General features: G+C 71.8%; 49 protein-coding genes (1 of these 49 cut by a window edge). 25 read left to right on the forward strand and 24 right to left on the reverse strand.

What is annotated here, in order from left to right; all coding sequences use genetic code 11:
* Window positions 1-136: 136 nt before the first annotated feature.
* A complete protein-coding gene (locus tag ABGB10_RS20735; RefSeq protein WP_347662526.1) occupies window positions 137-1,387 on the forward strand; it encodes a DUF222 domain-containing protein in 1,251 nt (416 codons plus the stop codon).
* Window positions 1,388-1,584: 197 nt separating this feature from the next.
* Here the strand turns inward: ABGB10_RS20735 and ABGB10_RS20740 are convergent, their stop codons facing one another.
* The gene (locus ABGB10_RS20740; RefSeq protein WP_347662695.1) at window positions 1,585-2,379 is read right to left on the reverse strand and encodes a serine/threonine protein kinase; all 795 of its coding nucleotides are present in this window, start codon (window positions 2,377-2,379) and stop codon (window positions 1,585-1,587) included.
* Window positions 2,380-2,612: 233 nt separating this feature from the next.
* Between ABGB10_RS20740 and ABGB10_RS20745 the strand changes: the two genes are divergently transcribed.
* Entirely contained in the window at window positions 2,613-5,627 is a 3,015-nt protein-coding gene (locus tag ABGB10_RS20745; RefSeq protein ID WP_347662527.1) for a S8 family serine peptidase, read from the forward strand.
* A 98-nt stretch (window positions 5,628-5,725) separates the two neighbouring features.
* The gene (locus ABGB10_RS20750; RefSeq protein ID WP_347662528.1) at window positions 5,726-8,272 is read left to right on the forward strand and encodes an AAA family ATPase; all 2,547 of its coding nucleotides are present in this window, start codon (window positions 5,726-5,728) and stop codon (window positions 8,270-8,272) included.
* Window positions 8,273-8,481: 209 nt separating this feature from the next.
* Here ABGB10_RS20750 and ABGB10_RS20755 read toward each other — a convergent pair whose 3' ends face one another.
* Genes ABGB10_RS20755 through ABGB10_RS20775 form a run of 5 tightly spaced genes read right to left on the reverse strand, consistent with a single transcriptional unit; the run spans window position 8,482 to window position 15,861 of the window.
* A complete protein-coding gene (locus ABGB10_RS20755) occupies window positions 8,482-10,695 on the reverse strand; it encodes a glycoside hydrolase family 27 protein (protein ID WP_347662530.1) in 2,214 nt (737 codons plus the stop codon).
* 46 nt (window positions 10,696-10,741) lie between these two features.
* On the reverse strand, window positions 10,742-12,829 hold the full coding sequence (locus ABGB10_RS20760) for an alpha-galactosidase (protein ID WP_347662531.1): 2,088 nt from the start codon (window positions 12,827-12,829) through the stop codon (window positions 10,742-10,744).
* Window positions 12,826-13,647, reverse strand: coding sequence for a carbohydrate ABC transporter permease (locus ABGB10_RS20765; protein ID WP_347662532.1), 822 nt, complete (start codon window positions 13,645-13,647; stop codon window positions 12,826-12,828). Before ABGB10_RS20765 ends, ABGB10_RS20760 begins: the two co-directional genes overlap by 4 nt.
* The gene (locus ABGB10_RS20770; RefSeq protein ID WP_347662534.1) at window positions 13,647-14,564 is read right to left on the reverse strand and encodes a sugar ABC transporter permease; all 918 of its coding nucleotides are present in this window, start codon (window positions 14,562-14,564) and stop codon (window positions 13,647-13,649) included. Before ABGB10_RS20770 ends, ABGB10_RS20765 begins: the two co-directional genes overlap by 1 nt.
* 1 nt (window position 14,565) lies before the next feature.
* Window positions 14,566-15,861, reverse strand: coding sequence for an extracellular solute-binding protein (locus tag ABGB10_RS20775; RefSeq protein WP_347662535.1), 1,296 nt, complete (start codon window positions 15,859-15,861; stop codon window positions 14,566-14,568).
* A gap of 159 nt (window positions 15,862-16,020) precedes the next feature.
* On the opposite strand from ABGB10_RS20775, the gene ABGB10_RS20780 reads away from it, so the two are divergent.
* From ABGB10_RS20780 to ABGB10_RS20815, 8 genes are all read left to right on the forward strand, one after another.
* The gene (locus ABGB10_RS20780) at window positions 16,021-16,767 is read left to right on the forward strand and encodes an SDR family oxidoreductase (protein ID WP_347662536.1); all 747 of its coding nucleotides are present in this window, start codon (window positions 16,021-16,023) and stop codon (window positions 16,765-16,767) included.
* A 35-nt stretch (window positions 16,768-16,802) separates the two neighbouring features.
* Window positions 16,803-17,513: a FadR/GntR family transcriptional regulator gene (locus ABGB10_RS20785; protein WP_347662537.1), complete on the forward strand. Its 711-nt coding sequence runs from the start codon at window positions 16,803-16,805 to the stop codon at window positions 17,511-17,513.
* Window positions 17,510-18,655 carry a galactonate dehydratase gene (gene dgoD, locus ABGB10_RS20790; RefSeq protein ID WP_347662538.1) on the forward strand — a complete coding sequence of 382 codons (1,146 nt, stop codon included), beginning with the start codon at window positions 17,510-17,512 and terminating at the stop codon, window positions 18,653-18,655. The genes ABGB10_RS20785 and dgoD overlap by 4 nt, the downstream gene beginning before the upstream one ends.
* Window positions 18,649-19,488 carry a hypothetical protein gene (locus tag ABGB10_RS20795; RefSeq protein ID WP_347662539.1) on the forward strand — a complete coding sequence of 280 codons (840 nt, stop codon included), beginning with the start codon at window positions 18,649-18,651 and terminating at the stop codon, window positions 19,486-19,488. The genes dgoD and ABGB10_RS20795 overlap by 7 nt, the downstream gene beginning before the upstream one ends.
* A gap of 11 nt (window positions 19,489-19,499) precedes the next feature.
* Window positions 19,500-20,120: a bifunctional 4-hydroxy-2-oxoglutarate aldolase/2-dehydro-3-deoxy-phosphogluconate aldolase gene (locus ABGB10_RS20800; RefSeq protein ID WP_347662540.1), complete on the forward strand. Its 621-nt coding sequence runs from the start codon at window positions 19,500-19,502 to the stop codon at window positions 20,118-20,120.
* Entirely contained in the window at window positions 20,117-21,058 is a 942-nt protein-coding gene (locus ABGB10_RS20805; RefSeq protein ID WP_347662541.1) for a sugar kinase, read from the forward strand. The genes ABGB10_RS20800 and ABGB10_RS20805 overlap by 4 nt, the downstream gene beginning before the upstream one ends.
* A 114-nt stretch (window positions 21,059-21,172) precedes the next feature.
* A complete protein-coding gene (locus ABGB10_RS20810; protein WP_347662542.1) occupies window positions 21,173-22,054 on the forward strand; it encodes an SMP-30/gluconolactonase/LRE family protein in 882 nt (293 codons plus the stop codon).
* 94 nt (window positions 22,055-22,148) lie between these two features.
* Window positions 22,149-23,252, forward strand: a complete 1,104-nt coding sequence (locus ABGB10_RS20815) for an L-dopachrome tautomerase-related protein (protein ID WP_347662543.1) — start codon at window positions 22,149-22,151, stop codon at window positions 23,250-23,252.
* A 148-nt stretch (window positions 23,253-23,400) separates the two neighbouring features.
* On the opposite strand, the gene ABGB10_RS20820 is transcribed toward ABGB10_RS20815, so the two are convergent.
* A complete protein-coding gene (locus tag ABGB10_RS20820) occupies window positions 23,401-24,156 on the reverse strand; it encodes a dienelactone hydrolase family protein (protein ID WP_347662544.1) in 756 nt (251 codons plus the stop codon).
* A gap of 152 nt (window positions 24,157-24,308) precedes the next feature.
* On the opposite strand from ABGB10_RS20820, the gene ABGB10_RS20825 reads away from it, so the two are divergent.
* The 4 genes from ABGB10_RS20825 to ABGB10_RS20840 all read left to right on the forward strand — a co-directional run bounded on the left by ABGB10_RS20825 (window position 24,309) and on the right by ABGB10_RS20840 (window position 26,757).
* Complete coding sequence (locus ABGB10_RS20825) at window positions 24,309-25,262, forward strand: SDR family oxidoreductase (RefSeq protein WP_347662545.1); 954 nt, start codon at window positions 24,309-24,311, stop codon at window positions 25,260-25,262.
* Window positions 25,263-25,367: 105 nt separating this feature from the next.
* Window positions 25,368-25,814, forward strand: a complete 447-nt coding sequence (locus ABGB10_RS20830) for a hypothetical protein (RefSeq protein ID WP_347662546.1) — start codon at window positions 25,368-25,370, stop codon at window positions 25,812-25,814.
* On the forward strand, window positions 25,811-26,314 hold the full coding sequence (locus ABGB10_RS20835) for a universal stress protein (protein WP_347662547.1): 504 nt from the start codon (window positions 25,811-25,813) through the stop codon (window positions 26,312-26,314). The genes ABGB10_RS20830 and ABGB10_RS20835 overlap by 4 nt, the downstream gene beginning before the upstream one ends.
* Window positions 26,311-26,757 carry an SAV_915 family protein gene (locus tag ABGB10_RS20840; protein WP_347662548.1) on the forward strand — a complete coding sequence of 149 codons (447 nt, stop codon included), beginning with the start codon at window positions 26,311-26,313 and terminating at the stop codon, window positions 26,755-26,757. The genes ABGB10_RS20835 and ABGB10_RS20840 overlap by 4 nt, the downstream gene beginning before the upstream one ends.
* Here the strand turns inward: ABGB10_RS20840 and ABGB10_RS20845 are convergent.
* The 8 genes from ABGB10_RS20845 to ABGB10_RS20880 all read right to left on the reverse strand — a co-directional run bounded on the left by ABGB10_RS20845 (window position 26,658) and on the right by ABGB10_RS20880 (window position 38,379).
* A complete protein-coding gene (locus tag ABGB10_RS20845; protein ID WP_347662549.1) occupies window positions 26,658-28,667 on the reverse strand; it encodes an FAD-dependent oxidoreductase in 2,010 nt (669 codons plus the stop codon). The two genes, ABGB10_RS20840 and ABGB10_RS20845, sit on opposite strands and share 100 nt — an antisense overlap.
* A gap of 99 nt (window positions 28,668-28,766) precedes the next feature.
* Window positions 28,767-29,447 carry a response regulator gene (locus tag ABGB10_RS20850; RefSeq protein ID WP_347662550.1) on the reverse strand — a complete coding sequence of 227 codons (681 nt, stop codon included), beginning with the start codon at window positions 29,445-29,447 and terminating at the stop codon, window positions 28,767-28,769.
* A complete protein-coding gene (locus ABGB10_RS20855) occupies window positions 29,444-31,996 on the reverse strand; it encodes a DUF4118 domain-containing protein (RefSeq protein WP_347662551.1) in 2,553 nt (850 codons plus the stop codon). The genes ABGB10_RS20850 and ABGB10_RS20855 overlap by 4 nt, the downstream gene beginning before the upstream one ends.
* 77 nt (window positions 31,997-32,073) lie before the next feature.
* Window positions 32,074-32,955 (reverse strand): potassium-transporting ATPase subunit C, encoded by an 882-nt coding sequence (locus tag ABGB10_RS20860; RefSeq protein ID WP_347662552.1) that lies wholly within the window; start codon window positions 32,953-32,955, stop codon window positions 32,074-32,076.
* Entirely contained in the window at window positions 32,955-35,150 is a 2,196-nt protein-coding gene (kdpB, locus tag ABGB10_RS20865; RefSeq protein WP_347662553.1) for a potassium-transporting ATPase subunit KdpB, read from the reverse strand. The genes ABGB10_RS20860 and kdpB overlap by 1 nt, the downstream gene beginning before the upstream one ends.
* Before the next feature lie 20 nt (window positions 35,151-35,170).
* Window positions 35,171-36,826, reverse strand: a complete 1,656-nt coding sequence (gene kdpA / locus ABGB10_RS20870; protein WP_347662554.1) for a potassium-transporting ATPase subunit KdpA — start codon at window positions 36,824-36,826, stop codon at window positions 35,171-35,173.
* On the reverse strand, window positions 36,826-36,915 hold the full coding sequence (kdpF, locus tag ABGB10_RS20875) for a K(+)-transporting ATPase subunit F (protein WP_036390805.1): 90 nt from the start codon (window positions 36,913-36,915) through the stop codon (window positions 36,826-36,828). The genes kdpA and kdpF overlap by 1 nt, the downstream gene beginning before the upstream one ends.
* 423 nt (window positions 36,916-37,338) lie before the next feature.
* Window positions 37,339-38,379, reverse strand: a complete 1,041-nt coding sequence (locus tag ABGB10_RS20880; RefSeq protein WP_347662556.1) for an SAM-dependent methyltransferase — start codon at window positions 38,377-38,379, stop codon at window positions 37,339-37,341.
* A gap of 72 nt (window positions 38,380-38,451) precedes the next feature.
* Here ABGB10_RS20880 and ABGB10_RS20885 point away from each other — a divergent pair, with 72 nt between their 5' ends.
* Window positions 38,452-39,270 (forward strand): zf-HC2 domain-containing protein, encoded by an 819-nt coding sequence (locus tag ABGB10_RS20885; RefSeq protein WP_347662557.1) that lies wholly within the window; start codon window positions 38,452-38,454, stop codon window positions 39,268-39,270.
* A 173-nt stretch (window positions 39,271-39,443) separates the two neighbouring features.
* On the opposite strand, the gene ABGB10_RS20890 is transcribed toward ABGB10_RS20885, so the two are convergent.
* The 3 genes from ABGB10_RS20890 to ABGB10_RS20900 all read right to left on the reverse strand — a co-directional run bounded on the left by ABGB10_RS20890 (window position 39,444) and on the right by ABGB10_RS20900 (window position 41,525).
* Window positions 39,444-40,025, reverse strand: a complete 582-nt coding sequence (locus ABGB10_RS20890) for a hypothetical protein (protein ID WP_347662558.1) — start codon at window positions 40,023-40,025, stop codon at window positions 39,444-39,446.
* Window positions 40,025-40,642: a sigma-70 family RNA polymerase sigma factor gene (locus tag ABGB10_RS20895; protein ID WP_347662559.1), complete on the reverse strand. Its 618-nt coding sequence runs from the start codon at window positions 40,640-40,642 to the stop codon at window positions 40,025-40,027. Before ABGB10_RS20895 ends, ABGB10_RS20890 begins: the two co-directional genes overlap by 1 nt.
* Window positions 40,643-40,892: 250 nt before the next feature.
* Window positions 40,893-41,525, reverse strand: a complete 633-nt coding sequence (locus ABGB10_RS20900) for a TetR/AcrR family transcriptional regulator (RefSeq protein ID WP_347662560.1) — start codon at window positions 41,523-41,525, stop codon at window positions 40,893-40,895.
* 296 nt (window positions 41,526-41,821) lie between these two features.
* On the opposite strand from ABGB10_RS20900, the gene ABGB10_RS20905 reads away from it, so the two are divergent.
* From ABGB10_RS20905 to ABGB10_RS20940, 8 genes are all read left to right on the forward strand, one after another.
* A complete protein-coding gene (locus ABGB10_RS20905; RefSeq protein WP_347662561.1) occupies window positions 41,822-42,988 on the forward strand; it encodes an acyl-CoA dehydrogenase family protein in 1,167 nt (388 codons plus the stop codon).
* Window positions 42,978-44,192: an acetyl-CoA C-acetyltransferase gene (locus tag ABGB10_RS20910; protein WP_347662562.1), complete on the forward strand. Its 1,215-nt coding sequence runs from the start codon at window positions 42,978-42,980 to the stop codon at window positions 44,190-44,192. Before ABGB10_RS20905 ends, ABGB10_RS20910 begins: the two co-directional genes overlap by 11 nt.
* Window positions 44,193-44,206: 14 nt before the next feature.
* Window positions 44,207-46,360, forward strand: coding sequence for a 3-hydroxyacyl-CoA dehydrogenase NAD-binding domain-containing protein (locus tag ABGB10_RS20915; protein ID WP_347662563.1), 2,154 nt, complete (start codon window positions 44,207-44,209; stop codon window positions 46,358-46,360).
* Window positions 46,360-47,487: a CaiB/BaiF CoA-transferase family protein gene (locus tag ABGB10_RS20920; RefSeq protein WP_347662565.1), complete on the forward strand. Its 1,128-nt coding sequence runs from the start codon at window positions 46,360-46,362 to the stop codon at window positions 47,485-47,487. Before ABGB10_RS20915 ends, ABGB10_RS20920 begins: the two co-directional genes overlap by 1 nt.
* 93 nt (window positions 47,488-47,580) lie before the next feature.
* Window positions 47,581-47,856: a hypothetical protein gene (locus ABGB10_RS20925; RefSeq protein WP_347662566.1), complete on the forward strand. Its 276-nt coding sequence runs from the start codon at window positions 47,581-47,583 to the stop codon at window positions 47,854-47,856.
* 145 nt (window positions 47,857-48,001) lie between these two features.
* Window positions 48,002-49,252 (forward strand): DUF2786 domain-containing protein, encoded by a 1,251-nt coding sequence (locus ABGB10_RS20930; RefSeq protein ID WP_347662567.1) that lies wholly within the window; start codon window positions 48,002-48,004, stop codon window positions 49,250-49,252.
* A gap of 191 nt (window positions 49,253-49,443) precedes the next feature.
* Complete coding sequence (locus tag ABGB10_RS20935) at window positions 49,444-49,800, forward strand: YciI family protein (protein ID WP_221310661.1); 357 nt, start codon at window positions 49,444-49,446, stop codon at window positions 49,798-49,800.
* Window positions 49,797-51,044, forward strand: a complete 1,248-nt coding sequence (locus ABGB10_RS20940; protein ID WP_347662568.1) for a DUF6596 domain-containing protein — start codon at window positions 49,797-49,799, stop codon at window positions 51,042-51,044. Before ABGB10_RS20935 ends, ABGB10_RS20940 begins: the two co-directional genes overlap by 4 nt.
* On the opposite strand, the gene ABGB10_RS20945 is transcribed toward ABGB10_RS20940, so the two are convergent.
* Window positions 51,041-51,625 carry an XRE family transcriptional regulator gene (locus ABGB10_RS20945; RefSeq protein ID WP_347662696.1) on the reverse strand — a complete coding sequence of 195 codons (585 nt, stop codon included), beginning with the start codon at window positions 51,623-51,625 and terminating at the stop codon, window positions 51,041-51,043. The two genes, ABGB10_RS20940 and ABGB10_RS20945, sit on opposite strands and share 4 nt — an antisense overlap.
* Before the next feature lie 85 nt (window positions 51,626-51,710).
* Here ABGB10_RS20945 and ABGB10_RS20950 point away from each other — a divergent pair, with 85 nt between their 5' ends.
* Window positions 51,711-52,352, forward strand: a complete 642-nt coding sequence (locus ABGB10_RS20950) for a class I SAM-dependent methyltransferase (protein WP_347662569.1) — start codon at window positions 51,711-51,713, stop codon at window positions 52,350-52,352.
* Between the two features lie 48 nt (window positions 52,353-52,400).
* Here ABGB10_RS20950 and ABGB10_RS20955 read toward each other — a convergent pair whose 3' ends face one another.
* The 5 genes from ABGB10_RS20955 to ABGB10_RS20975 all read right to left on the reverse strand — a co-directional run.
* Entirely contained in the window at window positions 52,401-53,858 is a 1,458-nt protein-coding gene (locus ABGB10_RS20955) for an alpha/beta hydrolase (RefSeq protein ID WP_347662571.1), read from the reverse strand.
* Window positions 53,859-53,981: 123 nt separating this feature from the next.
* The gene (locus ABGB10_RS20960) at window positions 53,982-54,251 is read right to left on the reverse strand and encodes a hypothetical protein (protein WP_347662572.1); all 270 of its coding nucleotides are present in this window, start codon (window positions 54,249-54,251) and stop codon (window positions 53,982-53,984) included.
* A gap of 5 nt (window positions 54,252-54,256) precedes the next feature.
* The gene (locus ABGB10_RS20965) at window positions 54,257-54,604 is read right to left on the reverse strand and encodes a helix-turn-helix domain-containing protein (RefSeq protein ID WP_347662573.1); all 348 of its coding nucleotides are present in this window, start codon (window positions 54,602-54,604) and stop codon (window positions 54,257-54,259) included.
* 163 nt (window positions 54,605-54,767) lie between these two features.
* Window positions 54,768-54,941, reverse strand: coding sequence for a CsbD family protein (locus tag ABGB10_RS20970; RefSeq protein ID WP_036410891.1), 174 nt, complete (start codon window positions 54,939-54,941; stop codon window positions 54,768-54,770).
* A gap of 74 nt (window positions 54,942-55,015) precedes the next feature.
* Window positions 55,016-57,259, reverse strand: partial view of a heavy metal translocating P-type ATPase gene (locus tag ABGB10_RS20975; RefSeq protein ID WP_347662574.1) — the 3' portion only. 6 nt of this gene lie beyond the right edge of the window; only the last 2,244 of its 2,250 coding nucleotides appear in the window; the start codon falls outside the window, past its right edge — the gene reads right to left on this strand; its stop codon occupies window positions 55,016-55,018.

The following is a 57,259-nucleotide window of genomic DNA, read 5'->3' on the forward strand; positions in this document are numbered from 1 at the left end:
TCCCCTTGTTCAGACCGGTCTCAGCAACCTCCTGAACGAGTCAAGATCCACGGCGCGCCGCACTCTTTGTGCGCAACGCCCTTATGAACAACCCACAGCAACCCGCTAATTGGCACACCTGTTCTAGTCTCGGGTCATGGTTGAGGAGCTGGCGCAGGCGGACGACGCGGTCGCTGCCTGCGTCGATGCTGCGGCCTGGGCCCTGCCGGAGCACGAGCTGATCGCCGCCCTGGATGCCGCGCACCGCCTTCAGCAACGCCTCGCCGCCGTCACCCTGACCCTGGTCCGCGAGATCGACGGCCGCGGCACGGCCCGCGCGCAGGGCGCCTCCACCACCGCGGTCTGGCTGCGCGAACGGCTCCACCTCACGATTCCCGCCGCCCGCCGGCTCGTCGACCTCGCCACCGCCCTGGACACCGGCAACCCCGGGGTCAGGCAGGCGTTGGCCGACGCGGACATCACCCTGGACCAGGCCCGGGTCATCGCCGACACCGTCACCACCGTGCAGGAATCCGCCGGCACCGAAGCCGCCGACAAGGCCGTCGGCGTGCTGGTCGACTGGGCCGCACAGTTCGACCCGTCGTTGCTGCGTCGGTTGGGGACCCGGATTCTCGACCACGTCGCTCCCGACCTCGCCGACGCCGCCGCCGCGGCGGCCCTGGCCGCCGAGGCCGCCCGGGCAACCCGCGACCGGCACGTCACCATCTCCGAACAGACCGACGGGCGACTGCGGCTCAGCGGCACCCTCGACGCAGAAGCCGCCGCGTTGCTGCGCGCCGCCATCGACCCGCTGAGCGCACCCGCCGGCCCCGACGACACCCGCTGCGCCGGGCAGCGTCGCCACGACGCACTCGCCGACGTGTGCCGACTCGCCCTACGCACCGGCGACCTACCCGACAGCGGCGGCGACCCCGCCCAGATCGTCGTCACCACCAACTACGACGGGCTGACCCGGCAGCTAGGCAACGGCGCACTCGACATCGGCCTGCACCTCACCCCCGACACCGTGCGTCGACTCGCCTGCGACGCCACCATCCTGCCCGCCGTCCTCGGCGGCACCGGCCAGGTCCTCGACGTCGGCCGACAACGCCGACTCATCACCGGCCCGCTGCGACGCGCCCTCGTCCTGCGCGACCGGGGCTGCGCCTTCCCCGGCTGCGACCGGCCACCGCGTTGGTGCGCCGCCCACCACATCCACCACTGGGCCGACGGCGGCACCACCAGCCTCGACAACGCCGTGCTGCTCTGCGGCCACCACCACCGACACGTCCACCACAGCGACTGGACGGTGCGGCTCGGCGGCGACGGGCACCCCGAGTTCATCCCGCCAGCCTGGCTCGACCCCGAACAGATCCCCCGCCGCAACCACTACCACCGACGAACATAGGCCGCCGGAGATCACCGAAGCCCCTGAGACCGGAGCCAGCGCAGCCGCGCCAGCGCAGCCGCGCCAGCGCAGCCGCGCCAGCGCAGCCGGCCAGCGCAGCCGCAGCGTCGGTGCCCCGGTGACCAGAAGCGGCCCCTCCCACCCGGTCACGGCACTACCTCGGTTCGCGACTGCGGGGCTCGCAATCCCGGCTGGCATCAGGGTGTTGCCAGCCGCCAGGCGCGCACCAGCGCTGGCACGTCGTCGTACCGAGCGGCCGGCACCGGTGCGGTTGCCCGCTCCACGACGCGGCGCTGATCGCCGTTACCGCGCCAGCCCTCCGAGGAGTCGAGGAGGTGGTGCACGGTACGGCCGAGCAGGTGCACGGTGGTCCGCTCGTCGATCACCGCGCCGCGAACGAACTCCTCCGGCGCCATGTAACGGCGAGAGCCGGGTAGGCGCTCGGCATCGAGCACGAACGGCCCGGGCCGGTACTCGTCAAGGTCGATCAGTCGCATCTGGCCGGCCGAGAAGTCGTACAGAAGGCAGCCGTCGTACAGATCGACGGCGACCAGACCGGCGGCGCTGACGGCGAGATGCGCGTCGAGGATCGCGTCGAGCGCCGCGTCGACCTGCGGCACTGGCAGTTGCTGGAAACGGGCCAGCCCACTGCGGTCGGCGCCGTGCACGGTGGCGTGGTTCAGGACCCTGCCGTCGTACCAGGGGTAGACGAGCGTCGGACCAGCCGGCCCACGGTCTGTCCGCACTGGATGCACGATCACCGGATGGCGGACCGCAGCGTGTACCGCGCAGGCCCGGTCGAGAGACGCCCGACCCGTGGCCGTGGTGGCCGTCTTGACGAACCAGCGCTGGCCCGCCACCTCGACGCCGTAGGACAGACACCCGGAGTCCTGGGCGTCGAAGACCGCGAAGGCCGCCTCGACCGGCGGCATGGCCAACCGGCCCATGGCCAACCGACGCATGGCCAACCGACGCATGGCCAACCGACGCATGGACACCCCGAACCAGCTCCGAAATGACGCGCAAAGTACCCGTTGTGTTACGAGCTTGTTTCCAAGATTGCGTCCAGGTTACGGGTGCTTCTCGATGATCGGTACCGCTCCTAGGTTTCGGCCACCGTCATCAGTCGTGGCGGCCGGCACCGAACGTGGAGGCAAACGACGTGCCACAACCGAACGTACATCGGACCGGACGGGCCAGGCGCGGGGTCAGCATGCTGGCCGCCGTGGCGCTGACCGCGGCCGGCCTGACCAGTCTTCCCGGTAGCGCCGCCGCCGCTCCGGCGAGCAGCGGACCGACCGCCCGCTATCTCGTGCAGCTCGACGAGGAGCCGCTGGCCACCTACACCGGCGGCGTTCCGGGCATCGCGGCGACCAAGCCCGCCGACGGCGCGAAGCTGAACCGCACGTCGGGCAGCGCCAAGGCGTACCGCGATCACCTGCGCCAGCAGCGGACGTCCGTGTTGGACCGAGTCGGCGTACCGGCGGAGCGCACCCGCGTGACGATGGAGACCGCGTTCAACGGCTTCGCCGCCGACCTGACCGGGCCGCAGGCCGCCCGGCTGCGCGCCACCCGCGGTGTGCGGGCCGTGTACGAGAGCCAGAGGGTGCATACGGCAACCTCGCACACCCCGGACTACCTCGGCCTGACCGGCAAGGGCGGGGTGTGGAAGAAGGAGTTCGGCGGGGATTCCCGCGCGGGCGAAGGCGTCATCATCGGGGTCATCGACAGCGGCTACTGGCCGGAGAGCGCGAGTTTCGCGCCGCTGCCCAGCCCTCGCCCCGACCAGGCCATCATCGACGCCAAGTGGAAGGGCACCTGCGACGTTGGCATCGAGGCACCGGTCACCTGCAACAACAAGGTGATCGGCGCCCGCTGGTACAACGACAGTGGCATCGCCGACGCGTTCCCGGACGACTACTCCTCGCCTCGTGACCGCAACGGCCACGGCACCCACACGGCCAGCACCGCAGCCGGCATCCACGGCGTACGCGCGACGTCGGGCACCCAGGACCTGGGCATGATCTCGGGCATGGCGCCGGCCGCCCGGCTCGCCATCTACAAGGCGCTGTACGACAACGGCGCGGGCGGCGCGACCGGCACCGACATCGACATCGTGCACGCCATCGACGACGCGGTCGCCGACGGTGTCGACGTGATCAACTACTCCATCGGTGACGACACCGAGCGGTTCGGGGCCATCGATGCGACGTTCTTCAACGCCGCTGCCGCCGGGGTGTTCGTCGCCGCAGCCGCGGGCAACTCCGGCCCGTTCGCCAACACGGTCGACAACTCGACGCCCTGGCTGACCACGGTGGCCGCGAGCACCACCGACCGGGAGAACACCCGGAAGCTCACCCTCGGCAACGGCACGACCATCACCGGTGTGGGCATGGGCGAGACCGGCGTCGGTCCGGCCCGACTGGTCTTCGCGAAGGACAGCGCGGTCGACCCCGACGGCGCCTACGGCGCCGGCCTCTGCGCCGACGACACGTTGGACCCGGCCAAGGTGAAGGGCGCGATCGTGCTCTGCCTGCGCGGAGAGATCCCCCGTACCGACAAGAGCATCGAGGTGGCACGGGCCGGCGGGGTCGGCATGGTGCTGTACAACGAGGAGCTGAACTCCCTCAACGCCGACGTGCAGACGGTGCCGACCGTGCACATCAACGAGGTCGACCTGGCCACGGTCACCGCGTACGTCGCCAAGGGCAACGCCACGGCCACCATCTCGCCGAGCAGGCTGGAGACCGTCGAGGCCCCCGCCGTCGCCGCGTTCTCCTCGGCGGGCCCGTCGAACCTGAACGCCGGTGAACTGCTCAAGCCGGACATCAGCGCGCCCGGTCAGGACATCGTCGCCGCGTTCTCCCCGTCCATCGGCGGGAACGACTTCGCACTGGAGTCGGGCACCTCGATGGCGGCGCCGCACATCGCCGGCATCGCCGCGCTGCTGCTGGCCAAGCACCCCGACTGGTCGCCGGCGGCGGTCCGCTCCGCGCTGATGACCAGCGCGGTCGACAAGACCGACAAGGGCAACCCGATCAAGATCGGCACGTACGACGCCACCCCGCTCAACTACGGCGCCGGCCAGGTGAAGCCGGGCAGCGCGTTCGACCCGGGCCTGGTCTACGACTCCAACCAGCAGGACTGGATCCAGTACCTGTGCGGAGTCTCCGCCGACCGGGGCAGCGACTACGGGCTCGCCGACCTGGACGGCTGCGACACGATCGGCGCGATCGACACCGCACAGCTCAACTACCCGTCGATCTCGCTGGGCCGGATGGTGGGCAAGCAGACCGTGACCCGTACGGTCACCAACGTCAGCGACAAGACCAGCACCTACACCTCGTCGGTGCAGGCCCCGCCGGGCTACAAGGTCAAGGTCACCCCGGCCAAGATGCAGATCCGTCCCGGCCACAGCGCCCGCTTCACGGTGGAGGTCACCAACACCGGCGGCGCGTTCGACACCTGGGCCGACGGCTCGCTGACCTGGCGCGACCAGTTCAAGCACGAGGTACGCAGCCCACTGGTCGTGCACAACTCCGGACTGGTGGCCCCCGACGCCATCACCGGTAAGGGCACGTTCGGCAGCGTCCGGATCGCCGCCGAGGTCGGTTACAAGGGTCAGCTGATCTCTCAGCTCTCCGGCCTCACCTCGGGCACCAGCACCGCGGTGACCCTGAAGGGCGACGGGCCGAGCTGGGACTGGAGCACGTCGGACAACCTGCCGGTGCCGCTACCCGCGTCCATCAGCAGGACCACCCTGCACGTACCGGCCGGCACCCGCAGTCCGGAGATCCACGTGACGTCGGCACGGCCCACCTGCTCCCACATCGACTGGGAGGACGAGGAGGGCGTGATGGAGTGCACCGAGTTCAGCCTCAACGTCTACGACAGGTCCGGGAAGTTCGTCACCGCCACGGCCAGCACCCGGATCGGCGCCAAGGTCACCCTGCCGGACGGTGCCGGTGACTACATCGTGGTCGTCGAGCAGGAGTTCACCGAGAACATCAAGGACGGCGCCAACGCGTACACCATCACCAGCTACCTGCCGGGCGCGCCGGGCACCTCCACCGGCCGGTTCACCATCGACCCGAAGCAGCGCAGCGTGCAACCGGGTGCGACGGCGAACCTGACCCTGCGCTGGTTCGGCCTCGCCCCGGGTCAGCGCTACCTCGGGCTGGTGGAGTTCCGCAACGGTGACGGCTCGCTGAAGACCGTGCCGGTCACCGTCCAGTCCTGACCCGCTCCCCCGATTCGGCGGACCGGTGTGTGACCCAGGTCACCACCGGTCCGCCGGATGGCCGGCAGGAACCGCAGGGGTGATCTGCTCGGCCCACGGTGATCGACGGCGACGATGACAAGACGCGGGGCGGCGGGGGCCCAACTCCCGTCCGCCCCGAACGTCTGCGTGGACCCGTCGAGTTCGTCGGACGCGCGGCCGAACTGGCCCAGCTTCGCCGACTCGTCGAAGCCCCGCCGTGCCTGATCCTGCTGGAGGGTGAGCCCGGGATCGGCAAGAGCCGGCTGGTCGCCGAGATGCTCACCGAACTTCCCGGGCCCCACCTGGTCGGCGAGTGCGACGACGTGCCGGAACCCTTCCCGCTCGGCGTACTGCTGGACGCGATCCGGGGCAGCGCCGACCGACTCGGTGCGGTGAGCCCGGTGGCCGGGGCCCTCGCGCCGCTGCTGCCCGAACTGGCCGACGCGCTGCCGGCCGCGCCGCCTCCGCTGACCGATCCGGCGGCCGAACGACACCGGCTGATCCGCGCGGTCGCCGCGGTGCTGGCCGCGCTGAGTCCCACCACGCTGCTCCTTGAGGATCTGCACTGGGCCGACCCGGCGACCTGCGAGTTCCTCGGCTACCTGAGTACCCATCCGGTCGACGGGGTGGCCGTGGTGCTGACCGCCCGCACGGCCGCGCCCGGAGGCAGTACGCCGATCCACGACGCGTTGGCCCGGACACCACCGTGGAGCGTCACCCGCGTTCCGCTCGGCCCACTGGACGCCGACGACGTACGCCGACTGGCCGCCCGTACCCTGCGGCTCGACGACCCTCCGCAGGAGCTCACCGCCACCCTGCTCGACCGGACCGCCGGCATCCCGTTCGTGGTCGAGGAGGTGCTGCGCACGCTCGCCGAGCGGGGTGGTGACCCGTTGGCGGACGACAGCGTCCCGTTCGTCCTGCGTGACGTGCTGCTCTGGCGGCTGCGCCCACTCGACGAGGGCACCCGGGAGGTGCTCGGGGCCGCCGCCGTGCTGGGGATGGCACCGGACCAGCGGATTCTCGCCTCGGCGCTCAACCTCGACCGGGTGACGATCAGCGCGGCGTTGACCGCCGCCCACCGGGCGGGTCTGCTGCACGACGGCGGGGACGGCCTGCGGTTCCGCCACGACCTCGCCCGGCAGGTGGTGTACGACCTGGTTCCCCGGGAGAACCGGGCGTGGCTGCACCTGCGGGTCGCACGGGTGCTGGAGCAGGAGTTGCCGAGGCCGGTCGCCCAGCTCGCGCACCACTACCGGCTGGCCGGCAGCGGAGCCGACTTCGTCCGCAACGCCGAGGCCGCCGCCGACCTGGCCACCGAGCGCGGCGACGACGCGACCGCCGCCGGCTTCCTGCTCCAGACGATGGACGTCGCCGAGCTTCCTCGACCGGTGCGGGTCCGGCTCGCCGCGAAGTTGGGTCGAGCGGCCATCGACGGGCTCAGCCAGGCGGAGGCGATCCCCGTGCTGGAGCGGCTACTCGCCGACAGGCGGCTACCGCCCGGTGCCCGGGGTGAGCTGGGTCTGGTGCTCGGCCGGATGCTGCGCCAACAGGGCGAGGCACTGCGGGGGTACGCCGAGATCGAGCGCGCCGTGCCGTACCTGCGCGCACCGCGTCGCAAGGCCCCGGCGCTCGCGGTGCTGGCGGCCCCGGACACGGTCGTCGGCCGGCACGTCGACGACCACCTGGCTCGCTGCGCGGAGGCCGAGATCGCCGCGACAGCCAGCGGCGACCCGGCAGCACACCTCGCGGTCCGTATCGCCCGAGCTTCGCTGCTGCTGGAGTTGGGCGACCCGACAGCCTGGTCGATCATCGCCGAACTGCGCGCGTCCGCCGAGTTGGCCGACCGGCCCCGAGAGCATGCCCGAGCCTGCCTGAACTGGGCGCAGGGCGCGTTGCACGCCGGGCATCCGGAGCAGGCCGAGGCGCTCCTGGCGGCCGGCCGGGCGTTGGTCGACGAGACCGGGTACGAACGGCTGACCAGCCTGGTGGAGGCGACCGAGTTGTCGCTGGACCGGGCTGCCGGGCGGCTCGACGGGCTCACCGAGCGGCTCGCCCGGCTGGTCGCCAGCGCCGAGCGGATGCCGGTGACCCTGCTCGACGCACGGGTCGAGCTGGCCACCGTAATGGCGCGTCTCGCCGGCATCGAACGCGACGGCAGCGCCGGGGGACGCAACGGCACCGCCGAGGGACGCAACGGCACCGCCGGAAGACCCGACAGCACCGCCGAGAGATTCGACGGCCTCGGCGGCGGCGCCGGGAGCCGTGAGGATGTGGAGTCGGCCGAACGGGCGCTGCGGGAGGTGGTGGCCGATGCCCGGCGGGTCGGCGCGATCTGGCCGCTGGTGCAGGCCCTCTCGGCGCTGGCCCGGCTGACGCTGGTCGCCGGACGTCCGGACGAAGCCGTCCGGCACGCGGCGGGCGCGCTGTCACTGGTGCGCGAAAAGGGCATCCTGGCGTGGGCCGCCGAGGCGGTTCTGGTGTTGGCCGAGGCGGCGGTCGCGGCAGGTGAACCGGCACGGGCGGCAGGCGCGGTCGCCGAGTTGGAGGCCGGGATCGTGGGCCGGGACGCGCCACTGGCCCTGGCCGCCCTGCGCCGCTGCCGGGAACTCGTCCCGGACTGAGCCGGGCGAAGCCGAGCCGACCCGGACGGCCTCAGCCGGCCCGAAAACGAGCCGGCTGAACCGGCCGAAGCCAAGCCGGCCAAACGAAGCCAAGCCGTCCGAACGAAGCCAAGCCGACCCCGACGGCCTCAGCCGGCCCGAAAACGAGCCGGCTGATGTGTCGTGCGGGGTGGCGGGCTGCCCGCGCGGGCAGCCCGACACCCGCGCCGTCAGAGGACTACCTGATGTACCCGGTTGTCCACGCCGCGTACCGCCAGCCAGGCGCTGCCGTTGCCGCCGGCGGCGGCTCCGGGCGCACCCCGGAACGCGTCGGTCGCGAACTCACCGCGTTGGAACCAGCCGCCCCAGGCGCCGTCGGTCAGGTTGCGCTGCCAGAGCCGGTTGTCGGCGGCCAGCGAGAACAGGTAGACCCGGCCGGAGGTGGCGAGCAGGGTCGGGCTGCCGTTGGTGGTGCCGCCCAGGTTGGTCCAGGCCGACCAGGTGGCGCCGGTGCGGCTGCTCCACCACACCTCGTCGGTGCGGCTGCGGACCGCCACGTGCAGGACGCCGGCGTCGTCGACGACCGCGCTCGGCCGACCGTAGAACGGCCGGTCGTCGGGGGCCCCGACGGCGGTCCAGCCGGTGCTCGGGGTACGCGACCAGAGCTTGCCGTCGGCACCACGGCCGACGAGCGTCCACTGGGTCGGGCTGGTCCAGGCCACCGTCGGCGCGTCGGTCAACGTGCCACCGAGGCTGCGCCACGGTCCCCACCTGCCGGCGGTGTAACTGCGCTGCCAGGCCGCGTTGTCGGTGCCGCGGACGAAGACGTCGAGCCGCCCGCCGGCAGAGGCGTACGCCGCCGGCTGGCCGAGAATCCGACCGCCGACCGGGCCGCCGAGCGAGGTCCAGCGCGTGCCCCACGTCGTACCGGTGCGGGTGTTGACGGCCAGCGCACCGGAAGCGTCGCGGACGAAGGCGGTGGCGTGCGTGTCGTCCACCCGGACCAGGGCCGGGCTGGCGCTGGCGGTGCCGCCGAGGTCGGCCCCGGCGACCTGGTCGGTGCCGGTCAGGCGGAGCATGGCCACCCCGTGCGCCGGTACCTCGACGGTGTACGAGCCGGTGAACGGCTGGACTCCGGCGGTGCCGGGCTGGGCGTCCACGTCGGCGCGGGCCCAGAGGTCCCGGACGCGGACCGCGCCGCCGAGTGCGACGTCGGCGAAGTTCACCGTGATCTGCTGGGCGGTGTCGTGCCGGTTGAGCAGCGCGACGGCCCGCTTACCGGAACCGGTGAGCACCTTGCTCCAGACCTGAGCGTTGGTGCCGGTGTCGGCCACCTTGATGCCCTGTCGGACCAGCGGGTCCTGGTCCACGGCGATGATCTCCGGGTTGGTCAGCGCCGAGATCATCTCCTTCGGCAGGCCACGCGGGTCGGAGCCGATCACCAGCGGCGCGGCCATGATGGCCCACATGCCGAGCTGCGTCTTGGACTCGTCCAGGCTCAACTCGTACCCGCCGTCGGGCAGCGGGCGCATCGGCAGCAGGTAGTCCGGGTCGTTGTAGTGCCCCGGTCCGGTGGCCGCCGGGTGGTACGCGTTGACGTCCATGTTGCGCAGCACCCACGGGTATGCCCACTGCGGGGTCGGATCCGTCAGCCCCACGTCGGTGTACGTCCGCCAGGAGTCGGCGATGGTGGGCGCGTACGTGTAGCTCCAGGTGGAGAGCTGCTCCGGGGTGTACGGGCCGCCACCCCAGTCGGAGCTGACCGGGTTGCAGATGTTGAGCAGCATCGGGCGCGGTGACTGGCGTACCGCCTCGGCCAGCTCGCGGAAGGTGGCCTCCGGGTCGAGGCCGGCGGCGCGACCGCAGAGCCAGTCGGCCTTGAGCGCGTCGAAGCCCCAGCCGGCGAACTGGGCGATGTCGGCCTGGTAGTGGCCGTTGCTGCCGAGCCCGCACTGCCCCGGCAGGTAGGGGCCGGCATCGGTGTAGATGCCGGCTTTCATGCCCTTGCTGTGGATGTACGCGGCCAGCGCGGGCATCCCACCGGGGAAGCGGGCCGGGTCGGCGACGAGCTGACCGGCCTCGTTGCGTGGGGTGGGCGCGGCCCAGTTGCCGTCGATCCAGACGTAGGTGTAGCCGGCGTCACGCAGGCCACTGTGGACCATGAAGTCGGTGACCGACCGTACTTCGGCCTCGGTGGGGTCGCCACCGAGACCGAAGTAGGTGTTCCAGCCCTGGTAGGGCGTCGGTGCGAGCCCGCTGTTGAAGTAGGCGGGCGCGCCCTGGTCCTCGGCGCCGGTGCCGGCCGGGGCGTGACCGGGGCGACCGGGCCCATGACCGGCCTGCGGGGGGCCGGCCTGCGGTGGACCGGCCATCGCCGGCATCGGGCTGGCCAGGCCCAGGCCGAGCACGGCCAGAGCAGCGGTCAGCGGTCGGTTCAGGCGCATGGAGGTACTCCTGTCCCTCGGGGGTGGGGGTGGTGGTGCTCCGATCTCAGTCGCGGGTCAGCACGATGAGGTCGGCGTCGTGGGTCGCGCTCCACTGCACGGGCAGGCCGACGGTGGCGAGGTGGCTGCCGGAGTAGTGCCGATCGCCGTGCGAGTAACGGGCCGCCGGGTCGAGGCCGCGCAGGGGCAACCGGACCGGGCGCGACGGCAGCAGCCCGGCACCGTCGAGCCGGCCGGTGTGCCAGGCCAGGACGACCACCCGGCGCTCGTCCGGCGCGGTGTACTGCACCGCGCAGCGGGTCTGGTCGGGGCCGCCGATCAGGTGCACCTCGCCGGTCGTGACGACGTCCCGGATCTCCTTGTAGCGGGCGATCCAGTCGGCCGCCTCGGCCCGCTCGTCGGGAGCCCAGGCACGGATGTCCGCGCCGATGCCGAGCACACCTGCCATCGCGAGGACGAACCGGAACGCGAGCGAGCGCGGTCGGGGGTCGAACAGACCGGGCGCGTCGGTGACCCAGGAGCTGAGCAGGTGCGGGGCGTTGGCGTGCAGGAAGCCGTACTGGATGGCGAGCCGGTCCAGGGGGCCGGTGTTGTCGCTGGGCCAGAAGACGTCGGCCCGGGCAGCCATCGCCAGGTCGGTCCGCGCGCCACCGCCGGCGCAGGCCTCGATCAGCACACCGGGGTGGTCCCGGCGCAACTGCTCGTAGATCCGGTGCAGGTTGGCGACGTGTGCGCCGTCCAGGTCGAGCGGAGCGACCCCACCGGGACGACCCGGCTCGGTGCGTGGCCGGTTGAAGTCCCACTTCAGGTAGTCGATGTCGTACCTGCGGAGCAGACCGTCCACCGTGGAGTGGACGAACTCGGCGACCTCCGGTCGGCCCAGGTCGAGCAGGTACTGGTTGCGGACCGGGGTGAGGGGCCGGCCGTCGACGGAGTACACCCACTCCGGGTGCTCGGCGTAGAGCGTCGACTTCGGGTTCACACACTCCGGCTCGACCCAGAGCCCGAAGTTCAGTCCGAGTGCGCGGACATCGGCGATGAACGCGTCGAACCCGGCCGGGAACTTCGCCGGGTCGGGCGTCCAGTCACCGAGCCCGGCGGTGTCGTCGTCGCGGCCGACGAACCAGCCGTCGTCCACCACGAACGTCTCCACACCCAGCTCGGCCGCGATCCGGGCCAGCGCGAGCTGGCTCTGCGCCTCGACGGCGAAGTAGGTGGCCTCCCAGGAGTTGTAGAGCACCGGGCGCGGGGTGAGCCGCTCACCGGCGAGCAACCGCTGGTGGGTGTGCCAGACCCGGGCCAGCCCGTCCAGGCCGTCCGGGCTGTATGCGCCGGTGACCACCGGCAGGGTCAGGGACTCGCCGGGGGCCAGCTCCAACGGGCCGTCGACCAGGTGGCGACCGATCCGGACCCGGGTCAGGCCGCCGGTGTCCCGCTCCGCGCTGATCTCCCAGGAGCCGGTCCACGCCAACCCCATCCCCCACGCCGAGCCGGCCGGGTCCGCGGTGTCCCGCACGGCCAGCCAGGGCACGTGCAGATGCCCGGGTACGCCCTGAGAGCTGCCGATGCTGAAGGTGCCGTGGCCCAACTCGACGTGGGAGAGCTGGAACTCCTGCGCCCACTGCCCCCACTGGTGGCTGAGCAGCGCACCGTGCGGTGTCGGTACGCAGAAGCCACCCGAGAAGGCCCGGAGCACCCGCAGTGGGCTGGACCCGTCGTTGGTCAGCTCGACCCACCGCTGCACCACGTCCGTGCCGGCGGGCACCTGGTAGTGCACGGTGGCACGCAGCCCGGTCACCGGGTCGGCGAAGTCGACGGCCAGCTCCCGCTGGTCGGCGTCGACCCGCTCGCCGGTGTGGACGAAGCCCACCCGGCGCTGCCCGTTCGACGTCTCCACCACCAGGTCGGCGCCGGTGAACGGCCGGTCGGCGTCGGTCGCGTACTCGATGGGGGCCGCGTCGCCGGCGGTGAGGAACGGCACCGGGCCGTCGTAGGCGACCGGCGACGGCCCGTCCGAGACGCCGTGCGGGCCCCACGCGACAAGCTCCAGCCAGCGGCCGTGTGCCGGCACGGTCACCGTGTACTCGGTGTGCGTGCCGCGCAGCGTCCAACGCTGCCCGGTTCCGGCGGTCACTTGACCGCTCCCAGCGCCAGGCCGGAGACGAAGTGCCGCTGGAAGCGCAGGAAGACCGCGACGGTCGGTACGGCCGCGATGACCGTACCGGCGGCGATGACGTTCCAGGACGAGACGAACTGCCCCTGTAGGGCGAGGAGCGCCGGGGTGACCGGCATGTTGTCATCGGTACGCAGCACGGTGATCGCCCACAGTAGGTCGTTGAAGATCCAGGTGAAGGAGAGCGCCCCCAGGGCGGCCAGCGCGGGTCGGGTCAGCGGCAGCATCACCCTGGTGAAGATCTGTGCCGTGCCCGCGCCGTCGATCGTCGCCGCTTCCTGGATCTCATTCGGCAGATCCCGCATGAAGCCGTGCAGGACGAAGGTGTAGAAGCCGAGCCCGAAGCCGACCTGCACCGTAATCAGCGCCCAGAGCGTGTCGTACAGGCCGGTCAGCTCGCTGAACTTGGCCACCGGGATGAGCAGGATCTGCGGTGGCAGCAGGTTGCCGGCGAGCATCAGCAGCAGGATGGTCCGCCGGCCGGGGATCCGGAATCGGCTCAGCGCGAACGCGGCCATCGCGGCCAGCCCCAGGCTCAGCGCCACCGACGGGACGGTGACGAGCATGCTGTTGATCAGGGCGCGCAGTTCACCGCCGTCGGTCCACGCCTGCCGGTAGGTGTCCAGGGTGAACGACTGGGGCAGGCTGCCCACGCCGTGCGCGGCGATGTCGTCGAAGGACCGGGTGGACATCACCACCACCCAGAGCACCGGACCCAGCCAGAGCAGCGACAGCAGGATCATGCCGGTGTGGAAGGCCCCGGTACGGAGCTTGTTCATCACGCTTCCTCCCGGAACGCACGGACCAGGTAGCCGAGGATGACGGCCAGCGCGAGCACGAAGATCACGACGGCGATCGCGGAGGCGTAACCCAGCCGCAGGCTCTGGAACGCGGTCGAGTACATGTAGGTGCTGAGCAGCTCCGACGAGTGGTACGGCCCGCCCTTGGTCAGCGACCAGACGATGTCGAACGAGCGCAGCGAGTCGATCACGATGACCGACAGCACGACCGCGTTGACCCCTTTGAGCTGGGGAATGGTGACGTGCCGCAGCCGTTGCCAGGAATTGGCGCCGTCCATCCGGGCGGCCTCGTGCAATGCCGGGTCGATCGCCTTCAGGCCGGCCAGGAACAGCACCATGACGTAGCCGATCTGCCGCCACAGGGCGGGCAGGATCACCGCGTACAGGGCGGTCTGCGGGTCGGCCAGCCAGGGTCGGATCAGGTGTTCCAGGCCGACGGCCCGCAGCAGCGTGTCGGCGATGCCGTCGGGCTGGTAGAAGACCCGCCAGACCAGCGCCGTCACCACCAGCGAGAACACCACAGGCGTGAACAGCGCGGCCCGGTAGAAGCCGACGCCGCGCCGCTCCTTCTGCAGGACCAGCGCCATGCCGAACCCGCCCAGCACGGAGAGACCGCCGAAGAGCACCAGCCAGATCACCGTGTTGACCAGCGCGCCCCGGAAGGTCGCGTCACCGGCCAGCTCGACGTAGTTGTCGGTGCCGACGAAGGTCGGCGACGACATCCCGTCCCAGCGGGTGAGCGAGAACCAGAAGCCCTGGAGCGCCGGCCAGAACACCCAGATGCTCTCGACCGCGAACGGCACGAGGACGAACGCCACCAACAGCGGCGACAGTCGAGCCGACCGTCGCCGCCGTCGGGTGGGGGTGACCGAAGTCGTGGAGATCGTTGCTGTCACGTCAGCCCTTGAAGACCTTCTCGGCGCCGGCCTGCCACTCCCGCAGGATCGCGTCGATCTGGTCCGGCTTGTCGATGAACTTGGTCAGCGCGGTGTCCGCGGTCGGCTGGAGTGCGTCGCTGGAGTCCCGGTTGAAGAACTGGGTCAGCTCCTTGGCCTCGCCGAGCATCGCCTTGCCCTTGGCCACCAGCGGCGAGTCGGACGCCTTGGCCCTGGGGTTGGCCGGCAGCACGATGCCGGAGCTGGCCTTGACGTACGCCTCCTGGGCCTCGACCCCGGAGAGGTAGGTGAGCAGGGCCTTGGTGCCGGTCGGGTTGGCGGTCTTCGCGCTGGCGAAGAAGCCGTCCGTCGGGGCCTCCTCGGCCAGCGGCACCGCCGGGTCGATGATCGGGAACCGGAAGAAGTCCAGGTCACCGAGGGCGTCCTTCGGTGCCGCGTCGGCGAAGAACGTACCGATCAGGAACATGCCGGTCTTGCCGGCCAGCAGCGCGGTGGTCGCCTCCTGGAACGGGTACGCCTTGCCCTTGGGGTCGAAGTAGGGCAGTGCCTCGCGCCAGCGGGTGAAGACCGCCTTGACCTTGGGGTCGTCGAAGCGCTGCTTGCCGGCGAGCAGCTCGCGGTGGAACGGCGCGCCGTTGATCCGGATGTTCAGGTAGTCGAACCAGGCCGAGGCCACCCACGGGGTGTCGCCGAGACCGATGCCGATCGGCGGGATGCCCTTGCTCTTCAGCGTCTCGCACAGCGCCAGGAAGTCGGTCCAGGTCTTCGGCTCCTGCACGCCCCACTTGGCGAAGTTGGACTTGCGGTAGAAGAAGCCCCACCAGTAGTTGTTCATCGGAACGAAGACCTGCTTGCCGCTGGCGGCGGTGGAGAGGGTGCGCAGCGACTCCGGGTAGTCGCCCAACGACTTCCAGACGTCGGAGACGTCCAGCAACAGGTCCTTGCTGGCGTAGTCGTTGGCGACGGAGCCCGCGTACCAGGTGTAGAGGTCCGGCGGGTTGGCCGAGGTCAGGTACGTCGGGAGCTGGGTCCGGAAGGTCTCCGAGGCGATCGTGTTGAGGCTCGCCGTGCCCTTGCCCTGCGCGTTGAAGGTCTCGATCAACTTCTCCATCGCGGCCTTGGCCTGTGGCGAGGAGAGGTTGGACTGGATGGTGACCGCGCCCGAGCCGCCGCTCGTCGTCGGCCCGCTGGCGGAGCTGGCGCACGCGCTGAGGAACGAGCTGGCGCCGAGTGCGCCCAGGCCGGCGAGCCCTAGGTGACCAAGGAATCGCCGGCGACCGGGGTCGAAGTCGCTCACGGAGGTATCCCTTCCTCTACGACACTCAGCGTCACCGCGCGATGTGTCGTCCATGTGAATGCTGTGACGAGAAGGTTGCATCGGCCCTCGCCGGCTGTCAAGATATCTTCGTAATTAATGATTAGACGAGATCAAGGCGAGGGTCAGGTGGATCAGCCTATGCGCCGGCTTGAGGGCAAGAACGCGCTGGTCACCGGCGCTATGGGTGGGATCGGCGCGGCCACCGCCCGGCGGCTGGCCGCCGAGGGGGCAGCCGTCGCGCTGCTCGACGTGCACGATCCGGCCCCGCTGGCCGACGAGCTGACCGCCGCCGGCCACCGAACACTGTCCGTAATGGGCAGTGTCAGCGAGGAAGACGACTGGGCGGCCGCGGTGTCGGCCGCCCGAGCACACCTCGGGCCGATCGACATCCTGGTCAGCACCGCGTACGCCGTGCAGGTCGCGCCGGCGCACGAAACCAGCCGGCAGTCCTGGGACCACCAGCTCGGCGTGAGCCTCACCGGCTCCTTTCTCGGCGTCCGCGCCTGCCTGGACGACCTGCGGGCCCGATCGGGAGCGGTGGTGCTGATCTCCTCGGTGCACGCGCTGGTCGGGCTGCCCGGCCGTCCCGCATACGCTGCCGCCAAGGGTGGCCTGGTCGCACTCGGCCGCCAGCTCGCCGTGGAGTACGGCCCGCAGGTGCGCGTCAACACGGTGCTGCCCGGGCCGATCCTCACCGCCGCCTGGGCCGACGTGTCCGAAGAGGACCGTCGGCAGAGCGTCGCCGAGACCGTGGCGAAGCGCTTCGGCACTCCGGACGAGGTGGCCTCGACGGTCGCCTTCCTGGCCTCACCGGACGCCGCCTACATCACCGGCGCGAGCCTCGTGGTGGACGGTGGTTGGACAGCGGTGAAAGCCTCGGCCTGAGAGATCGATACCGACCAGCGAAAAGGCCAGGAGCATTGGCACAGTACGCCCGCCGCGGCATCCACGGACAGACCGTCGAAGCGATCGCACGTCGCATCCTCACCGGTGAGATCGCCGCCGGCGCGACCCTGAACATCGTCGCGCTGCAGGAGGAGTTCGACGTCAGCCTCACGGCGCTCCGCGAGGCGCTGAAGGTCCTCTCCGCCAAGGGCATCGTGGACGCCCGGCAGAAGCGCGGCACCTTCGTACGGCCCCGGGCCGACTGGAACCTGCTCGACGGTGACGTGATCCGCTGGCAGTTCGCCGAGGGCACCGACCAACGGCTGCTCGACCAGCTGCACGAGGTGCGCGCCATCATCGAGCCGGCCGCCGCCCGGCTGGCCGCGACCCGTGCGACCGAGGACGACCTGGCCGCCCTGGACCGGGCGCTGGCCGAGATGGCCGAAGCCAACGGCGATCCCACCGCCGCCATCGCCGCCGACCTCGCCTTCCACCGCGCGCTGCTCACCGCCACCCACAACGAGCTGCTGGAACGGATGGAAGTGGTGATGGAGACCGGGCTCGCCGAACGGGACCGGCTGGTGCACGGCGGTGCCCCACACGACGACCCGGTGCCCAGCCACCGGGCCGTCGTGGACGCACTGCGCAGCCGGGACGAGACGGCGGCCGAGGCCGCCATGCGTGAGTTGCTGGACAAGGCCGTCCGCGACGTCGAGAAGGCACGGGGACAGAGGGGCAGTCAGTGAAGATCGAGCGGATCGAGACCTTCCTCGTCGCGCCACGGTGGTTGTTCTGCCGGGTGGAGACCGACGACGGGCTGGTCGGGTGGGGTGAACCGGTGGTGGAGGGCCGCGCCGAAGTGGTGCGCAGCGCCGTCGAGGTGCTCTCCGAGTACCTGATCGGTGCGGACCCGCTCCGCATCGAGCAGCACTGGCAGATCCTCACCAAGGGCGGCTTCTACCGGGGCGGCCCGATCCTCTCCAGCGCGGTCGCCGGCCTGGACCAGGCACTCTGGGACATCGCCGGGCAGGCGTACGGGGCACCGGTGCACGCCCTGCTCGGCGGTGCCGTCCGCGACCGGGTGCGGGTCTACTCCTGGATCGGCGGAGACGAGCCCGACGAGATCGCCGACGCCGCCGCCGCGCAGGTCGCCGCCGGTCTGACCGGGATCAAGATGAACGCGTCCGGGCGGCTGTCGGCCATCCCCACCTCCGCAGAGGTGGACGCGGTCGTCGGCCGGGTCGCCGCGGCCCGGGAGGTGCTCGGCCCCGACCGGGACATCGCGCTGGACTTCCACGGTCGGGCCGGCCTGGCCGCGGTACGCCGGATCCTGCCCGAGCTGACCCCGCTCCGTCCGTTCTTCGTGGAGGAGCCGGTCCTGCCCGACCAGGCCCACCACCTGCGCGACATCGTCGCCAGCACGCCGATTCCGGTGGCCACCGGCGAGCGGCTCTACGGCCGTAACGAGTTCCTCGGCCCGTTGCAGGCCGGGGTGGCCGTGGTCCAGCCGGATCTGTCGCACGCCGGCGGGATATCCGAGGTCCGCCGGATCGCCGCGCTGGCCGAGACGTACGGCGCGCTCCTCGCCCCGCACTGCCCGCTCGGCCCGATCTCCCTGGCCGCCAGCCTCCAGGTGGCCTTCGCGACGCCGAACTTCCTGATCCAGGAGCAGAGCATCGGCATCCACTACAACGCCGGCTCGGAGCTGCTGGACTACGTGGTCGACCCGGAGCCGTTCCGGTTCGTCGACGGGCACATCGCCCGCTTCGACCGGCCCGGGTTGGGCATCACTGTGGACGAGGCGGCGGTTCGCAAGGCCGCGCAGACACCGCACGCCTGGCGCAACCCGGTCTGGCAGCACGCCGACGGGTCGTTCGCGGAATGGTGACCGCCGCGACTCCGGTGCCGCTGCATGCTGAGTACGACGCCGCGCACGGCGGTCGGTGGACCAGCCTGCACGGCGACGGCCGGGAGTGGCTGTGGCGCGGCCCGGAACCCGGCCGACACGGGGTACGCCCCGACGACGCGTTCGTCGACGCCGGTGGCCTGGAGGAGTGCCTGCCCACCGTGCGCGGTCGACCCGACCACGGCGAGGTGTGGTCCCGCCCCTGGCGCAGCGTCGGTCCCGGCACCGTGGTCATCCAACGCCCGACGTTCGTCCTGACCCGCCGGATCAGCGACTCCTCCGGGGTGGTGGTGGCCGACTACCGGCTGGCCGCCGATCCTGGTCACCGGTTCGTCTGGGCCGCGCACGCCCTGCTCGACCTCTCCCCCGCAGCCCGCCTCGACGCGCCCGACGGCACGCCGACCCGGCTGCATCCGGAAGCTGCCGCGTTGCTGCCGCCGGGCACCTGGCCCGCCGACGCGCCGTGGCTCAGCGGGGCGTGGCCGGCCCCCGTCGGGCTGCCGCTGGACACGTTCGGCGCGGACGACGGGACCGCGCTCGGCGCGGTGCTGCTCGACTGCCCGCGGGTCCAGGTGATCGACGGTGTGGACCGACTGACCCTGGAGCTGGAGTGCCCCGACCAGCCCCGTAGCACCGCGCTCTGGCGCAACCTCGGAGGTTGGCCGGAAACCGGCCCCTACCGCAGCATCGGTGTCGAGCCGATGCTCGGCGCCGCCTTCGACCTGGCCGACGCCGGCCCGGCCGACGCGGCGGTCGTACCCCCCACCGGCGAGGTCGCCTGGCGACTCACCATCTCCGCCCACCGCACCCACTGAGGACACCCGCGATGAACCTGCTCGACGAGCTGCGTACCCACCGGTTGCTGGCCATCGTCCGCGGCCCGGACCCGGCGGCGGCGCTGACCGCCGTGCTCACCCTGGCCGAGAGCGGCGTCGCGCTGGTCGAGGTCTCGCTCACCAGCACCGACGCGCTCGACGTCATCCGACGTGCCCGGGCCGCCCTCGGGCCCGACTACGGCCTGGGCGCGGGCACCGTGCTCAGCGCCGAGGACGCCCGCGCGGCGGCCGACGCGGGCGCTTCCTTCCTGGTCACCCCGGCGCTCGCGCCGAGCCTCGCCGAAGGCGGCCGGCTCGGGCTGCCGGTGCTCGCCGGTGCGCTCACCCCCACCGAGGTGGTGCAGGCCAACAGCGGCGGGGCCACCGCGATCAAGCTCTTCCCGGCGTCCCTCGGTGGGCCGGACTACCTCGGCGCGCTGCGCGACCCGTTCCCCGGCACCGCGTTCGTACCGGTCGGTGGCGTCGACGCGGAGGGCGCGCGACGCTACCTGGACCGGGGCGCGCTCGCGGTCGGGGTCGGCTCACCCCTGCTCGGCGACGTCGTCCGCGGTGGCGACCCGGCGGCGCTGCGTGAGCGCGCCGCCGCCTTCCTCGCGGCGGTCCGGCGATGACCGACGTCCTCACGCTCGGCGAGACGATGGCGGCGTTCCGCCCCACCGGCCCACTGCGGCTGGGCGGCACCGCCGGGATCTCCGTCGCCGGCTCCGAGTCGAACGTGGCGATCGGCCTGGCCCGGCTCGGCCACCGGGCGGCCTGGGTCGGCGTCACCGGCGCCGACGAGCCGGGTGAGCTGGTTCGCCGTACGCTGCGCGCCGAGGGCGTCGACCTGACCTGGTCCCGGGTAGACCCGACCGCTCCCACCGGGCTGATCCTCTTCGAGAACCGGGTCGCGGACATCAACCGGGTCACCTACCACCGCGCGGGCTCCGCCGGCTCCCGGCTGCGCCCGGCCGACGTGACCCGGGCCTTCGACGCACCCGGGTCGCCGCCCCGGCTGCTGCACGTCACCGGCATCACCTGCGCGCTCGGCGTCGAGCCGTACCAGGCGGTGGTGGAGGCCGTACGGCGCGCCCGCGCGGCCGGCAGCACCGTCTGCCTGGACGTCAACCACCGGCAGCGGCTCTGGTCCGTCCCCGAGGCCGCCACCGCGCTGCGACCGCTGCTGTCCTCGATCGACCTGGTGGTCGCCTCCGACGACGAGTTGGCCGTGCTGACCGACGCATCCGACCCGGTCATGGCGTTGCTCTCCGCCGGGGTGGCCGAGGTCGTCGTCAAGCACGGCGCCGGCGGGGCGACCAGCCACAGCGCGGCCGGCACGGTGCACCGTCCAGCCCGGACGGTCCCGGTGGTGGACACCGTCGGCGCGGGCGACGCCTTCGTGGCCGGGCTGCTCTCCGGCTGGCTCGACGACGCCGACGTCCCGGCCCGACTGGACCGGGCCGTCACCACCGGGGCGTTCGCGGTGGCCACCCGGGGCGACTGGGAGGGTCTGCCCGACCGGGCGGAGCTGACGCTGCTGGACCACGAGCCGGGCGGTACGGTCCGCTGACCGGCGCGGCGGCCGGCGCGGGCCGGCGCACCGACGACGCGGACACCGCCCGACCGCCCTGCGCGGCCGGCGCGGGCCGGCCGCCGCCGACCGGAGATCGTTTGGAGGAGCACCATGGAGCTGACCGAGCCGACCGTCTGGAGTACCGACCGGTTGGAGCTGGGCGAGGGGCTGCGCTGGGTCGACGACCGCCTGGTCCTCGTCGATCTGCTGGCCGGACGACTGTTGGAGACCGACGGTGACGCCCCCGCCCCACTGCGGGAGGTGCGTCGTCTCGACGTCCCGCTCGGCGCGGTCGCCCCGGTGGCCGGCCGACCCGGTGACTGGCTGGCCGCCGCCGGGACCGGTGTCACAGTGCTGCCCGTCACCGGCGACCCCCGACCGGTCGCCGAGCTGGTCGCCGACGCACCCGAGCCGACCCGGATGAACGACGCGGTCGCCGACCCGCACGGCCACTTCTGGGCCGGCAGCATGACGTACGCGATGGTGCCCGGCGGGGGCACGCTGTTCCGCCTCACCCCCGGCGCGGCACCGGTGCCCGCGGTGACCGGGCTGACAATTCCGAACGGGCCCGCGTTCGACGCCAGCGGCACCACCATGTACCTGGCCGACACGCCGCGCGGCGAGATCGACAGGTTCACCGTCGACCCCGCCACCGGGGCCCTGCACGGGCGCGAGCCGTTCCTGCGGCTCTCCCCCGACGACGGGGGCCCGGACGGCATGACCGTCGACGCGGCGGGCCACCTCTGGGTCGCGTTCTGGGGCGGCTCGGCGGTCCGCCGCTACCGGCCCGACGGCACCCTGGACCGGGAGATCCGGCTGCCGGCGAAGCAGCCCGCCGGCATCTGCCTGGGCGGCCCCGGCCTGCGCCGACTCTTCATCGGCACCGCACGGGTCGGGCTGAGCAGCGCGGGTCCGCAGGACGGCGCGCTGCTCGCGGTGGACGTCGAGGTCCCCGGCCTGCCCGCCGCGTACGCCGCCGCACCGGTGAGCTGACGGAGGCATATCGGACGCCAGGGCGGGAACAACCGCACCGGAGCGCGCAACCGACGGCAGGAGGCGAGACGGTGGGCATCCTGAGGTGGACGTCATGAACGGGCCGGTGGGCGACGAGCCCGTGGGCGAGTTGGAGTTGGTGCACACCTTCACCGGTCCGATGCCGACCGGGGTGAGCGTCTCGCACCGGGGCCGGATCTTCGTCAACTTCCCGAAGTGGGGGGACGAGGTGCCGGCCACCGTCGCCGAGCTGCGCGACGGTCGGGAGGTGCCCTACCCCGACCAGGCGTGGAACGACCCGTCCGGCGACGACGACGCGGGCGCGTTCGTGTCGGTGCAGAGCATCGTGGTCGACCCGGCCGACCGGCTCTGGGTGCTGGACACCGGCAGCCCGATGTTCCAGCCCACCAAGCCGGGCGGTCCGAAGCTCGTCCGGGTCGACCTGGACACCGACACGGTCGCCCAGGTGATCACCTTCCCGGCGGACGTGGCCCTGCCGACGACGTACCTCAACGACGTCCGCTTCGACCTGCGCCGCGGTGAGGCCGGCGTCGCGTACATCACCGACTCCGCGGCCACCGGGCCGAACGGGATCATCGTGGTGGACCTGGCCAGCGGGGCGTCCTGGCGGCGGCTGCACGACCACCCGTCCACCAGGGCGGAGCCGTTGACCACGTTCCGCCCGCTGGTCGAGGGCCGACCGTTCCTCGAACGACCGGCGGACGGACCGCCGAAGCCGGTGAGCATGGGCTCCGACGGCATCGCCATCTCCGCCGACGGCAGCCGGCTCTACTACTGCCCGCTGATATCCCGACGCTGGTACAGCGTCTCCACCGAGGCGTTGGCCGACCCGGGCGTCACCCAGGAGGCGGTCGCCGCCACAGTGGTCGACGAGGGCGACCGGGGAAGCGCCTCGGACGGGTTGGAGAGCGACGACGCCGGGCGGCTCTACCTCACCGCGTACGAGCAGAACGCGGTGCTGCGCCGGCTACCGGACGGCGAGTACGAGACCCTGGTCCACGACCCGCGACTGCTCTGGCCGGACACCATGTCGGTGGCCACCGACGGGTACCTCTACGTCACCGCCAACCAACTGCACCGGCAGCCGCAGTACCAGCGGGGCAAGGACCTGCGGCGCAAGCCGTACGCGCTGTTCCGCACCCGCATCGACGCCGGCCCGGTGCTGCTACGCCGCTGAGCACCCGCCGTCGACCGGCCCAGCGCTCGTCCCATGATCACGTGATGGTGAGTAGTTCCCCAGGCCGTTCCCGAACTACTCACCATCACGTGATCACCACGTAACGGAATCTGTCCAGATTGCCGGAACGGAGACCTGTCGCCTGCCGTCAGCTCGCGGGCAGGGTGCGGTCCAGGAGGTCGAACAGGGCCGCCCAGTGACGCTCGGTGGCCTGCTCGTCGTACGCCGGGGTGTCGGCCATGGTGTAGCCGTGGTGCGCGCCCTCGTACACCTCGGAGCGGTAGCGCACCCCGGCGGCGTCGAGCGCCTTCTCCAGCGTGGCGATCTGCTCGGGCGTCATCGACTGGTCGGCGTCGGCGTGCCCGAAGTACAGCTCGCCAGTGATCGAACCGACGCCCAGGTGCGGGCTGTCCGGCGCCTCGGTGACGATCCGCCCACCGTGGAAGCTCGCGACTGCGGCGATGCGGTCCGGGTGTGCCTCGATGGCCCGCAGCGCGTTCGTGCCGCCCATGCAGTAGCCGGTGATCGCGACCGGGCCGGGCCGGACGTCGTCCCGGGCGGCCAGGAAGTCGAGGTACGCGGCGGTGTCCCGGCTGATCACCTCGGGGGTCAGCGCGCCGACCAGCGGCATGATCTGCTCGAAGAGCGCGCCGCGCTGGTCCGCATCACCGAGTCGGGACAGGTCGAACAGGGGTGCCCGGCCGGCCCGGTAGAACAGGTGGGGCGTCAGCACCAGGTAGCCCCGGGCGGCGATCCGCTCGGCCATCTCGACCAGTCGCGGGCGCGGCCCGAAGGCGTCCATGAAGAGCAGCACCGCCGGGAACGGGCCGTTGCCGTCCGGCCGGGTGAGGGACGCGTCCGCGATCCCGTCGCCGGTCGGGATGTCCACCGTCGTCGTCAGCACTGTGCCTCCTCGTACACCGATCTTGGTCCGTTCGGAACGCTACTCGCCGTGTGGGCGTGCCCGGCGGCTTCCCCCGAGCCAGGGACCGGTGATCCCTGGACAAGGCCACCCTGGGTGCTGGCCGGCGATCGATCCAGGCTTGTCCACGACCGATGACGGACACCGCCGACCTGGGAGATGCTGTGCTCGACCTGACCGTTCCGGACCTGACTGGAAAACTCGCCGTCGTGACCGGCGGCAGCGACGGGCTGGGCCTCGGCCTGGCCACCCGGCTGGCGCAGGCCGGCGCCGAGGTGGTGCTGCCGGTCCGTAACCCGGCCAAGGGCGCCGCCGCACTGGACGCCGTACGGGCCGCCGCGCCGGGCGCTGTCGTGTCGACCCGGGAACTGGACCTCGCCTCGCTGGACTCGGTGGCCGCGCTGGCCGGCACGCTGCTGGGCGAGGGCCGGCCGATCCACCTCATGATCAATAACGCGGGCGTGATGACACCCCCTACCCGGCACGTCACCGCGGAAGGCTTCGAGCTGCAACTCGGCACCAACCACCTGGGCCACTTCGCGCTGACCGGACGGCTGCTGCCGCTGCTCCGCGCCGGGCAGGCCCGGGTCACCACGATGTCGAGCAGCGCGGCCCGCTCCGGCCGGCTGGACTGGGACGACCTCCAGAGCGACCGCAGGTACGCGTCGATCCGCGCCTACAACGCCTCGAAGCTGGCGACCCTGCACTTCGGGTTGGAACTCGACCGGCGCAGTCGCGCCGGCGGCTGGGGCATCGTGAGCAACGTCGCCCACCCGGGCACCACCATGACCAACCTGTACGCGTCCGGCCCCAACCTGGGCCGCAGCCGCCCCTCGCTGCACCACTCGATCATGAGTCGGCTGGCCCGCCGGGGCTTCCTGGTGCACTCGGTGGACGCCGGGCTGCGTCCCGCCCTCTATGCGGCAACCAGCTCGCAGGCGCAGGGCGGCCGGTTCTACGGCCCGGACGGGTTGGGGCAGTTCACCGGCAAACCGACCGAGCTGGCCGTCTACCGTTCGGCGCGCAGCACCGACGACGCCGCCCGGCTCTGGATGGTTTCCGAGCGGCTGGTGGGCGTCGAGTTCTGAGCCGGAAGCGCCCCAGCGTGAACGGGGCGTCAAGAATGGGCGGTGGCCCGTCGAAACGGCGTATCGACGGGCGCTCTGCCGTCGTCCGGTGGTCACGATCGGTCCATGAGTCCTTGGCGGATGACACGCTGGGAACGCGGAGACACCCCACCCGGCACCGACAGCAACCTCGGCGAGCCCACAACCAGCGCAGAGCTGCCGGAGCGGCGGCACGAGGCGCTGGTCAGCGTCCGGCTCGGCCCGTCCGCGCCCGGCAGTCACCTGGTGGAGTACCTGCGGCACGAGCCGTGCGCGGTCGACGCCTGGTGGATCGCCGCCGACGTCGATGCCGTGATCCGCCTCTCCGCCGGCAGCATGACCGTGCTGCACCGCGCCGTGGCCGACCTGCGCCTACGCGCCGGGGTCGAGGTGACGGAGGCCAACTACATCCTCCGCGCGCTCGACCTGAGCGCGCGGGCGGACCCGCGTACCGCGGAGCCGCTCGACCTGAGCGCGCCGGCGGACCCGCGTACCGGGACGGAGACCCCGGCGTGGGCGGTGTCCGCCGCATGAGCCGCCCAGCCGGTGCCCGCCGGATCGTGGTGGGGGTGGACCGGTCGTTCGCCGGGATGCAGGCGCTTCGCCGCGCCATGCAGCTGGCCCGCCGCGACGGCGCACAACTGGACGCGGTCCGCGCGTGGGTCTTCGCGCCGACGTGGCGGCCCGGCACGCTGACCTGGCGCTGGCAGGACGAGTGCGACCGGGCGGCCCTGGTCTACCTGCGCGGTGTGTTCGACGCGGCGCTCGGTGGGGTCCCCCGAGACGTTACCGTGCGGCTGCTGGCGACCCAGGGGTACGCCGGGCAGGTGCTGGTCGACCACGCGTGCCGGGAGTCGGACCTGCTGGTCGTCGGCAGCCCGCAACGCGGCCGGTTCGGCCGATCTCGCGGCCACGTCACCCGGTACTGCGTGTCGCGGGCCGACGTGCCGGTCATCGCGGTACCCGCACCGTCCTGGGCGCGGGCCGCGACGATCCGCCGCTTCGCCCGCGATCTCGAACGATTCAGCCGATGACCGCCACCCCGGCGGCACGTGTGGAAAGGACCAACCCGACCATGGACGAGGGCCCGACAATCTACGCCGTTCCGGTGCGTGACCTGCCGGGACGGATGGTGCGGACGGTACGGACCGGCCGTTCCCCACAGGGGCAGCGGTTGGGCATCGCCTTCACCCGGCCCGAGCTGCTGGTCACCGCGATGGGCGCGGAGCAGCCGTGGGAGGAGCTCTGCGAGTCGGCACTGCGCGCCATGCTGCGCCCGCTCGGCATCGACGTGATCCAGGTCGACCCGTTGTTGGTGGCACCACCGCTGGACCCGAAGACCGCCGCCCGCCCGAAGACCGCCGCCGGTCCGATCGGTCAGGCGCGGACGAAGCGCACCGCGTCGGCGATCACGTGGCCGTTGGTGTCCTCGGTGCGGATCAACACGCTCCCCTCGGTACCCGCCGTGAACGGGTAGGTGCCCAGCGGCACCCACTGGCCGCCGGACTGCCGCTGGTCGACGGTCCGGGTGGCCACCCCGCCGGAGTACGCGACGTCCACCGGCACGTTGGTCGCCCGGTTCGGGTCGGCGGTCCAGCGCAGTTGCACGGTCCACGACCCGGAGGCGGGCAGTGTCGGGCGGAACCGCAGCCGGTTGACGCCCTTGGCGGTGTTGCCGTCGTGCTCGTAGTCCGGGCCGTAGTAGCCGCCGATGCTGGTGCTGCGCAGCCACGTCCCGGCCCGGGTGATGCCGCCGGCCGCGGCGTTGTCCAGGATCACCTCACTCGTCGATCCCCACTCCAGCACCGCCCCGTCCTGGCGCAGGCGGGCCTGCAGGGCGGGCACGGACACGGCCTGTACGGCGAGGTTCCCGCCGAGCGCCAGTGACGCGGCGGTGGCCGCCGCCTGCCCGAGGATCATGAACACCGGTTCCATCCGGATCGAGCCGTACGCGATGTGGCTCGCCGAGAGGCAGACCGGCACCAGCAGGTTGGCGCACTGCGCCTGGTGCGGCACGATCGCCCGGTAGCTCACCGGGTACGGCGACGGAACCCCGATCTGCACGTCCCCCTCGTTGCGGACCTTTCCGTCGACGACCACCCGCTGACAGTTGTGCGAGTCCATCGTGTAGCTGGCCAGACCCACCGAGTCGGTGGCGCGCACCCGGCCCCGGCAGTCGGCCTCGGTCATCACGTACGCGGAGACCATCCGGCGGGCCTCACGGATGTAGAGCAGCGGCGGCCAGCCACCCGTGCCGGTGAACTCGTCGACCGGCAGCCCCCACCGGGCGGTCGAATCACGCACCGACGCCGGCAACCGGGGATCGTTGGCCAGGAACCACATCATCCCCTGCTGGTAGCTGCGGTGCTCGGCGATGATGCTCTCCCGTGCCGCCCAACTCGCCGTCGGGTACGCGTGGTTGAAGCCGATGTGGTCGGTCGAGACCGCGCCGTTGTTGTTCGAGTCGGTCTTCCCACCGCCGATCGAGTGGGTGGTGAAGTACGGCCCGGCGTAGCCGGCCTGGATGTGGCGCAGCTGCAGCTCGTACCGGATCGGGTCGTAGTCGGACGGCTTGCCGAACGGGATCCGGTTGGCCGCCTGGGTCAGGCACATCCGGAAGCAGTACGCCTGGATCCGGTCGTCACCGCTGCCCTGCGGGGCGAGCGGGGTGGCGGATATCCCCGGCAGCAGACCACTCGTGGGTGAGCCGGCCGTCACGTACGGGTCGACCGGGTAGACGAACTGGTGGGTGTTGCGGGACTGCACCCCGTTGATCGTCTCGCCGTAGGTGTCGTTGGACTCCCGCCCGACGGTGAACCCCACCCCGGCCATGGCCAGCAGGTCGCCCTCGTAGGTGGCGTCGACGAACATGGCACCCCGGTAGATCGACCCGTCCTCGGTGCGCAGCTCGGTGACCCGGTTGCCGCTGCGGCCGAGGCCGGTCAGCCGGGCGTCGACGACCACCGGAACGCCGGCCTCGGCCAGCATCTCGGCGAAGACGGCGGTGGCTACGCGCGGTTCGAAGGTCATCCGCAGCGGGGACGTCGATGTGAGTGTTCCGCCGTGGTACTTCACGTACACCCGGCGGTAGAACTCGGCGGCCAGCCCGCCGATGGACGCCTGGACCCCGGTGTCGGTGGCACCCAGCCCGGCGGTGCTCAGCCCACCGACGTGGCTGGTGGGCTCGACCACCACGGCGGTGTGGCCGAGCCGGCGCATGGTGATCGCGGCGGCCAGCCCTCCGGAGGTGGCGCCGTAGACGACCAGGTCGGCGGTGGTGACGGCGGCTCGGGCGGGACCGGCCCGGAACGGGTCGGAGAGGCCGGCCAGGACGAGGCCGGCACCGCCGGCGGTCAGCAGTCGGCGGCGGGACAGGGGCAGGGACACGGCGAACTCCCGAGGGGTAACCGGAGGGGACGGTTACAGAAGCACGCCGCTGCCGCTGCGAACGAAATTCTTCAATCTCTATCGGCGGCTGTCAACGGGTCACGGCCGGTAGCGGTAGCCCATTCCCGGCTCGGTGATGAGGTGCCGGGGTCGGGCCGGGTCGTCCTCCAGCTTGCGTCGGAGCTGGGCCAGGTACTGCCGCAGGTAGTTGGTCTCGTTCTGGTATTCCGGCCCCCACACGTCCTGGAGGAGTTGACGCTGGCTGACCAGCTTGCCGGGGTGGCGCAGCAACTTCTCCAGCACACTCCACTGGGTGGGGGTCAGCTTCACCTCGGTGCCGTCGTCGCGCCGCACACTGTGGTCGGCCAGGTCGACGGTGTGCTGGCCGATCCGCAGCGCCGGAACCGACTCGCTGGGCGCGCCGAGCCGGCGGGTCACGGCGCGGATGCGGGCCAGCAGTTCCTCCACCCCGAACGGCTTCGTGACGTAGTCGTCGGCGCCCGCGTCTAGCGCCGCGACCTTGTCCTCGCTGCCGGCCCTTCCGGAGAGCACGATGATCGGCACGGCGGTCCAGCCGCGCAGGCCGCGGATCACCTCCACCCCGTCGATGTCGGGAAGGCCGAGGTCCAGCACCACCAGGTCGGGCGGGTGGCTGGCGGCGGCCCTCAACGCGGCGGCCCCGGTCGCGGCGACGTCCACGTCGTAGCGGCGGGCGCGCAGATTGATCCGCAGGGCACGCAGGATCTGCGGTTCGTCGTCGACGACCAGGATGCGCGTCATTCCTGCGGCCCCTCCGAGCTGGTCTGCACGGCGGCCGGCAGCCGCAGCACCATGGTGAGCCCACCGCCGGGTGTGGTCTCCGGGGTGATGCTGCCACCCATCGCCTCGGCCAGGCCCCGGGACAGGGCAAGACCGAGGCCGACGCCGGTCTGGTTGTCCCGGTCGCCGAGGCGTTGGAACGGCAGGAAGACGTGCTCCCACTGGTCCTCCGGGATGCCCGGACCCCGGTCGATCACCCGCAGCTCCACCTGGCCGGCGTGCGCGCTGGCAGTGATCGTCGGAGGCTGGTCCGGCGGGCTGTAGCGCAGCGCGTTGGCGACGATGTTGACAAGTACCCGTTCCAGCAGGCCCGGGTCGGCGGTGGCGGCCGGCAGGTCGGCCGGGATGTCCGTACCGACGGTCGCGGCCACCGGGCCAAGTTCGTCCAACGCCAGGGGTACGGCGTCCTCCAGGCCGATCGCCGTCGCCGAGATGCCCAGCACGCCCGCCTGGAGCCGGCTCATGTCGAGCAGGTTGCCGACCAGCCGGGCGAGCCGGTCCAGCGACTCCTCGGCGGTCTCCAACAGCTCCTCGCGGTCGGACTCGTCGAACTCGATGTCCTGGCTGCGCAGGCTGGTCACCGCCGCCTTCGCCGACGCCAGTGGCGTACGCAGGTCGTGGCTGACCGCCGCGAGCAGCGCGGTGCGCATCCGGTCGGCGGCGGCGAGGGGCCGGGCGGTGGCGGCCTCCTCGGCGAGCCGTTCCTGGCGCAGCGCGACGGCGGCCTGGGCGGCGAACGCCTCGACGATGCGCCGGTCGGCGGCCTCCAGTCGTCGACCGCAGAGCACGACGGTGATCCGGTCGTCGACCGGTACCGTCGTCTCGCCGCCCTCGGGGGTACAGGGCGGGCTCTCACCGACGCTGGCCACCACGCCCCAGGCGTGCTCCTCGCGGGCCCGCTCCGGACGCCCACCGGCCTCCTCGGCCAACTCCAGCACGCTCACCGCGCGCAGCCCGAAGGTCTCCCGGAGCTGTTCCAGCAGGGCGGGCAGCGGGCGTTCGCCGCGCAGCACGCCACCGGCGATGGCGGCGAGGGTCTGCGCGTCGGCGGCGGCGCGGGCGGCCTCGCGGGTACGCCGGGCGGCCACGTCGACGATCCAGCTCACCGCGAGCGCCACCCCCACGAAGACGGCCAGGGCGAGCAGGTTGTCCGCCTCGGCGATGGTCAGCGTCCGGTACGGCGGGGTGAAGAACCAGTTGAGCAGCAGGGTGCCGCCGAGCGCGGCGACCAGGGCCGGCCACACGCCGCCGACCAGCGCGACACCGACGACCCCGGCGAGGAAGAGCAGGATGTCGTTGGTCAGCGTCAGGTCGGGCAGGGTCTTCAGCAGCAGGGTGAGCAGCGGCATGCCCAGCACGGCCAGGCCGAAGCCGAGCAACCGGCGTCGTCGGGACAGCGCCGCCGGCACGGCTGCCGCCCGGCGGCCCTTTCCGGCCTCCTTGTGGGTGACCAGGTGCACGTCGATCGCCCCGGAGAGCGCGGTGGTGGTCACCCCGACTCCGCGGGAGAAGATCTGCGCGAAGCGGCCCCGCCGGCTGGCGCCGAGCACCAGTTGGGTGGCGTTCACCCCCTGGGCGAAGTCCAGCAGCGCGGCCGGCACGTCGGTGCCGAGCACCTGGTGGTACGTGCCGCCGAGGCTCTCGACGAGGACCCGCTGGCGGGCCAGCTGGGCCGGGTCGGCGCCGGCCAGGCCGTCGCTGCGGGCCACGTGCACGGCGAGCAGGTCGGCGCCCTTGCTGCGGGCGGCGATCCGGGCTGCCCGGCGGATCAGCGTCTCGCCCTCCGGGCCGCCGGTCAGCGCGACCACGACCCGTTCCCGAGCCTCCCAGGTGGCGGCGATCCCCTGCTGGCTGCGGTACCGGTCGAGCTGCTCGTCGACCTTGTCGGCCAGCCAGAGCAGCGCCAGCTCGCGCAGCGCGGTGAGGTTGCCGACCCGGAAGTAGTTGCCCAGCGCGGCATCGATCTTGTCGGGTCGGTAGATGTTGCCGTGTGCCATCCGCCGACGTAGCGCCTCGGGGGTCATGTCGACCAGCTCGACCTGCTCGGCGGCACGGACGATCTCGTCCGGCACGGTCTCCCGCTGGGTGGTGCCGGTGATCTGTGCGACCACGTCGTTGACCGACTCAAGATGCTGCACGTTGACCGTGGACAGCACGTCGATCCCCGCGTCGAGCAGCTCCTGGACGTCCTGCCAGCGCTTGTCGTGCCGAGAACCTGGCACGTTGGTGTGCGCCAGCTCGTCCACCACCGCGATCTCCGGCCGACGGGCCAGCACCGCGTCCAGGTCCATCTCGGTGAATTCGACGCCCCGGTACTCCATCGCGCGGCGGGGCACCTCCTCCAGGTCGCCGAGCATCGCGGCGGTGTGCTGGCGACCGTGGGTCTCCACGAAGCCGATCACCACGTCGGTGCCGCGCGCGGCTCGCCGCTGGGCCTCCTCCAACATGGCGTACGTCTTGCCGACGCCGGGGGCGGCTCCGAGATAGATGCGCAGTTCTCCGCGTGGCACGGGGACCATCCTCTCAATCTCGAAGGAAGGGCCCCTTATTAACGCCTGGCGTTAATAAGGGGCCCTTCCTTTCACGCTCAGCGGGCGGTGAACTGCTTGTCGAGGGCGAGGTTGAGCTCCAGCACGTTGACGCCGGGCTCACCCATGAATCCCAGCGCCCGCCCGTCGGTGTGCTCCTGCACCAGCTTGCGGACCGCCGCCGGGTCCGCGCCGCGCTCCCGCGCGACCCGGTTCACCTGCAACTCGGCGTACGCCGGGCTGATCTGCGGGTCGAGACCGCTGGCGCTGGCGGTGACCGCGTCGGCGGGCACCGCCGGGTCGGCGGGCGCGTCGCCCCGGATCGGGGTGACCACCCCGCCGGCGGCCACGTAGTCCTCGCCCGGCTGGGCCAGTTCCACCGTGACCCCCTCGTAGGAGGAGACGAAGGGCGTTGCCGGGGCGGCCTGGTTGACGCTGACCACCCGGGTGACCGGACCGGTCAGACCGTCGGCGCGGAAGACCGCGAGCACGGCACCCACCCCGTCGTCGGTGCAGTACGGGCGCCGGCCGTCGACGCCGTTCAGCTCGCCGACGGACTTGCTGCGCCCGCACACCTGGGTGAGCAGGCTCTCGCTGGACTCCTCCGGGTCGGTGGCGATCGTGTCGACCACGCTCTCCGGGCCCAGGTTGCTGGCCGAGGTGGAGGTCGGGTCGTAGCCGTCGCCGGCGGCGGAGGGACGGGACTGGAAGTAGCGGGCGACGGGGTTGCCGTCCGCGTCGGTGAAGGACTGGCCGATCAGCGCGCTGCCGACGGTGTTCCCGCCCACGGTGATCAACGAGCCGTCGGCCTTGTGGTTGAGGCCGGGCAGCTGACCGAGCGCTACCAGAGCCAGCGGGTAGACCAGGCCGAGCAGCACCGTGAAGACGAGTACGGCGCGAAGGGCGGCGAGGTGTTGGGCGATCCAGGTGGGTAGGCGCATCACGAAATCCCCGGGATGAACTGGATGAGCAGGTCGATGAGCTTGATCCCGATGAACGGCACGATGATGCCGCCCAGCCCGTACACCAGCAGGTTGCGGCTGAGCAGCTTCGACGCGGCGGCCGGCCGGTACCGCACGCCGCGTAGGGCGAGCGGGATCAGCGCGATGATCACCAGGGCGTTGAAGATGACGGCGGACAGGATCGCCGACTCCGGGCTGGCCAACCGCATGATGTTCAGCGCGTCCAGGCTCGGGTAGAGGCCGGCGAACATGGCCGGAATGATCGCGAAGTACTTCGCGATGTCGTTGGAGATGCTGAACGTCGTCAGCGCACCCCTGGTGATCAGCAACTGCTTGCCGATCTCCACGATCTCGATCAGCTTGGTCGGGTCGGAGTCGAGGTCGACCATGTTGCCGGCCTCCTTGGCGGCCGACGTGCCGGTGTTCATGGCCACGCCGACGTCGGCCTGGGCGAGCGCCGGGGCGTCGTTGGTGCCGTCACCGGTCATCGCGACCAGCCGGCCGCCCTCCTGCTCCCGCTTGATCAGCGCGAGCTTGTCCTCCGGCGTCGCCTCGGCCAGGAAGTCGTCCACCCCGGCCTCGTCGGCGATCGCCTTGGCGGTACGCGGGTTGTCGCCGGTGATCATCACGGTCCGGATGCCCATCCGGCGCATCTCGTCGAACCGCTCCCGCATGCCGGACTTGACGACGTCCTTGAGGTGGATGACGCCCAGGGCGCGGGCCGGCTCACCGTCGACGTGCTCGGCGACGACCAGCGGCGTACCGCCGGTGCTGCTGATCCCGTCCACGATCTCGCCGACCTGCTCGGTCGGGTGACCGCCGTTCTCCCGTACCCACTTCATCACCGCGGCGGCGGCACCCTTGCGGACCCGGCGGGCCGTGCCCACCGCGCCGCCGTCCACGCTGGCGTCCGGAGTCAGGTCGACGCCGCTCATCCGGGTCTGCGCGGTGAACGGCACGAAGGTGGCGTGCGGCATCACGCCCGGCTCACGCTCGCGCAGCCCGAACTCGTTCTTCGCCAGGACGACCACCGAGCGCCCCTCCGGGGTCTCGTCGGCCAAGCTGGACAGTTGCGCGGCGTCGGCCAGGGTCGCGGCGTCGACCCCCTCGACCGGTACGAACTCGGCGGCCTGCCGGTTGCCCAGCGTGATGGTGCCGGTCTTGTCCAGCAGCAGGGTGTTGACGTCGCCGGCCGCCTCGACGGCCCGGCCGCTCATGGCCAGGACGTTGCGCTGCACCAGCCGGTCCATGCCGGCGATGCCGATGGCGGAGAGCAGCGCGCCGATGGTGGTGGGGATCAGGCAGACCAGCAGCGAGATCAGCACCACGCCTGTCACACCGGAGTCGGTGATCGCCCCGCTGTTCGGCGCGGCCGCCTGGTACGCCTTGGAGAAGATCGCCAGCGGCTGGAGGGTGACGACGGCCAGCAGGAAGATGACCGTGAGCGCGGCGAGCAGGATGTTCAGCGCGATCTCGTTCGGCGTCTTCTGCCGGTTGGCACCCTCGACCAGGGCGATCATCCGGTCGATGAAGCTCTCCCCCGGCTTCTGGGTGATCTTCACGATGATCTGGTCGGAGAGCACCTTGGTGCCGCCGGTGACCGCGCTGCGGTCTCCACCGGACTCGCGGATGACCGGGGCCGACTCGCCGGTGATGGCCGACTCGTCGACGCTGGCGATGCCCTCGACGATGTCGCCGTCGCCGGGAATGATGCCGCCCGCCTCGACGAGCACGACGTCGCCCTGACGCAGGTCGGGCGCGGGCACCGCCTCGTCGCGGTAGGTGTTGGCCCGCGCGCCCGGCTTCCAGTCGATCAGCCGGGTGGCGATGGTGTCCTTCTTCGCCTGCCGCAGGGTCGCGGCCTGGGCCTTGCCCCGACCCTCGGCGACCGCCTCGGCCAGGTTGGCGAAGACCACTGTCAACCAGAGCCAGATGGTGATCGCCCAGGCGAACACCGACGGGTCGGTCACCGCCAGGACGGTGGTGAAGGCCGCACCGACCTCCACGATCAGCATCACCGGGTTGCGCCACAGGGTGGTCGGGTTGAGCTTGCGCACCGCGTCCGGCAGGGACCGGATCAACTGCTGGGGGTCGAGCAGGCCCCCGCCGATCCGGTTGCCCTGGGTGGCCGGCGTACCGGGCAGCTGCTCTGTTGGGGCGGACGTGACGGACATGTCCTCGTTCCTCATGATGGTCAGAGCCCCTCTGCCAGCGGGCCGAGCGCCAGCGCGGGCAGGAAGGTCAGCGCGACGAGGACCACCGTGACGCCGACGACCATCCCGATGAACAGCGGTCGGTGGGTCGGCAGGGTGCCCTCGGACGCGGGGGTGGGTGCCTGGCGGGCCAGCGAGCCGGCCAACGCGAGCACGAAGATGATCGGCAGGAACCGGCCGAGCAGCATGCACAACCCGAGCGCGGTGTTCCACCAGGCCGTGTTGACCGTGATGCCGGCGAAGGCCGAGCCGTTGTTGTTGCTGGCCGAGGTGAACGCGTACAGGACCTCGGAGAGGCCGTGCGGGCCGACGTTGAGCGCGGTCGAGTTGTTGCCGGTGGCGAACGCGGACGCCGTACCGACGAGCACCAGGATCGGCGTGATCAGGAAGTAGAGCGAGGCGAACTTGATCTCCCGCGAGCTGATCTTCTTGCCCAGGTACTCGGGGGTGCGGCCGACCATCAGGCCAGCCACGAAGACCGTGATCACCGCGAGGATGAGCAGGCCGTAGAGACCGGAACCGGTGCCACCGGGCGCGACCTCGCCGAGCATCATGTTGACCATGGCCATCATGCCGCCGAGCGAGGTGAACGAGTCGTGGAACGAGTTCACCGCGCCGGTCGAGGTGAGCGTGGTGGCGGCGGCGAAGGTGGCCGAGTTCGACACGTCGAACCGCACCTCCTTGCCCTCCATCGCCGCGCCGACCGCCTGCGGGACCGTGCCGTGGCCAGCCAGCTCGAAGATGTTGGTGATGGCGACGCTGGCGAACGCGAGGATGCCCATCACCGCGGCGATGGCGTAGCCCTGCCGGTTCTGCCCGACCATCCGGCCGAAGACCCGGGGCAGGCTGAACGGGATCAGCAGGAGCAGGAAGATCTCCAGCCAGTTCGTCCAGGTGGTGGGGTTCTCGAACGGGTGCGCGCTGTTGACGTTGTAGAAGCCGCCGCCGTTGGTGCCCAGCTCCTTGATCACTTCCTGGCTGGCGACCGGACCACCGGTGATGGTCTGGGTGCCGCCGGTCAACGTGGTCACGTCGGTGCCGGCGGACAGGTTCTGCACCACCCCGCCGATCATCAGCACGATGGCGCCGAGGACCGCGATCGGCACCAGGATGCGCAGCACGATCCGGGTCAGGTCGACCCAGAAGTTGCCGAGCTGCCCGGTGCGGCTGCGGGCGAAGCCCCGTACCAGCGCCACCGCCACCGCGATGCCGACGGCCGCCGAGGTGAAGTTCTGCACGGCCAGGCCGGCCATCTGCACCAGGTGACCCATCGTCGACTCACCCGAGTACCACTGCCAGTTCGTGTTGGTCACGAACGAGACGGCCGTGTTCCAGGCGCCGTGGGTCATCACCGGGTCCAGGCCGAGGGACAGCCACAGGTGGTTCTGCACCCGCTGGAACAGGTACAGGAACAGGATGGAGACCGCGGAGAACGCCAGCACGCTGCGGGCGTACACGCCCCAGGTCTGCTCGGCGGCCGGGTTGACCCCGACGAGTCGGTAGATGCCCCGCTCGACCCGCGACTGTTTGGTGCCGGAGACCGCCCGGAACATGTAGTCGCCGAACGGCTTGTAGACGGCGACCAGGGCGGCCACCAGCGTCAGCACGAAGATGACGCCCGCTGTTGTCATGGTCATCAGAAGCGCTCCGGGAACAGCAGGGCGAACACCAGGAACGCGCCCAGGACGATCGCGAGCACCAGACCGACGGCGTTGACCGCGTTCACAGCTTCTCCACCGCCCGGACCACCAGGGCGAGCACTGCGAACAGCGCCACCGTCAGGACCACGAACACCACGTCAGACACGCTGACTCCTCATACCGGAAAGGTTCGTCGCGACCGCCTTCCGGTCGCGCCGGGCAATCAAAGCCCCACCACCCGCCGGACGGCAGGGGTCATAACGCGACCATGACGGTGGCGAACCGTTTCTTGACGTGGTTTTCACACCCACCCACTGAACAGGTGAAATGCGGCACAAAACCCCCCGGTGGTCCGCGAGGTCAAGACCAGTTGTCCGTCCTTTGCTCTGCACCCCCGGAGGCACCAGCTACAGACCGTGAGTGTCGCCTCCGCGGCTGCAGAGCAAAGGACGCGCGAGAGAGACAATGCGCGGCCGCATGGTGCGGCGGGGTGGAGGTACGCGGCCGGGTCAGGCCGGGCGGCGGGCCACCAGCACGTCCCGCATGATCGACTGGTCCACCCGGTGCCGCAGCGCGAGGTAGGGCTCGTCGTCGACCACGGTCAGGCCCGCGTCGGCCAGGGCAGCCGCAGCGTCGTCGCGGCTGGCGACGTGGGTGTTCCAGGAGATACCGAGCGCGCCGCCGGGACGCAGCAACCGCGCCCAGACCGGCGCGGCGTCCGCGAGCAACGCCAGCGGGTCGCGGGTCAACCCACGGTCGGCGGTACGACTGCCGTGCTGCACGCCGTACGGCGCGTCGGCGACCACCAGGTCCACGGTTTCCGGACGGAAGAACTCCGCCGACCGGGCGGTGTCGGCGTTCACCACGTCCAGCAGCTGCGTCCGGCCGGCCTTGTGCTCCTCGCGGGTCGGCGCCAGCTCGATCCGCACCCGTCGGCCGACCACCTTGCGCTCCCGGCGCACGGGCCCCGACTCCAGCACCCGGTGCTTGACCCGCTTCTGCTTCAGCCAGGTGGTGATGAACGCCCGGTACGCCTCGACGTCCTTCTGGTCACGCTCGATTCCGGCGGCGTCGAAGCCGTACATCAGCGCCTGGTTGAGCGTGGTGCCCCGGCCGCAGAGCGGGTCGAGCACCCGGAACCGTCGGCTGGTCAACTCGGTGGCCCAGTCCGAGGCGAGCAGGGTGACATTGAGCAGCAGCTTGGTGAACTGCTCGTTGGTCTTGCCCGGGTACTTCTGGATGGTGAGCAGGTCGTCGTCGTAGCGGTCCAGCCGGCTCCACTCGATCGGACGCAGCAACTCGCCGACGATCTCGAACAGCGCGTACCCGGCGGAGAGGTTGCCCAGGACGGCCAGGTCACGCTCGGTCAGCCCGTCGCCGGTGAACGTGACGTAGGACGCCCCACCAACGACCTCGGTGTCCAACTCGCCGATCCGACCGTCGAGCGCCGAGCGGCCGAAGATCTCCAGCTCGGCTCGGGTGAGATCGACGGCGGAGCGGGCGTACACCCGGTTGGTAGCGGGCAGGATCAGCAGGCCGTAGCGCGTCATGGTCCGGCGAGTATTCCACAACGGGTGACGGTCGCCGGGAACCGGAGCGGCTGTCGGAGCGACTACTGATACATGGGGTGTGAGCAGTGGCGGGAGGTCCTGTCCGCGCAGTTGGACGGGGAGGAGACCGCCGCCGAACGGACGGCGGCGCAGGGGCACCTTGACGGGTGTGCCGATTGCCGGGCCTGGTTCACGGCGGCGGCTGCGGTGACGCGTCGGGTTCGTACCCGTCTGGTCACCGATGTGCCCGACCGGACCGCGGCGATCCTGGCCGCCACCGCGGCGGCCCCGCCGCCCCGGCGGTCGTGGTGGCGGCGCCTGGGCGGGCGTGGCCCCCTGGTCGCCGGGCTACGCGCGGCGCTCGGCCTGCTCGGCGCGGTGCAGTTGGTGCTCGGTCTGGCCCAGGTGGGCCGGGGCGCGACCGCCGACCACCTGCACCCCACCGGCCAGCACCTGTGGCACGAGTCGGCCGCCTGGAACGTGGCGGTCGGTGCCGGCTTCCTCTTCGTGGCGGTACGCCGCACCCCGCCGGCCGGGCTGCTGCCGATGCTCAGCGCGTTCGTCGGCACGTTGCTGCTGCTCTCGGTAAACGACCTGGCCACTGGCTCGGTGGGCGGCGAGCGACTGGTCAGCCACGGCTTCCTGGTGGTCGGCTACCTGATCACCGTGCTGCTGTCCCGGCCCGGTCTGCGCCCCGGTGGGCCCGCGCCGCAACGGCAGTCGGCGCCGTCACGCTGGCGATTCGGTACGGAGGAGGTCGACCGACCGTTGCGGGTGGTCCGGTCCGAGCCCTACCCGGCGCAGGCCGCCGACCGTTACCCGGCCCCAGCCGCAGACGCCGGTGCAGCACGTGCCGGTCAGGCAGCACGTGCTGATCGGCGCGTTGCCTGAGCCGTGCAACGGCCACAAGCCGTCCGGCCACCTGACAGCGTGAGTCCCGGCGAGGGCCGGCCTTCCGTCAAGGAAGACCGGCCCCGCACCTGTTTTCAACAACTCGGCTCAGTGGTGGGCAACCGGCCAGACATCAGAGACGACGGCCGAGTCGGATCCCACCGTTGTCAGGCCTAGCAGGCGGGGATGTCGGTGGCGCGTTCGTAGGCCAACGTGCCCACCACGGCTGGGCTAGAACCGTTGCGGGAGACCGTCACCAGAAGACCGCCACCAGGCTTGTACATCGACGAGGTGAGCCGCACGCTCGGAGACTTCTTGAACGAGTCAATCGTGAGGCGGCGGGGAGCGTCCTCGAGTGAGCATTGCGCTTCGCCGTTGACCACCTTCCCCGTGATGCCCGCCTCGTTGAGCGCTTTGGTCGCGGCGGCCGGGTCGACAACGTCACGGGCGGTGAACGTCACGCTGCCATCGCCGTTGTTCGTGACGGTGAACGCCACCGGCACCGTGGCGAGCCCGGCTGCGCTCTGTGCGGTGCCGCTCGCCGGCCCCGACCCCGACGACAGCACCGCCGGGGCCACCGCCACCGCCGCCATGCCCGCCAGCACGGCGAACCCCGCCGCTAGCGCGATGGGCGCCCGACGCGGCCGGACCGCACCGACAACCGGGCTGCGCTCCTGCGCCGCGTCCAGGGCTGCCAGTTCGTCGCCCAGCCGAAGTTCGAAGCCCGTCAGGGTCTCCTGCTTGTGCTCGTTCATCAATTCCCTCCTGAAGTATTCAACGCTTTTTCCCTGGCCCGCACCGGTGTCGCCGAATGGCTGCCGGTGTTGGTCGCCAACTGCGCGCGCAGCCGTTGACGTGCCCTCGCGAGGCGTACGCGGACGGCGATCTGATTGATGCCCAACGCGGCCGCGATATCGGCCGCCTTGAGCCCGTCCACCCCGCTAAGCTCAAGCACCCGACGATCGGCGTCGCTGAGCTGCCGTATCGCGGCATACACGCGACGCACCTCGGCTGCGGCGTCGATCCGCTGCTCGACGCGCTGGTAGTCGTCGGCGTCCAGCAACGCACGTCCGGACACGCGCTGCTCGACGTCGGCCTGCCGGAATCTGTCCCGGTGCATGGCCGCTGCCACGTTGCCCGCGACACCGAACAGCCACGACACGGCGTTGCCACGCCGCGCGTCGAACCCACTCGCCGACTTGAGCACCTCGAGGAAGACCGAGGCCACGAAATCGGCCACGTCCTCGGCGCGGTTGAATCGCCGTACGCCCATGCCCGTGATCTTCGCGACGTGACGCCGGTAGAATTCGTCCAAGGCGCCGGGACCTGCCGCCACCGCGACAAGTAGCTCCTCGTCGCTGAGCTGCCTCATGTCACCTCCCGTCGAGACCCGCATCTGGCAGGCCCCATGAACGAGTTGTCGACCGGAGCGACACCGTTACAGAGAAACTTCGGATTCTTTCTCGCGCTCCCCATCGGGGGTGCCGCCCTCAGGTCGAGCCGGGGCGGAGCCAGGATCCGCTCGGTCACATTCCGGCTGTTCAACCGGGTGAAGATGCTTCCCATCCCAAACGCGCTCTGGGCGCCGAGCGGATGAGCCGGCGAGTCGCCTCCGGCGCACCTCAGGAAGGCTGGCCGGCGGCGATGACCTGCGGGATGACCTGTTCGACGATGGCCAGCAGGGTGGTGGTGAGCAGCAGGTGCACCTGGGCGCGGGTCAACGCGCCCCGCTGGAGCCACTCGCGGGCGGTCGACGTGGCCAGCCCGCCGTACGCGCGGACCATTCCGCGCAACTCCTCGCGGTGCTGCGCCTCACCGGTCAGCCCGACGGCGACCAGCATGCGGTCCGCGGCGACCTCTTCGGCCTCGGCGAGCACCCGCTCCACGTCGGCGTCCCCGCCCATCCCCCGCGCGGTGACCGCCGCCAACCAGGACGTGCTGTGCCGGGACACCACGTCGAGGAACCAGGTGACGCTGGCGTCGACCCGGGTCCGTAGATCTCCCTTGGGCAGCCGTTCCAGGGCCACTTCCGGAATGGTCACCATGACCCGGACGACCTCCAGGTAGAGGTCCTTCTTCGTGCCGAAGTAGTGGTTGACCAGGCCCCGGGCGACACCCGCCTCGCGGGCCACGTCGGTGGTCGAGACGTCCGCGTACGGGCGCTCGCCGAACAACCGGACCGCACAGGCCAGGATCTGGCCGCGCCGGGCGTCCGGCTCCAACCGGCGGCGACGAGGAGCCGTCTCGACACTCATCTGCCCGACCCTATCGGCAGCTCACCCGCGTCGCCCTCGTCCTCAGGCGCCGTCCCACCTTGACCCGATGGCAGGGGCTGGGCCAGACCTCTGGCGCGGCTTGATCGACTCGACTTTCTTGAAGTCGGGGTATCCAACGTTCACGGATAGCCCTCGTTCAAGGAACCGGAGTCGATCCCCGCAGCGCCACTGAGCCACCCTCACGCCTGACGTCCGCGGACACCCCGACGGCCGCGGGCCGAGAGCCGATTCTCGGCTTATTGACATGCTGTCAACAGGGCGCGAGGGTGGTGCACATGCCGACGCCCCCACTCGACGGTCCCCCCTCGCCCTGGCGGCAGCCGGAGCACGACGACCTCGCCGACCTGGCCCGCACCTTCTTCACCAAGGAGGTGCTGCCGCACGCCGAGCGCCTTCTGGCGCAGGGCCATCCGGACCGCGAGCACTACCGGCGGGCCGGTGAGCTGGGGTTGCTCGGCCTGTCCGTCCCAGAGGAGTACGGCGGCGGAGGCGGCGGGTTCACCCACGAGGCCGTGCTGCTGCACGAGCAGGCGTACACCGGGGAGAGCAGCCTCGGACTGGCCGTCCACAGTGGCATCGTCACCGGCTACCTGGCGGCGTACGGCAGCGAGGAGCAGAAGCGGCGCTGGCTGCCCGGCCTGTGCAGCGGCGAACTGGTCGGCGCGATCGCGATGACCGAGCCGGACGGCGGCTCCGATCTTCAAGCGATGCGTACCCGGGCGGTCCGCGACGGTGACGACTACCTGGTCACCGGCGCGAAGACGTTCATCACCAACGGCGGCCTGGCTGATCTCATCATCGTGGCTGTGAAGACCGACCCCGAGCAGCGGGCGGCCGGTGTCTCGCTGCTCGTGTGCGAGGTGGGCGGTGACCCGGAGGGCTTCCGCCGGGGGCGGCTGCTGTCCAAGATCGGGCTGCACGCCAACGACACCGCGGAGTTGTTCTTCGACGAGTTCCGGGTGCCGGCGGCCAACCTGCTCGGCGGCGTCGAAGGGCTGGGCTTCATCCAGCTCATGCAGCAGCTCCCGCAGGAGCGGTTGGTCATCGGGGTCGGCGCGGTCGCAGCGATGGAGCGCGCGGTCGCGCTGACCGTCGCGTACGCGAAGGAGCGCACCGCCTTCGGCAAGCCGCTGATGGGCCACCAGAACACCCGGATGGTGCTCGCGGAGTGCGCCACCCGCACCCGGGTCAGCCGGGTCTTCCTGGACGACTGCATCGTCCGGCACAGCCGTGGCGACCTGGACGTGGCCACCGCCGCGATGGCGAAGTCGTGGCTCACCGACGGGCAGTGCGAGGTCATCGACAGGTGCCTGCAGATCTTCGGTGGCTACGGCTACACGACGGAGTACCCGATCGCCCGGATGTACGCCGACGCCCGGGTGCAGAAGATCTACGGCGGCACCAACGAGATCATGAAGGAGCTGATCGCCCGTGCCCTCTGAGGCGTACGTCTATGACGCGGTCCGCACCCCGCGCGGACGCGGTCGGGACACCGGCGCGCTGCACGGGGTCAAACCGATCTCGCTGGTGGTCGGTCTGATCGACGCGTTGCGCGAGCGCAACCCCGGCCTGGACGTGCGCCGGTTGGAGGATCTTCTGCTCGGCATCGTCACCCCGGTCGGCGAACAGGGCGGCGACCTGGCGCGGGCCGCCGCGCTGCTGGCCGGGTTGCCCGACGAGGTGGGTGGGGTGCAGCTCAACCGGTTCTGCGCCTCCGGGTTGGAGGCGGTCAACTCCGCCGCCGCGCGGATCCGCTCCGGCTGGGAGCATCTGCTGCTGGCCGGTGGGGTGGAGTCGATGTCCCGGGTGCCGATGGGCTCCGACGGCGCGGCCTGGGCGACCGATCCGCAGACCGCGCTGGCCACGTCGTTCGTGCCGCAGGGCGTCAGCGCCGACCTGATCGCGACCCTGGAGGGTTTCACCCGCGACGACGTGGACGGCTACGCGCTGCGGTCCCAGGAACGGGCGGCCAAGGCGTGGGCCGGAGGGTACTTCAGCCGGTCGGTGGTGCCGGTCCGCGACGGCAACGGGCTGGACATCCTCGCCGTGGACGAGCACCCGCGCCCGGAGACGACCCGGGAGGCGTTGGCCCGGCTCACCCCGTCCTTCGCCACGATCGGCGAGGCGGCCGGCTTCGACGCGGTGGCGTTGCAGAAGTTCCACTGGCTGGAGGCGATCGAGCACGTCCACCACGCCGGCAACTCGTCCGGCATCGTGGACGGTGCGGCACTGGTGCTGATCGGCTCGGGCGACGTCGGTCGGGACCTCGGCCTCACCCCGCGCGCCCGCATCGTCGGCGCGGCGGTCAGCGGGGCGGACCCGACGCTGATGTTGACCGGCCCGATCCCGGCCACCCACAAGGCGCTCGCCGCCGCCGGGTTGACCCTCGACGACATCGACCTGTTCGAGATCAACGAGGCGTTCGCGGCGGTGGTGCTGAAGTGCGTCCGTGACCTGGGCCTCGACCCGGACCGGGTGAACGTCAACGGCGGCGCGATCGCTCTCGGCCACCCGCTCGGCGCGACCGGAGCGATGCTGCTCGGCACCGCGTTGGACGAGTTGGAGCGCCGCGACCTGCGCCGCGCCGTGGTGACCCTCTGCATCGGCGGCGGCATGGGCGTCGCCACCGTTCTCGAGCGCTGCTGATCCGGAGGCCGACCATGACCGACACCATCCGGTACGACCGCGGCCCCGACGGCATCGTCACGCTCACCCTGGACGACCCGAGTCAGTCCGCGAACACCATGAACCGGGCGTACGCCGCGTCGATGAGCGCGGTGCTCGACCGGTTGGAGGCCGAGCCCGATCTCGCCGGGGTCATCGTGACGAGCGCGAAGTCGACGTTCTTCGCCGGCGGCGACCTGCCGGAGATGATCCGGGCCACCCGCGAGGACGCGCCCGCGCTCGCCGACCTGCTCGGCACCATCAAACGGGACCTGCGCCGGCTGGAGACGCTGGGCCGGCCGGTGGTCGCGGCGGTCAACGGCTCCGCCCTCGGCGGCGGCCTGGAGATCGCGCTGGCCTGCCACCACCGGATCGCGCTGGACGCGCCCGGCAGCCGGCTCGGGCTGCCCGAGGTGACCCTGGGCCTGCTGCCGGGGGCGGGCGGTGTCACCCGGACGGTACGGATGCTCGGCCTGGCGGGTGCGCTGACCACCGTGCTGCTCACCGGCCGGCGGATGCGACCGGCCGACGCCCTGGCCGCCGGGATCGTGGACGAGGTGGTGGCCACCGAGGCGGAACTGCTGGACCGGGCCCGTGCCTGGATCACGGCCAACCCGCGGCCGAAGCAGCCGTGGGACCGGCCGGACTACCGGATGCCAGGTGGCAGCCCCGCCAGCCGATCGCTGGCCGCCCAGCTGCCCGCCTTCCCGGCCACCCTGCGCAAACAGCTCAAGGGTGCCCGGCTACCCGCGCCCGAGGCGATCCTGGCCGCCGCCGTCGAGGGCGCCCAGGTCGACCTGGAGACCGCCCTGGCCGTGGAGACCCGGCACCTGATCGGCCTGCTCACCGGGCAGGTCGCCAAGAACATGATCGGGGCGTTCTTCTTCGACCTGAAGGCCGTCAACGGCGGTGCCGCCCGACCCGCCGTGGACGTTCCACAGGTGCGGCGGGTGGCGGTGCTGGGCGCGGGCATGATGGGTGCGGGCATCGCGTACGCCTGCGCCAGCGCCGGTATCGACGTGGTGGTCAAGGACGTCACGGCGGAGGCCGCCGAGCGGGCCCGGGAGCACGCCGAACGGCTGCTGGCCCGCAGGGTCCGCAAGGGTCGGGCCACGGAGGCGGACGCCCGCGCGGTGCTGGACCGGATCGCCACCACCGACCAGGTGGACGCCCTCGCCGGCTGCGACGCGGTCATCGAGGCGGTCTTCGAGGACCCGGCGCTGAAGAAGGCCGTGTTCGCCGAGGTGCTACCGGTGTTGGCACCCGGCGCGCTGATCGCCTCCAACACGTCCACCCTGCCGATCACCGGGCTGGCCGAGGGAGTGGACCGGCCGGCCGACTTCATCGGCATGCACTTCTTCTCCCCGGTGGACCGGATGCCACTGTTGGAGATCGTGGTCGGCGAGCGCACCGGCGACGCCGCGTTGGCCCGCGCGTTCGACCTGGGTCGGCGGATCGGCAAGACCCCGATCGTGGTCGACGACGGGCGGGGCTTCTTCACCAGCCGGGTGATCGGCCGGTTCATGGACGAGGCGATCGGCATGGTCGCCGAGGGCGTCCCCGCCGCGTCGGTGGAGCAGGCCGCGTTGCAGGCCGGCTACCCGACCGGGCCGCTCGCGCTGGCCGACGAGGTGAGCCTCACCCTGATCCAGCGGATCCGCCGCCAGTTCGAGGCCGCCAGCGAGGAGTTCCTGCCGCTGCCGGCGCACCGGCTCCTGGACGAGCTGGTCGACGCGTACGACCGGCCGGGGCGCGCGGCGGGGCGCGGCTTCTACTCATACGACGACGGCACCCGGGGACGGTTGTGGCCCGGCCTCGCCGACCTGACCACCGACGCGGGAAGGGCGGTGCCGTTCACCGACCTCCAGGAGCGGATGCTCTTCGCCGAGGCGCTGGACGCGTTGCGCTGCCTCGACGAGGGCGTGCTGCGTACCGAGACCGACGCCAACATCGGTTCGATCTTCGGCATCGGCTTCCCCGCGTGGACGGGAGGCGTGATCCGCTACGTCCGGCAGTACGCGGGCGGCCCGGCCGGCTTCGCGGCCCGTGCGACCGAGTTGGCCGACCGCTACGGCGACCGGTTCAGGCCGCCCGCCGACCTGGTCGACCGGCTCGCCACCCGCCCCGCCGAACCGGTCGGCGTCGCGTGATGCCAGTGCGTGGTGGGCCGCTGGCCGGGGTGCGGGTGGTCGAGCTGGCGAGCCTCGCGCCCGCGCCGTTCGGGTGCATGGTGCTCGCCGACCTGGGCGCGGACGTGGTGCGGGTGGACCGGCCGGGCGCGCCGGGCGCGGGCCGGCTGGCCGCTCCGACCGGCGGCCCGTTGCAGCGCGGTCGACGGGTCACCACGCTCGACCTGAAAACCCCGGACGGGGTGGCGGACCTGTTACGTCTGGCCGATCGGGCGGACGTGCTGGTCGAGGCGTACCGGCCGGGGGTGGCCGAGCGGCTCGGCTTCGGCCCGGAGGTGTGCCAGGCCCGCAACCCCCGACTGGTGTACGCGCGGATGACCGGCTGGGGTCAGGACGGCCCGCTGGCCGCCCGAGCCGGGCACGACATCGACTACATCGCGGTCGCCGGGGCGTTGGAGCCACTGGGACGGGCCGGCGAGCGCCCGTACGCCCCGATGAACCTGCTCGGTGACTTCGGCGGGGGCGGCATGCTGCTCGCCGTGGGCGTGCTGGCGGCACTGCTGGAACGGGAACGCTCCGGCACCGGCCAGGTGGTCGACGCGGCGATGGTGGACGGCTCGGCCCTGCTCACCTCGTTCCTGCACGGGCTGCTCGGTAACGGCCTGTGGGCCGCTCCGCGCGGGCGCAACATGTTCGACGGCGGGGCGCCCTTCTACGACACGTACGCCACCTCGGACGGTGGATTCATGGCGGTCGGCGCGATGGAACCGGCCTTCTACGCCGTACTCCTCGCCGGCCTCGACCTCGCCGACGACCCGGACCTGCCCGCGCAGTACGACCCGAGCGGCTGGGACGAGCTGCGGCGACGGTTCACCGAGCGGTTCGCCGAGCGCACCCGGGACGAGTGGACGGCGGTCTTCGCCGACCTGGACGCCTGCGTCGCGCCGGTGCTCGCCCCCGGCGAGGCGCACCGGCACCCGCACAACGCCGCCCGGGACACCTTCGTCGAGGTGGGTGGCGAGATCCAGCCGGCACCGGCCCCCCGCTTCGACCGAACGCCGACGGCACGTCCGGCGCCCGCGCCGGATCCGGAACGGGACGTCCTACCGGTCGACGAGATCCTCACCGACTGGCCGCACCTCACCTGACCGATCCGGCCGATCCAGGTCACCTGCCTGGCTGGCAGCTGCGGCACCATCAGCGGAGTCCATCCAGGCTGGATCTTGAAGGAGCCGACGAGTATGAGTACGGACAGTTGGAAGGGACACGTCAACGGGATCGTCTACGGGATCCAGTTCGACCACGTGCTCGACGGCACCGTGGTGACCCGGGTCGCCGACGCTGTGACCGCCGGACTGTATCCAGGGGACCGTGCCGCGACGCTGAGGGCGCTCGATCACGCGCTACGCCAGCCCGGCCCTCTGAACGACGAGATCGAGACCCACCACAGCGAGGAGAGCATTCGCACCTTCCTCAACCGTCTCGCGCTGGCGCTGACAACCACACCAGCGAGTTGATCAAGAGGTTTGCGTCACGAAAGCGTCCTCCGTTGACGCAAACCTCTTGATCAACCGAACCCGTTTCGTGACTCCCCGGCCACGGGCGGCATGATCATGGAGCCTGGAGGGGCAGCGACAGCCAGATCCCGAGAAGGAGGTGCCCGTGCCGGACGCGGACGAACTCGTCGCCAACGCGCTCGCGGCGGCGCGCGGCACCGACGTACGTGAGGCCGAACGACAGCTTGACCACCTGATGGTCGGCACCGGCGCGGCGGACGGCACCACGGCCGTGGACGCGGCGGTGCTGCGCCGCCTGGTCCGCGGTCTGAGCCGCCTCTGGCCGCGCGGCTGGCAGCCGGTCGACGTGGACCGGATCACCGGCCGGCGGCTCGACGCCCGTGCGGCGCGGCTGGTCCGCGCCGCGATGGCCGCCCAACGGCGTGCGCAGGCCGAACCGGTCCCGGCCTGGTGGGACGACCAGCTACGCGAGCTGGTGTCCGCCGACGGCGGTGCCGACGGCACTGTGTTGGCCGGCTGGGCCAGCCGGGAGGGTCTGGACCGGGCCGACGCGCTCCGCGCGGCCGTGGACACTCTCGCGCTGGTGGAGAGCCTGCCGCCGATCGCGGTGCTACGCCCACCGCCGGGCACGAGCGGCGCGGCACTGCCCCGCACGGCGGGCAGGGCTCGCAGCGGGTCGCCGATGCTGGACCGGGTACGGGCGTTGCTGGCCAAGGCCGAGTCGACCACCTTCCCGGCCGAGGCGGAGGCGTTGACCGCCAAGGCGCAGGAGCTGATCGCCCGGCACAGCATCGACGAGGCGCTGCTGGCGGCCGGGGCGGAGCGCGGCGACCTGCCCGGTGGCGTACGCCTGAGCACCGACACCCCGTACGCGGGCGCGAAGGCGCTGCTGGTGCAGGAGGTGGCGGCGGCGAACCGGTGCGAGGCGGTCTGGTCCGACGACCTCGGCTTCACCACCGTGCTGGGTTGGCCGGCCGATCTCGTGGCGGTGGAGTTGCTCTACACCTCACTGCTGGTCCAGGCCACAGCCGCGATGCTGCGCGGACGCGCCGAGCGGCGCTCCGGGTCGGGGCGGCGGACGAAGGTGTGGGACGAGTCCTTCCTCAACGCGTTCGCGCTGCGGATCGGCGAGCGGCTGCGTACGGCCACCGAGGCGGCGGACCGGGCGGCGGCCGAGACGGCCGGGGCGGAGCGGCTGTTGCCGGTGCTCGCCGCACGGGGTGAGGCGGTTCGGGAGCGGCTGGACACGCTCTTCCCCGGCGTCACCCGGCACCGACTCAGCGTCCGGGACGCCGAGGGTTGGTCCTCCGGCACGTCGGCCGCCGACCGGGCCTCGTTGGACGTCGGCGGCGGGCGGAAGCCCCGGCAGGTGCCCGACCGGCCCGACCGGCGCTGATCCGACCCGCGCTGACCCGACCCGCGCTGATCCGACCGTGGTCGACCGACCGGCGTGGGACCACCATCGGCGGAGATTTCTGCGGTTTTCTTCGCTGAGCCGTAGGGAACGGGGCGACGGCTCCGACCCTCCGGTGAGCCGCGCCCCGACCGGGGTGCGACCAGAGCCTGAGGAGCACCACCGTGAAGTACATGCTGCTGATCTGGAACCGGCCCGGCTTCACCGAGGAGCTGACCGAGCAGGACCGCACCGCCCTCTTCGGTGAGGTCGACGAGATCATGAAGGAGCTGACCGAGACCGGCGAGCTGATCGGCGGCCAGGCGTTGGCCAATCCGTCGCAGACGTTGACGGTCCGGCTCGTGGACGGCAACCCCGAGGTCCTCGACGGCCCGTTCATGGAGAGCAAGGAGCAGTTCGCCGGTTACCTGGCCGTCGACTGCGACAGCCCGCAGCGGGCTGCCGAGATCGCGGCTCGCTGGCCGGACGTCCGGTACGGCGGTGCGATGGAGGTCCGCCCGATCATGGACGAGGCCGGGACGGAGATGTGACCGGGGACCGGACGGTCGAGGATCTGCTGCGCACGTTCGCGCCGCAGGTCCTCGGCCTGCTGGTCCGTCGGCACGGACAGTTCGACAGGTGCGAGGACGCGGTCCAGGAGGCGCTGCTCGCCGCGGCGACGCAGTGGCCCGGTGACGGCGTACCGGACAATCCGCGCGCCTGGTTGCTCACCGTGGCCACTCGCCGGCTCACCGACGACTGGCGCAGCGAGAGCGCCCGCCGGGACCGCGAGATGGCGGTGGCGTTGCGGGAGCCGGCGTACGCCGGGGTGTCGCCACCGGCCGACGCGGAGCCCGCCGTTCCGGCCGACGACGACACCCTCACGCTGCTATTCCTCTGCTGCCACCCGGCGCTGCCCGGGTCGGCGCAGGTGGCGCTCACCCTGCGCGCGGTCGGCGGTCTCAGCACCGCCCAGATCGCCCGGGCGCACCTGGTTCCCGAGGCGACGATGAGTCAACGGATCCGCCGCGCCAAGCAGCGGATCGAGGCCGCCGGGGCCCGGTTCACCATGCCGGGGCCGGCTGAACGGGACGAGCGGCTGCGGACGGTGCTGCGGGTGCTCTACCTGATCTTCAACGAGGGCTACACCGCGTCCAGCGGGCCGGAGCTGCACCGGTCCGAGCTGACCGGCGAGGCGATCCGGCTGGCCCGCATGCTGCACGGGCTGCTGCCCGACGACGGTGAGGTGGCCGGGTTGCTGGCTCTCATGCTGCTCACCGACGCGCACCGGGCGGCCCGGCTCGGCGCGGACGGGGAGTTGGTGCCGCTGGCCGAGCAGGACCGCACCCGGTGGGACGCCACCGCCATCGCGGAGGGGATCAACCTGATCACGGAGGCGTTGACCTGGTCGCCGCCCGGCCCGTACCAGCTCCAGGCGGCGATCGCCGCAGTGCACGCCGAGGCGTCGACGGCGGCGGAGACGGACTGGCGGCAGATCGTCGCGCTCTACCGGCTGCTGGCCCGGATCGCCCCGAACCCGATGGTCACCCTCAACCAGGCGGTGGCAGTGGCCATGGTGGAGGGGCCTCGTGCCGGGCTCGACCTGCTCACCGAGCTGGACACCGACGAGCGCACCGCCGGGCACCATCGGCTCGCCGCCGTCCGGGCGCACCTGCTGGAGCTGGCCGGTGAACCGGGGGCGGCGCGGGACGCGTACCTGGCGGCGGCACGCGGCACCACGAGCCTGCCCGAGCAGCGCTACCTGGAGCTGCGGGCCGCCCGCCTGACGGGTTAGGTCTTCGGGGCGGCGCGGACGTGTGCGCGTTCGCCCTGCTTGCCGATCAGACTGAGGAACTCGACCGGACCGGAGCTGGTCGCCCCGAACCAGTGCGGGGTGCGGGTGTCGAACTCCGCGGCTTCGCCGACCTTGAGGATGAGGTTGTGCTCGCCGAGGACGAGTCGCAACGTGCCGTTGAGGACGAAGACCCAGTCGTAGCCCTCGTGGGTGCGCAGGTCGGGTACGCGGTCGTCGGACCCGGTCGGCAGGACGAACTTGTAGGCCTGGATCCCCCCGGGCCGGCGGGTCAGGGGCAGGACTGTCGACCCGTCGCTGTTGGCGATGGGGCGCAGGTTGATCCGGGGGTCGCCGGTTGGCGGCGCGCCGACGAGTTCGTCGAGCGTCACGCCGTGGACGCGGGCGAGCGGGAGGAGTTGCTCGAGCGTCGGGCGTCGCAGGCCGGCTTCGAGCCGGGACAGCGTGCTGGCGGAGATGCCGGTCTCCGCGGCGAGCTCGTTGAGTGTGCTGTCGCGGCGGAGCCGGAGGTGCTTCAACCTCGGGCCGACAGCGTCGAGGGTGCGGTCCTGGTTCTCGGCCATGCCCCATTTTGCCATTCGGCAACAAGCTTTGCGGATCGTTCCGGTGCCGGTCACAGTCGTTGACGACACGCGGAGGAGCGACCAGATGACCGAGCAGCACGAATTCGACAAGGACTACTGGGACCGGCACTGGCACCAGGCGCACCACGACCGTCCCGGCGCCATGACCGACAATCTCCCGCACCCGTACCTGGCCCGGGAGACCGACGACCTGACGCCGGGCACGGCACTGGACGCCGGGTGCGGCACCGGCGCGGAGGCGGTCTGGCTCGCCGCGCACGGCTGGCAGGTGACAGCTGTCGACCTCGCCTCCGTCGCCCTCGCCCGTGCCGCCGAGCGTGCCACGACCAGCGGGGTGTCCGACCGGGTGCGGTTCGTGGAGGCCGACCTGACGGTCTGGGACCCGGGCACACGGTTCGATCTCGTCACCACCCACTACGCGCACCCCGCGATGCCGCAGCTGGCCTTCTACGACCGCATCGCCGCCTGGGTGGCACCGGGCGGCACCCTCCTCGTCGTCGGGCACCTGCACGCGCCGGGCGCCACCGGGCACGATCACCACCCGCCTGCCGAGGCATCCGTCGCGCTCGCGGACATCACCGCGGGCCTGGACAGCGCCGGATGGGAGGTCACCACCGCCGAGGAGCACCACCGCACGGTGACCGGACCCGGTGGGCAGGAGAACACGCTGCACGACGTCGTCGTACGCGCCGCCCGCCGCCCCTGACCAGACCGCCGGCCGCCGGGAGTTCCCCGACGGCCGGCAGGCAGGAGCTCAGACTTCGGGCTCGACGGCCGGGCAGCTGGCATCCCGGGCCGGCACCACCCGGTCGATCAGGTAGGCGTCGACGGTCTGCCGCACGCACGGGCTGGTGGAGTAGCTCCCGTGCCCCCACCCCTGGTAGGTCAGCAGCACGCCGTGCCGGCCCAACTGGCGGGCCACGTTACGAGCCCAGCCGTAGCCGCTCGCCGGGTCGTGCACGGTGCCGGCGATCAGCAGCGGCAGGTCGGTGCGGACCCGCAACCGGTGCTGCGGGTTGGCGACCGGCGTCGGGGCACCCAGGCAGGTGACCAGCGCGAACAGCGCGGGCGGGTAGCGCAGGTCGGGCGCGAGCTGCCCGCTGCGGCGGACATGTCCGGCGTACTCGCGGTAGTCGCGGACCGGCAGGCTCCAGTCCTGGCAGAAGACCGCGAAGGGGTACGGAGCCACGGCCTCGTCGGTCAGCGTGCTGGCGCTCGGAGCGCCGGCGCCCTCCAGCCTGACGATCCATTCGGCGAGCCCCGGCCACCGCCACGTGTCGTAGAGCTTCCGGTGGGCGAGCCGGCTCAGCTCGAACGGGGCGAGCGCCGCGCCGGCCCGGTCCGGGTCGGTCAGTGTGCCCCGCTCCGCCCGGGAGTGCAGCCCGGCCCAGATCGCCCGCACGTCACGACCGTGCAGCACGCAGTCGGCGGAGCGGGCACACCAGGCCAGGAACTCGTCGAACGCGCCCTCCGCCGTGACGGCCTGGGTGTCGAGGAAGGCACGGGTGCCGAGGCTGTGGTCCATGGTGGCCTCCAACACCATGGCCCGGACCCGGCCGGGGAACAGCTCGGCGTACCGCTGCCCGAGCAGGGTGCCGTACGAGCTGCCGTGGAAGGTGAGCTGCCGTTCGCCGAGCGCGGCACGGACGGCGTCCAGGTCACGGGCAGCACTGGTCGTGTCCACGTGGTCGTAGAGCGCTCCCGTTCGGGCCCGACAGTCGGCGCGCAGCAACGCGTTGTCGGCCAGGGTGGCGTCGAACTGGGACTGGTCGGCGATCACCTGCGGTTGCCGGCCGAGCAGGTCCCGCGAACAGATCACCGGGTGGCTGCGTCCGGTGCCGCGCGGATCGAAGCTGACGATGTCGAACCGGCGGCGCAGGTCGGCGCTGAACCGGGAACTGCCGTCCACCACCCGGTCGACGCCGCTGTCACCCGGTCCACCAGGGCCGAAGAACAGCGCACCTTCCCGAGTGGCCGGGTCGGCGATCCGACGGGCCAACTCCAGCTCGAAGCGCTCACCCCGTGGCCGGTTCCAGTCCACCGGCAGCGACAGGGCCCCGCACTCGGCGGTGGCGTCCTTGGCACACGGTCGCCAGTCGATCGTCGGACCGGGCTGTGGTCGGGCGGCGGCCGGGCTCGCCGGGGTCAGGCCGGCGGCCGTCAGGGCCAGGGCGACCGCCCAGCCGACGGCGGATTTGCGTACGCGCAGCATGAGGTGCTGTCCTCTCCTGGAAGGAGTGTTGCCGGTGAATCCCGCCCACTGGGCGAGGTGATGCTGCTTCCACCCGGGCCGTCGAGTAGCCGCTCGACGGCCCGGGGTCTCTCGTCCGCCGGGTCAGTCGACCTCGCGCAGGACGCGTTCGAGCGTGGTCATCCGGGTCTCCATCCCGCCCAGCCGGCCGTCCATCGCCGCGAGCAGTCGAGCGTTCTCCGCCTGGGCCTGGGCGGCCGTCTCGGCGAGCCGGCGGTAGTCGTTCGCGCGGTCCGCCTCGTACCGGGCCCGCCGGGTCTTGGCGAGCTGCACGACGGTCACCGTGACCACGCTGATCAGGAAACCGAAGATGCCGATCGCGCCGACCACCTCGGTCCAGTCGTGCTCGCTCATCCCGGTCACCGTTCCCCTCCTGGTTGCTCGGCCGAGTCGGGCACGGTCAGCGTCTCGACCGCCGCCGCGATGACCGCGGGGGTGAGTGTGAGCACGAACGGCTCCACCTCGTAGTAGTTCATGGCCTTCCCGTCCTCCGACAACTCCAGGCGAGCGGTGACCAACCCGGCCGCCGCCAGCTTCCGTAGGTGGACCTGCAACAGCGCTCGGCTGATGCCCAGCTGCCGGGCCAGCCCGCTGACGTACGCACGCTCGCGGGACAGCGCGGCGACGACTCGCAGCCGATGTGGGTTGGCCAGGGTGGCCAGCACCCTGATCAGGTCGTCGCCGGTCGGCGGTGGAGCGGTGCTCATAACCAGCCCTTGCACATGCCAAGAAAAGTTAGCAGGTTCCGACGCGCGGCGGTGCGGGACGGAAGCGGAATCAGGGGGATCTCAGGGGCGGCAAAAAGGCCCGGACACACAGCACGCCGGGCCGGTGATGATCACCGGCCCGGCGTGCGGGGTACGTCGTACGTCAGCTCTTGAAAGCGTCCTTGATCTTCTCGCCGGCCTGCTTGAGCTTGGCCGTCGACTGGTCAGCGCGACCCTCGGCCTCGAGCTGCTCGTTGTCGGTGGCCCGACCGGCGCCTTCCTTCAGCTTGCCGGTCGCGTCCTCGGTGGCGTTGTTGATCTTATCGTCGAAACCCATTGCCAACCTCCATCGCAAGCGTCGCTACGACCACAGAGGTACCCCCGCCGTCACCGGCCCAACCATTACCGCCGTCACAGATCGGCAGCGGCCGGACGAAAGCGGCGCAGCCGCAGACTGTTGGCCACCACGAAGACCGAGGACAGCGCCATGGTGGCACCGGCGATCATCGGGTTGAGCAGACCGGCGGCGGCCAACGGCAGGGCCGCCACGTTGTAACCGAACGCCCAGAACAGGTTGCCCCGGATGATGCCGAGCGTGCGTCGGGACAACCGGATGGCGTCCACCGCTGCGTCCAGGTCACCCCGGACGAGAGTCAGGTCGGACGCCTCGATCGCCACGTCGGTGCCGGTGCCCATGGCCAGCCCGAGGTCGGCCTGGGCCAGCGCCGGGGCGTCGTTGACCCCGTCGCCGACCATCGCCACCGACCGCCCCTCGGCCTGGAGCCGCTTGACCACGTCGACCTTGCCGGCCGGCAGCACCTCGGCGATCACCTCGTCGATGCCCACCTCGGCCGCGACCGCTCTGGCCACGGTGGTGTTGTCCCCGGTCAGCAGGACCGGGGTGAGCCCCAACGCACGCAGCCGGGCAACCGCCGCCCGGCTGGTCGGCCGGACCACGTCGGCGACCGCGAGCACGCCGCGGGCCCGCCCGTCCCAGCCGGCGACGATCGCCGTACGGCCGGCGGCCTCCGCCTCGCTGGCGGCCCACTCGACCTCCGGCGGTACGTCGATCTGCCGCTCGCGCAGGAGTCGGGCTCGGCCGATCAGCACGACCCGCCCGTCCACGGTGCCGGTCACGCCCAACCCTTCGAGGTTGCGGAAGCCGGTCACCGACGGCAGCGCACCGGCCTCGGCGGCACCCGTGGCGACCGCTCGGGCGATCGGGTGCTCGGAGGCGGCCTCCACCGCGCCGACGAGCCGGAGCAGCTCGGCCCGGTCCTCCCCGCTGGCCGGCACCACGTCCACCAGGGTCATCCGGCCGGTCGTGACCGTGCCGGTCTTGTCCAGCACCACGGTGTCCACCCGGCGGGTGGACTCCAACACCTCCGGCCCCTTGATCAGCACACCGAGTTGGGCGCCTCGGCCGGTGCCGACCAGCAACGCCGTCGGGGTGGCCAGGCCGAGCGCACAGGGGCAGGCGATGATCAGCACGGCCACGGCGGCGGTGAACGCCGCGGTCGGGCCAGCTCCGGTGCCGAGCCACCAGCCGAGGGTGCCGACGGAGAGCGTGATGACGATCGGCACGAAGACACCGGAGATCCGGTCCGCCAACCGCTGCACCGCCGCCTTGCCGCTCTGCGCCTGCTCGACCAGGTCGGCCATCCGGGCGAGTTGGGTATCCGCACCGACCCGGGTCGCGGTGACGATCAGCCGTCCGCCCGCGTTGATGGTGGCACCGACCACACCGTCACCAGGGCCGACCTCGACCGGCACCGACTCACCGGTGAGCATGCTGGCGTCCACGGCGGAGGTGCCCTCGTCGACCACCCCGTCGGTGGCGATCTTCTCCCCGGGGCGTACCACGAACCGGTCACCGACGACGAGCCGGTCCACCGGGATCAGGGTCTCCACCCCGTCACGCAGCACCGCCACCTCGCGGGCGCCGAGTTCGAGCAGGGCCCGCAGGGCCGCGCCGGCGGTGCGCTTGGACCGGGCCTCGAAGTAGCGGCCGGCCAGGATGAACACGGTCACCCCGGCGGCTGCCTCCAGGTAGATGTTGCCGGCGCCGTCGGTGCGGGTGATGTCGAGGCGGAACGGGTGGGTCATCCCGGGCATGCCGGCGTCACCGAGGAACAGCGCCCAGAGCGACCAGCCGAACGCGGCCAGCGTGCCGAGCGACACCAGGGTGTCCATGGTCGCCGCGCCGTGCCGCAGGTTGGTCCAGGCGGCCCGGTGGAACGGCAAGCCGCCCCAGACCACCACCGGGGCGGCCAGGGTCAACGACAGCCACTGCCAGTAGTCGAACTGCCAGGCCGGGACCATGGCCAGAAGCACCACCGGCACGCTCAGCGCCACCGAGACCCAGAGTCGGGTACGCGGACCCTTCAGTGGATCCACCGACTGCTCTTCGATCGGTGGGCTGGGCAGCGCGGCCGTGTAGCCGGTCTTCTGCACGGTCTCGATGAGGTCGTCCGGTGTGACGCCGTCGACGAACCGGACGGTGGCCTTCTCGGTGGCGTAGTTGACGGTGGCGCTCACGCCGTCCATCCGGTTGAGCTTCTTCTCGATCCGGGCGGCGCAGGCGGCGCAGGTCATGCCGCCGATCGCCAACTCGATCCGGTTCGGTGCCTCGGGTAGCGGTCTGCTGCTGGTGGT

It is taken from the genome of Micromonospora sp. B9E7 (assembly GCF_039871815.1).
Taxonomy (GTDB): Bacteria; Actinomycetota; Actinomycetes; order Mycobacteriales; family Micromonosporaceae; genus Micromonospora.

Excerpts from the sequence above, each read along its gene's own strand:
- ABGB10_RS20835 (WP_347662547.1), top strand. The coding sequence starts at position 25,811 with ATGAGCCGCCCAGCCGGTGCCCGCCGGATCGTGGTGGGGGTGGACCGG.
- ABGB10_RS20815 (WP_347662543.1), top strand. The coding sequence starts at position 22,149 with ATGAACGGGCCGGTGGGCGACGAGCCCGTGGGCGAGTTGGAGTTGGTG.
- ABGB10_RS20850 (WP_347662550.1), bottom strand. The coding sequence starts at position 29,447 with ATGACGCGCATCCTGGTCGTCGACGACGAACCGCAGATCCTGCGTGCC.
- ABGB10_RS20765 (WP_347662532.1), bottom strand. The coding sequence starts at position 13,647 with ATGAACAAGCTCCGTACCGGGGCCTTCCACACCGGCATGATCCTGCTG.
- ABGB10_RS20945 (WP_347662696.1), bottom strand. The coding sequence starts at position 51,625 with ATGGCCGAGAACCAGGACCGCACCCTCGACGCTGTCGGCCCGAGGTTG.
- ABGB10_RS20795 (WP_347662539.1), top strand. The coding sequence starts at position 18,649 with ATGGTGACCGCCGCGACTCCGGTGCCGCTGCATGCTGAGTACGACGCC.
- ABGB10_RS20890 (WP_347662558.1), bottom strand. The coding sequence starts at position 40,025 with ATGAACGAGCACAAGCAGGAGACCCTGACGGGCTTCGAACTTCGGCTG.
- ABGB10_RS20885 (WP_347662557.1), top strand. The coding sequence starts at position 38,452 with ATGGGGTGTGAGCAGTGGCGGGAGGTCCTGTCCGCGCAGTTGGACGGG.
- ABGB10_RS20950 (WP_347662569.1), top strand. The coding sequence starts at position 51,711 with ATGACCGAGCAGCACGAATTCGACAAGGACTACTGGGACCGGCACTGG.
- ABGB10_RS20825 (WP_347662545.1), top strand. The coding sequence starts at position 24,309 with ATGACGGACACCGCCGACCTGGGAGATGCTGTGCTCGACCTGACCGTT.
- ABGB10_RS20960 (WP_347662572.1), bottom strand. The coding sequence starts at position 54,251 with ATGAGCGAGCACGACTGGACCGAGGTGGTCGGCGCGATCGGCATCTTC.
- ABGB10_RS20740 (WP_347662695.1), bottom strand. The coding sequence starts at position 2,379 with ATGCGTCGGTTGGCCATGCGTCGGTTGGCCATGCGTCGGTTGGCCATG.
- ABGB10_RS20965 (WP_347662573.1), bottom strand. The coding sequence starts at position 54,604 with ATGAGCACCGCTCCACCGCCGACCGGCGACGACCTGATCAGGGTGCTG.
- kdpA (WP_347662554.1), bottom strand. The coding sequence starts at position 36,826 with ATGACCATGACAACAGCGGGCGTCATCTTCGTGCTGACGCTGGTGGCC.
- ABGB10_RS20830 (WP_347662546.1), top strand. The coding sequence starts at position 25,368 with ATGAGTCCTTGGCGGATGACACGCTGGGAACGCGGAGACACCCCACCC.
- ABGB10_RS20895 (WP_347662559.1), bottom strand. The coding sequence starts at position 40,642 with ATGAGGCAGCTCAGCGACGAGGAGCTACTTGTCGCGGTGGCGGCAGGT.
- ABGB10_RS20920 (WP_347662565.1), top strand. The coding sequence starts at position 46,360 with ATGCCAGTGCGTGGTGGGCCGCTGGCCGGGGTGCGGGTGGTCGAGCTG.
- ABGB10_RS20860 (WP_347662552.1), bottom strand. The coding sequence starts at position 32,955 with ATGCGCCTACCCACCTGGATCGCCCAACACCTCGCCGCCCTTCGCGCC.
- kdpB (WP_347662553.1), bottom strand. The coding sequence starts at position 35,150 with ATGTCCGTCACGTCCGCCCCAACAGAGCAGCTGCCCGGTACGCCGGCC.
- ABGB10_RS20840 (WP_347662548.1), top strand. The coding sequence starts at position 26,311 with ATGACCGCCACCCCGGCGGCACGTGTGGAAAGGACCAACCCGACCATG.
- ABGB10_RS20905 (WP_347662561.1), top strand. The coding sequence starts at position 41,822 with ATGCCGACGCCCCCACTCGACGGTCCCCCCTCGCCCTGGCGGCAGCCG.
- ABGB10_RS20810 (WP_347662542.1), top strand. The coding sequence starts at position 21,173 with ATGGAGCTGACCGAGCCGACCGTCTGGAGTACCGACCGGTTGGAGCTG.
- ABGB10_RS20780 (WP_347662536.1), top strand. The coding sequence starts at position 16,021 with ATGCGCCGGCTTGAGGGCAAGAACGCGCTGGTCACCGGCGCTATGGGT.
- ABGB10_RS20805 (WP_347662541.1), top strand. The coding sequence starts at position 20,117 with ATGACCGACGTCCTCACGCTCGGCGAGACGATGGCGGCGTTCCGCCCC.
- ABGB10_RS20935 (WP_221310661.1), top strand. The coding sequence starts at position 49,444 with ATGCTGCTGATCTGGAACCGGCCCGGCTTCACCGAGGAGCTGACCGAG.
- ABGB10_RS20800 (WP_347662540.1), top strand. The coding sequence starts at position 19,500 with ATGAACCTGCTCGACGAGCTGCGTACCCACCGGTTGCTGGCCATCGTC.
- ABGB10_RS20970 (WP_036410891.1), bottom strand. The coding sequence starts at position 54,941 with ATGGGTTTCGACGATAAGATCAACAACGCCACCGAGGACGCGACCGGC.
- ABGB10_RS20735 (WP_347662526.1), top strand. The coding sequence starts at position 137 with ATGGTTGAGGAGCTGGCGCAGGCGGACGACGCGGTCGCTGCCTGCGTC.
- ABGB10_RS20900 (WP_347662560.1), bottom strand. The coding sequence starts at position 41,525 with ATGAGTGTCGAGACGGCTCCTCGTCGCCGCCGGTTGGAGCCGGACGCC.
- ABGB10_RS20925 (WP_347662566.1), top strand. The coding sequence starts at position 47,581 with ATGAGTACGGACAGTTGGAAGGGACACGTCAACGGGATCGTCTACGGG.
- ABGB10_RS20755 (WP_347662530.1), bottom strand. The coding sequence starts at position 10,695 with ATGCGCCTGAACCGACCGCTGACCGCTGCTCTGGCCGTGCTCGGCCTG.
- ABGB10_RS20880 (WP_347662556.1), bottom strand. The coding sequence starts at position 38,379 with ATGACGCGCTACGGCCTGCTGATCCTGCCCGCTACCAACCGGGTGTAC.
- ABGB10_RS20915 (WP_347662563.1), top strand. The coding sequence starts at position 44,207 with ATGACCGACACCATCCGGTACGACCGCGGCCCCGACGGCATCGTCACG.
- ABGB10_RS20955 (WP_347662571.1), bottom strand. The coding sequence starts at position 53,858 with ATGCTGCGCGTACGCAAATCCGCCGTCGGCTGGGCGGTCGCCCTGGCC.